Source organism: Cryobacterium sp. Hz7 (assembly GCF_004402815.1).
GTDB classification, from domain to species: domain Bacteria; phylum Actinomycetota; class Actinomycetes; order Actinomycetales; family Microbacteriaceae; genus Cryobacterium; species Cryobacterium sandaracinum.
The window spans coordinates 1-57671 of the sequence record NZ_SOFB01000025.1 but is presented as its reverse complement, the minus strand read 5'-3'; the positions used below and the strand labels follow the sequence as shown (position 1 = coordinate 57671).

Annotated in this window: 49 protein-coding genes (1 of these 49 running past the window's edge); 28 read left to right on the top strand and 21 right to left on the bottom strand. The window is 68.3% G+C overall.

Translation table 11 applies throughout. From position 1 onward, the window contains the following. The 4 genes from E3N86_RS05835 to E3N86_RS05820 form a co-directional block, all read left to right on the top strand. Positions 1 to 1309: the 3' portion of an AMP-binding protein gene (locus E3N86_RS05835; RefSeq protein WP_134343264.1), read on the top strand. Its footprint begins 626 nt before the window's first position; 1309 of the gene's 1935 nt are visible here — the last part of the coding sequence; the start codon falls outside the window, past its left edge; the stop codon is at positions 1307 to 1309. Between the two features lie 78 nt (positions 1310 to 1387). Next, complete coding sequence (locus tag E3N86_RS05830; RefSeq protein ID WP_134511541.1) at positions 1388 to 1747, top strand: DUF485 domain-containing protein; 360 nt, start codon at positions 1388 to 1390, stop codon at positions 1745 to 1747. Next, the gene (locus E3N86_RS05825) at positions 1744 to 3387 is read left to right on the top strand and encodes a cation acetate symporter (RefSeq protein WP_134511540.1); all 1644 of its coding nucleotides are present in this window, start codon (positions 1744 to 1746) and stop codon (positions 3385 to 3387) included. The genes E3N86_RS05830 and E3N86_RS05825 overlap by 4 nt, the downstream gene beginning before the upstream one ends. Positions 3388 to 3525: 138 nt before the next feature. Further along, positions 3526 to 3819: an alcohol dehydrogenase catalytic domain-containing protein gene (locus E3N86_RS05820; RefSeq protein WP_198412886.1), complete on the top strand. Its 294-nt coding sequence runs from the start codon at positions 3526 to 3528 to the stop codon at positions 3817 to 3819. Between the two features lie 18 nt (positions 3820 to 3837). Here the strand turns inward: E3N86_RS05820 and E3N86_RS05815 are convergent, their stop codons facing one another. Further along, the gene (locus E3N86_RS05815) at positions 3838 to 4617 is read right to left on the bottom strand and encodes an SDR family oxidoreductase (protein WP_134419776.1); all 780 of its coding nucleotides are present in this window, start codon (positions 4615 to 4617) and stop codon (positions 3838 to 3840) included. 26 nt (positions 4618 to 4643) lie between these two features. Here E3N86_RS05815 and E3N86_RS05810 point away from each other — a divergent pair, with 26 nt between their 5' ends. From E3N86_RS05810 to E3N86_RS05780, 7 genes are all read left to right on the top strand, one after another. Then, positions 4644 to 5840 carry an acyltransferase family protein gene (locus tag E3N86_RS05810; RefSeq protein WP_134373602.1) on the top strand — a complete coding sequence of 399 codons (1197 nt, stop codon included), beginning with the start codon at positions 4644 to 4646 and terminating at the stop codon, positions 5838 to 5840. 117 nt (positions 5841 to 5957) lie between these two features. Then, positions 5958 to 7289: a bifunctional o-acetylhomoserine/o-acetylserine sulfhydrylase gene (locus tag E3N86_RS05805; protein WP_134511539.1), complete on the top strand. Its 1332-nt coding sequence runs from the start codon at positions 5958 to 5960 to the stop codon at positions 7287 to 7289. Positions 7290 to 7654: 365 nt separating this feature from the next. After that, positions 7655 to 8881, top strand: a complete 1227-nt coding sequence (locus E3N86_RS05800; protein ID WP_134511538.1) for a homoserine O-acetyltransferase — start codon at positions 7655 to 7657, stop codon at positions 8879 to 8881. Positions 8882 to 9006: 125 nt separating this feature from the next. Further along, positions 9007 to 10494: a DUF4389 domain-containing protein gene (locus E3N86_RS05795; RefSeq protein WP_134373608.1), complete on the top strand. Its 1488-nt coding sequence runs from the start codon at positions 9007 to 9009 to the stop codon at positions 10492 to 10494. 130 nt (positions 10495 to 10624) lie between these two features. After that, positions 10625 to 11794: a sensor histidine kinase gene (locus tag E3N86_RS05790; RefSeq protein ID WP_134343269.1), complete on the top strand. Its 1170-nt coding sequence runs from the start codon at positions 10625 to 10627 to the stop codon at positions 11792 to 11794. Next, positions 11791 to 13089 carry a hypothetical protein gene (locus tag E3N86_RS05785; RefSeq protein ID WP_104099866.1) on the top strand — a complete coding sequence of 433 codons (1299 nt, stop codon included), beginning with the start codon at positions 11791 to 11793 and terminating at the stop codon, positions 13087 to 13089. The genes E3N86_RS05790 and E3N86_RS05785 overlap by 4 nt, the downstream gene beginning before the upstream one ends. 60 nt (positions 13090 to 13149) lie before the next feature. Continuing rightward, entirely contained in the window at positions 13150 to 13836 is a 687-nt protein-coding gene (locus tag E3N86_RS05780) for a response regulator transcription factor (RefSeq protein ID WP_255408575.1), read from the top strand. A gap of 450 nt (positions 13837 to 14286) precedes the next feature. Here the strand turns inward: E3N86_RS05780 and E3N86_RS05775 are convergent, their stop codons facing one another. From E3N86_RS05775 to E3N86_RS05765, 3 genes are all read right to left on the bottom strand, one after another. Beyond that, the gene (locus E3N86_RS05775; RefSeq protein WP_104099865.1) at positions 14287 to 14622 is read right to left on the bottom strand and encodes a thiamine-binding protein; all 336 of its coding nucleotides are present in this window, start codon (positions 14620 to 14622) and stop codon (positions 14287 to 14289) included. A gap of 4 nt (positions 14623 to 14626) precedes the next feature. Continuing rightward, a complete protein-coding gene (locus E3N86_RS05770; RefSeq protein WP_166785029.1) occupies positions 14627 to 15865 on the bottom strand; it encodes a glycosyltransferase 87 family protein in 1239 nt (412 codons plus the stop codon). Positions 15866 to 15936: 71 nt separating this feature from the next. Then, positions 15937 to 16797: an ADP/ATP-dependent (S)-NAD(P)H-hydrate dehydratase gene (locus E3N86_RS05765; protein ID WP_104099863.1), complete on the bottom strand. Its 861-nt coding sequence runs from the start codon at positions 16795 to 16797 to the stop codon at positions 15937 to 15939. Positions 16798 to 16871: 74 nt separating this feature from the next. Here E3N86_RS05765 and E3N86_RS05760 point away from each other — a divergent pair, with 74 nt between their 5' ends. Further along, complete coding sequence (locus E3N86_RS05760) at positions 16872 to 17963, top strand: NADH:flavin oxidoreductase/NADH oxidase (protein ID WP_104099890.1); 1092 nt, start codon at positions 16872 to 16874, stop codon at positions 17961 to 17963. A gap of 6 nt (positions 17964 to 17969) precedes the next feature. Here the strand turns inward: E3N86_RS05760 and E3N86_RS05755 are convergent, their stop codons facing one another. The 3 genes from E3N86_RS05755 to E3N86_RS05745 form a co-directional block, all read right to left on the bottom strand. After that, complete coding sequence (locus E3N86_RS05755) at positions 17970 to 19031, bottom strand: hemolysin family protein (protein ID WP_104170217.1); 1062 nt, start codon at positions 19029 to 19031, stop codon at positions 17970 to 17972. Beyond that, positions 19024 to 20457 (bottom strand): hemolysin family protein, encoded by a 1434-nt coding sequence (locus tag E3N86_RS05750; protein WP_134373614.1) that lies wholly within the window; start codon positions 20455 to 20457, stop codon positions 19024 to 19026. The genes E3N86_RS05755 and E3N86_RS05750 overlap by 8 nt, the downstream gene beginning before the upstream one ends. Before the next feature lie 179 nt (positions 20458 to 20636). Next, positions 20637 to 22076 (bottom strand): GuaB1 family IMP dehydrogenase-related protein, encoded by a 1440-nt coding sequence (locus E3N86_RS05745; protein ID WP_134373616.1) that lies wholly within the window; start codon positions 22074 to 22076, stop codon positions 20637 to 20639. A 132-nt stretch (positions 22077 to 22208) separates the two neighbouring features. On the opposite strand from E3N86_RS05745, the gene E3N86_RS05740 reads away from it, so the two are divergent. Both E3N86_RS05740 and E3N86_RS05735 read left to right on the top strand, forming a co-directional pair. Then, positions 22209 to 26021 (top strand): multifunctional oxoglutarate decarboxylase/oxoglutarate dehydrogenase thiamine pyrophosphate-binding subunit/dihydrolipoyllysine-residue succinyltransferase subunit, encoded by a 3813-nt coding sequence (locus E3N86_RS05740; protein WP_134373618.1) that lies wholly within the window; start codon positions 22209 to 22211, stop codon positions 26019 to 26021. A gap of 445 nt (positions 26022 to 26466) precedes the next feature. Beyond that, positions 26467 to 27303, top strand: a complete 837-nt coding sequence (locus tag E3N86_RS05735) for a VOC family protein (RefSeq protein WP_134511536.1) — start codon at positions 26467 to 26469, stop codon at positions 27301 to 27303. On the opposite strand, the gene E3N86_RS05730 is transcribed toward E3N86_RS05735, so the two are convergent. Then, positions 27300 to 27542 carry a zf-HC2 domain-containing protein gene (locus tag E3N86_RS05730; protein WP_104099857.1) on the bottom strand — a complete coding sequence of 81 codons (243 nt, stop codon included), beginning with the start codon at positions 27540 to 27542 and terminating at the stop codon, positions 27300 to 27302. The genes E3N86_RS05735 and E3N86_RS05730 overlap by 4 nt on opposite strands. Continuing rightward, entirely contained in the window at positions 27539 to 28144 is a 606-nt protein-coding gene (locus E3N86_RS05725; RefSeq protein ID WP_233191227.1) for a sigma-70 family RNA polymerase sigma factor, read from the bottom strand. The genes E3N86_RS05730 and E3N86_RS05725 overlap by 4 nt, the downstream gene beginning before the upstream one ends. A gap of 110 nt (positions 28145 to 28254) precedes the next feature. On the opposite strand from E3N86_RS05725, the gene aroA reads away from it, so the two are divergent. From aroA to bcp, 3 genes are all read left to right on the top strand, one after another. After that, positions 28255 to 29613, top strand: coding sequence for a 3-phosphoshikimate 1-carboxyvinyltransferase (gene aroA, locus E3N86_RS05720; protein ID WP_134511535.1), 1359 nt, complete (start codon positions 28255 to 28257; stop codon positions 29611 to 29613). Further along, positions 29610 to 30659 carry a ribosome small subunit-dependent GTPase A gene (gene rsgA, locus E3N86_RS05715; protein WP_134511534.1) on the top strand — a complete coding sequence of 350 codons (1050 nt, stop codon included), beginning with the start codon at positions 29610 to 29612 and terminating at the stop codon, positions 30657 to 30659. Before aroA ends, rsgA begins: the two co-directional genes overlap by 4 nt. A gap of 173 nt (positions 30660 to 30832) precedes the next feature. Beyond that, positions 30833 to 31312, top strand: a complete 480-nt coding sequence (gene bcp, locus E3N86_RS05710; RefSeq protein WP_104099853.1) for a thioredoxin-dependent thiol peroxidase — start codon at positions 30833 to 30835, stop codon at positions 31310 to 31312. Between the two features lie 176 nt (positions 31313 to 31488). Here the strand turns inward: bcp and E3N86_RS05705 are convergent, their stop codons facing one another. Further along, complete coding sequence (locus E3N86_RS05705; RefSeq protein ID WP_233191224.1) at positions 31489 to 31944, bottom strand: hypothetical protein; 456 nt, start codon at positions 31942 to 31944, stop codon at positions 31489 to 31491. 183 nt (positions 31945 to 32127) lie between these two features. Between E3N86_RS05705 and E3N86_RS05700 the strand changes: the two genes are divergently transcribed. Next, the gene (locus E3N86_RS05700; RefSeq protein ID WP_035837005.1) at positions 32128 to 32376 is read left to right on the top strand and encodes a WhiB family transcriptional regulator; all 249 of its coding nucleotides are present in this window, start codon (positions 32128 to 32130) and stop codon (positions 32374 to 32376) included. 128 nt (positions 32377 to 32504) lie between these two features. Here E3N86_RS05700 and E3N86_RS05695 read toward each other — a convergent pair whose 3' ends face one another. Continuing rightward, entirely contained in the window at positions 32505 to 33998 is a 1494-nt protein-coding gene (locus E3N86_RS05695) for a sensor histidine kinase (protein ID WP_134373626.1), read from the bottom strand. Between the two features lie 76 nt (positions 33999 to 34074). On the opposite strand from E3N86_RS05695, the gene E3N86_RS05690 reads away from it, so the two are divergent. Together E3N86_RS05690 and E3N86_RS05685 are read left to right on the top strand one after the other, a co-directional pair. Beyond that, positions 34075 to 34539: a hypothetical protein gene (locus tag E3N86_RS05690; RefSeq protein ID WP_134343276.1), complete on the top strand. Its 465-nt coding sequence runs from the start codon at positions 34075 to 34077 to the stop codon at positions 34537 to 34539. After that, positions 34539 to 36245 carry a DUF5671 domain-containing protein gene (locus E3N86_RS05685; RefSeq protein ID WP_241985961.1) on the top strand — a complete coding sequence of 569 codons (1707 nt, stop codon included), beginning with the start codon at positions 34539 to 34541 and terminating at the stop codon, positions 36243 to 36245. The genes E3N86_RS05690 and E3N86_RS05685 overlap by 1 nt, the downstream gene beginning before the upstream one ends. Positions 36246 to 36338: 93 nt before the next feature. On the opposite strand, the gene E3N86_RS05680 is transcribed toward E3N86_RS05685, so the two are convergent. After that, positions 36339 to 37595 (bottom strand): regulator, encoded by a 1257-nt coding sequence (locus E3N86_RS05680; protein WP_174842999.1) that lies wholly within the window; start codon positions 37593 to 37595, stop codon positions 36339 to 36341. 2 nt (positions 37596 to 37597) lie between these two features. Then, on the bottom strand, positions 37598 to 38230 hold the full coding sequence (locus E3N86_RS05675; RefSeq protein ID WP_134511533.1) for a hypothetical protein: 633 nt from the start codon (positions 38228 to 38230) through the stop codon (positions 37598 to 37600). A 211-nt stretch (positions 38231 to 38441) separates the two neighbouring features. Here E3N86_RS05675 and E3N86_RS05670 point away from each other — a divergent pair, with 211 nt between their 5' ends. Further along, positions 38442 to 38774 carry a helix-turn-helix domain-containing protein gene (locus E3N86_RS05670; RefSeq protein ID WP_104099849.1) on the top strand — a complete coding sequence of 111 codons (333 nt, stop codon included), beginning with the start codon at positions 38442 to 38444 and terminating at the stop codon, positions 38772 to 38774. 1071 nt (positions 38775 to 39845) lie between these two features. Here E3N86_RS05670 and E3N86_RS05665 read toward each other — a convergent pair. Further along, complete coding sequence (locus E3N86_RS05665; protein ID WP_241980740.1) at positions 39846 to 40511, bottom strand: hypothetical protein; 666 nt, start codon at positions 40509 to 40511, stop codon at positions 39846 to 39848. A gap of 173 nt (positions 40512 to 40684) precedes the next feature. Between E3N86_RS05665 and E3N86_RS05660 the strand changes: the two genes are divergently transcribed. Beyond that, positions 40685 to 41191 carry an Rv3235 family protein gene (locus E3N86_RS05660; RefSeq protein WP_241985960.1) on the top strand — a complete coding sequence of 169 codons (507 nt, stop codon included), beginning with the start codon at positions 40685 to 40687 and terminating at the stop codon, positions 41189 to 41191. 444 nt (positions 41192 to 41635) lie between these two features. Here E3N86_RS05660 and secA read toward each other — a convergent pair whose 3' ends face one another. From secA to mtrA, 6 genes are all read right to left on the bottom strand, one after another. Beyond that, a complete protein-coding gene (secA, locus tag E3N86_RS05655; RefSeq protein WP_104099848.1) occupies positions 41636 to 44446 on the bottom strand; it encodes a preprotein translocase subunit SecA in 2811 nt (936 codons plus the stop codon). A 100-nt stretch (positions 44447 to 44546) separates the two neighbouring features. After that, on the bottom strand, positions 44547 to 45251 hold the full coding sequence (hpf, locus tag E3N86_RS05650; protein WP_104099847.1) for a ribosome hibernation-promoting factor, HPF/YfiA family: 705 nt from the start codon (positions 45249 to 45251) through the stop codon (positions 44547 to 44549). A 100-nt stretch (positions 45252 to 45351) separates the two neighbouring features. After that, on the bottom strand, positions 45352 to 46032 hold the full coding sequence (locus tag E3N86_RS05645) for a ComF family protein (protein WP_134511532.1): 681 nt from the start codon (positions 46030 to 46032) through the stop codon (positions 45352 to 45354). Positions 46033 to 46118: 86 nt separating this feature from the next. Beyond that, positions 46119 to 47801 carry an LpqB family beta-propeller domain-containing protein gene (locus tag E3N86_RS05640; protein ID WP_158250220.1) on the bottom strand — a complete coding sequence of 561 codons (1683 nt, stop codon included), beginning with the start codon at positions 47799 to 47801 and terminating at the stop codon, positions 46119 to 46121. Further along, positions 47794 to 49434 (bottom strand): MtrAB system histidine kinase MtrB, encoded by a 1641-nt coding sequence (gene mtrB, locus E3N86_RS05635; protein WP_241985959.1) that lies wholly within the window; start codon positions 49432 to 49434, stop codon positions 47794 to 47796. Before mtrB ends, E3N86_RS05640 begins: the two co-directional genes overlap by 8 nt. A 7-nt stretch (positions 49435 to 49441) precedes the next feature. Continuing rightward, a complete protein-coding gene (mtrA, locus tag E3N86_RS05630) occupies positions 49442 to 50122 on the bottom strand; it encodes an MtrAB system response regulator MtrA (RefSeq protein ID WP_104099844.1) in 681 nt (226 codons plus the stop codon). A gap of 131 nt (positions 50123 to 50253) precedes the next feature. On the opposite strand from mtrA, the gene E3N86_RS05625 reads away from it, so the two are divergent. From E3N86_RS05625 to E3N86_RS05605, 5 genes are read left to right on the top strand one after another with little or no spacing between them, the layout of a single operon-like run. Continuing rightward, on the top strand, positions 50254 to 51441 hold the full coding sequence (locus tag E3N86_RS05625) for a hypothetical protein (RefSeq protein WP_134373632.1): 1188 nt from the start codon (positions 50254 to 50256) through the stop codon (positions 51439 to 51441). Positions 51442 to 51443: 2 nt separating this feature from the next. Beyond that, positions 51444 to 52124: a DUF4129 domain-containing protein gene (locus tag E3N86_RS05620; protein WP_134373634.1), complete on the top strand. Its 681-nt coding sequence runs from the start codon at positions 51444 to 51446 to the stop codon at positions 52122 to 52124. Next, on the top strand, positions 52121 to 53356 hold the full coding sequence (locus E3N86_RS05615) for a DUF4350 domain-containing protein (protein ID WP_134373636.1): 1236 nt from the start codon (positions 52121 to 52123) through the stop codon (positions 53354 to 53356). The genes E3N86_RS05620 and E3N86_RS05615 overlap by 4 nt, the downstream gene beginning before the upstream one ends. Continuing rightward, complete coding sequence (locus tag E3N86_RS05610) at positions 53353 to 54321, top strand: MoxR family ATPase (RefSeq protein WP_134373638.1); 969 nt, start codon at positions 53353 to 53355, stop codon at positions 54319 to 54321. Before E3N86_RS05615 ends, E3N86_RS05610 begins: the two co-directional genes overlap by 4 nt. Continuing rightward, positions 54322 to 55629 carry a DUF58 domain-containing protein gene (locus tag E3N86_RS05605; RefSeq protein WP_104099839.1) on the top strand — a complete coding sequence of 436 codons (1308 nt, stop codon included), beginning with the start codon at positions 54322 to 54324 and terminating at the stop codon, positions 55627 to 55629. A 3-nt stretch (positions 55630 to 55632) separates the two neighbouring features. Here E3N86_RS05605 and E3N86_RS05600 read toward each other — a convergent pair whose 3' ends face one another. Beyond that, on the bottom strand, positions 55633 to 56628 hold the full coding sequence (locus E3N86_RS05600) for a stage II sporulation protein M (RefSeq protein WP_104099838.1): 996 nt from the start codon (positions 56626 to 56628) through the stop codon (positions 55633 to 55635). 17 nt (positions 56629 to 56645) lie between these two features. Here E3N86_RS05600 and E3N86_RS05595 point away from each other — a divergent pair, with 17 nt between their 5' ends. Further along, on the top strand, positions 56646 to 57500 hold the full coding sequence (locus E3N86_RS05595) for an RDD family protein (protein ID WP_134511531.1): 855 nt from the start codon (positions 56646 to 56648) through the stop codon (positions 57498 to 57500). The last annotated feature ends 171 nt before the right edge of the window (positions 57501 to 57671 follow it).

The window sequence follows — 57671 nt, the reverse complement described above, 5'->3', positions numbered from 1 at the left end:
CCCCGGCTGCGCCGCCGACTACGCCGGCACCAGCGACGTGGCCTGGCTGGACTGGGCCCACGAGGAGAACGAGGCCTCCCCGGCCGCGCCGATCAGCCTTCGCTCCGACGACCCGCTCTACATCCTGTACACCTCCGGAACGACCGGCAATCCGAAGGGGATCGTCCGCGACAACGGCGGCCACGCCGTGGCGCTGGCCTGGTCGATGGCCAACATCTACAACGTCAAGCCCGGCGACGTCTTCTGGGCGGCCTCTGACGTCGGCTGGGTGGTCGGCCACTCCTACATCGTCTATGCCCCGCTGCTGGTCGGCGCCACCACGGTCATCTATGAGGGCAAACCGGTCGGCACCCCGGATGCCGGGGCGTTCTGGCGCGTGGTGGAGGACTACCAGGTGTCAGTCCTGTTCACGGCGCCCACGGCCATCCGTGCCATCCGCCGCGTCGACCCTGACCTGGTCGAACTGGCGGGGCACGACATCCAGAGCCTGCACGGGCTGTTCCTGGCCGGCGAACGCCTCGACCCGGAGACATACCACTGGGCCAATGACGGGCTGCACTGCCCGGTGGTCGATCACTGGTGGCAGACCGAGACCGGCTGGGCGATCTGCGCGAACCCGCGGGGCATCGCCGACATCCCGACGAAACCGGGCTCGGCCACGTTCCCGGTGCCCGGCTACGACATCGCCATCCTCGATTCCCAGGGCAAGCCGGTCACGAAGGCCGGCAAGGACGGCAACATCGCCATCCGCCTCCCGCTGCCGCCCGGCGCCCTGCTCGGGATCTGGGGCAGCGAAGACCGCTTCGAAAGCTCCTACCTGTCGGCTTTCCCCGGCTTCTACGCCACCGGAGATTCCGGCCACTTCGACGAGGACGGCTACCTCTATGTGATGGGCCGCACCGACGACGTGATCAACGTTGCCGGGCACCGACTGTCCACCGGCTCGCTCGAGGAGGTGCTCACCCTGCACCCCGCGGTCGCCGAGTGCGCGGTGCTCGGCGTGCGCGACCCTCTCAAGGGGCAGCGCGCGGCCGGCTTCGTCACGCTCAAGTCCGGGGCCACGATCGACCACGACACTCTCGGCGCAGAGCTCATCGCGCTGGTGCGGGAGCATGTCGGGCCGGTGGCCGCGTTCCGAGACGTGACCATCCTGGACAGGCTGCCGAAGACCCGGTCGGGGAAGATCCTCCGCAAGACCATCCGGCAGATCGTCGATGGCGAGGCCTACACCGTACCGCCGACGATCGAGGATCCCACGGTTCTCGACGCCCTCAAGCAGGCCGTGCATGGAGTCGGCCCGAACGCCTGAAGCACCAGTCGACCCCCACAGATCACCCCAGCACCATCCCACACAGTCACATCCCTTCACCGGAGCAAAGGAGCCCGCATGGCGGAATCACTGAAAGACAAATTCCCGGACGGAGTAAAACCGTCCACCATCGACTACATCGCGTATGAGAAGACGCCGAAGTTCATCCAGCTGAAGAAGCAGCGCCGCGGGTTCGTGCTGCCGCTGGCCGCCTTCTTCTTCATCTGGTACTTCGCCTTCGTGCTCGTCGCGGCCTACCTGCCCGACGTGATGGCAATCCCGGTCTTCGGCAAGTTCAACCTCGGACTGGTGCTCGGCCTCGGCCAGTTCGTCACCACCTTCGCCATCACCATGTGGTACGTGTCGTACTCGAACCGCCGTCTCGACCCCCTCGGGGCCGAGCTGCGTGCCGAGCTTGAGGAGATGGACAAGAAATGATCGCAACCAGCATTCTGCAGTCCCTGCCGGGCCGCCTGGCCCAAGCCGTCGAACCCGCGGAAAACAACCCCGTGCTGAACATCTCGATCTTCCTCGCTTTCGTGGCGGTCACCCTGATCGTCGTCATTCGCGCCGGGCGCAACAACAAGACCGCGGCCGACTACTACACCGGCGGCCGGTCCTTCACCGGCCCGCAGAACGGGTTCGCCATCGCCGGCGACTACCTCTCCGCGGCGTCGTTCCTCGGCATCGTCGGGGCGATCGCGGTCAGCGGTTACGACGGCTTCCTGTACTCGATCGGCTTCCTCGTGGCCTGGCTCGTCGCCCTGCTGCTGGTGGCCGAGCTCATGCGCAACACCGGCAAGTACACCATGGCGGATGTACTCTCCTTCCGCCTGCGTCAGGGTCCCGTGCGCGTGGCCGCGGCGACGACCACCCTTGCCGTCTGCTTCTTCTACCTCCTCGCCCAGATGGCCGGAGCCGGCGGCCTCGTGTCGCTGCTCCTCGGCATCAACGACAAGGTCGGGCAGTCCGTCGTGGTCACCGTGGTCGGCGGCCTGATGATCATGTACGTGCTCATCGGTGGTATGAAGGGCACCACTTGGGTGCAGATCATCAAGGCGTTCCTGCTCATCATCGGCGCATTCGCGATGACCGTCTGGGTGCTGGCCATCAACGGCTTCAACTTCTCGGCGCTTCTCGACTCGGCCATCGCCGCCTCGACGAGTGTGCCGGCCGACGCCATCCTGGTGCCCGGCCTGAAATACGGCGAGAACCCGCTCGACTTCGTCTCGCTCGCCATCGCCCTGGTGCTCGGCACCGCGGGCCTGCCGCACGTGTTGATGCGCTTCTACACGGTGCCCAGCGCCAAGGAAGCCCGTCGCTCGGTCGTCTGGGCGATCTGGCTGATCGGTGCGTTCTATCTGTTCACGCTGGTGCTCGGCTTCGGTGCCGCCGCGCTCGTCGGAGCAGATGTCATCCTCGCCGCTCCCGGCGGAGTGAACTCGGCCGCGCCGCTGCTCTCCCTCGCGCTCGGCGGACCGCTGCTGCTCGGCTTCATCTCGGCCATTGCGTTCGCCACGATCCTGGCCGTGGTGGCCGGGATCACGATCACCGCCGCGACCTCCTTCGCTCACGACATCTACATGAGCGTGATCAAGAAGGGCAAGGGTGACCCCGACGCCGAGGTCAAGGTCGCACGTCGTACCGTCGTCATCATCGGCATCCTCTCGATCGCCGGCGGCATCGGCGTGCAGGGGCAGAACATCGCCTTCCTGGTGGCCCTGGCCTTCGCCGTCGCGGCGAGCGCCAACCTGCCGACCATCCTGTACTCGCTCTTCTGGCGCGGCTTCACCACCCGCGGCGCCGTGTGGAGCATGTACGGCGGCCTTGCGGTCACCGTCGGTCTGATCATCTTCTCGCCGGTCTTCTCCGGCACGGAGACGTCGATGTTCGGTGCAGACGTCGACTTCGCCTGGTTCCCTCTGAGCAACCCCGGCATCATCTCCATCCCGGTCGGGTTCTTCCTGGGCTGGCTCGGCTCGGTCACCAGCACCCGCAAGGAAGACCCGCTGCTGGCCGCGGAAATGTCGGTGCGGTCCATGACCGGTTTCGGCGCCGAGAAGGCCTCCGAGCACTGATCGAAACCGTACAACCCTTATGACCACTACTCCCCTCGGCTGCACCCCAGCCGGGGGGAGTAGTGTCGTTTCGCGGGCCGGAGGGCCAGACCATCTGCCTACGCCGAGCCTTTGACGCATGACTGGAGAAGATTCTCAATGAAAGCTGCACGTTTCCGCGGCCAGAAAAACGTCCGCATTGAAAACATCGAAGATCCGGAGACCCGCAGCGGCACAGTGAAGATCGCAGTCGCCTGGTGCGGCATCTGCGGCACCGACCTTCATGAGTATCTCGACGGCCCGATCTTCATCTCGGCGCCCGGCCACCCGCATCCGCTTTCGCATGAATCCCTCCCGGTCACCATGGGCCACGAGTTCGACCTCACCAGCGAGGGCTTCGACACCCTGATCAACCACAACGACACCGCTGTGAAGATCCTGGTCCACCCCTAGGCAGAACGCTTGAGTGCGTCAGTCTTTGGGTGCCAGCGGCCCCCGCGCGACTCGCGTGGGGGCCGCCTGCGCAACCGGCTTGATCACGATCAGGTCCAGATTGACGTGGGCCGGGCGTTCGACGCTCGACACGATCGTCTCGGCAATATCTTCGGCGGTGAGCGGATTCGGCACCCCGGCGTAGGCCGCGGCAGCCTTCTCCGCATCACCGTTGAAGCGCACCAGCCCGAATTCCTCGGTCTGCACCATCCCGGGGGCAACCTCGATCACCCGGATCGGCTCGCCATTCAATTCCAGGCGCAAGACTTCCATCAGGGCGTGCGCGGCGAACTTCGCCGCGTTATACCCTCCACCTCCGAGGTAGGCGACATGACCCGCAATGGACGTGACCGTGACGATGTCGGCGGCGCCGCCCTCCGCCCGGATCCCGGCCCGCAGCAAGGGCAGCACGGCGCTCGTGACCCGCTTGACCGCGAGCACGTTGATCTCGAACATCCAGGCCCAGTCCTCGATCTTCGATTCCTCGACGGTGTCCAGCCCCACTGCGCCGCCCGCGTTGTTGACCAGCGCGTGCACCGGCCCGGACGCCGCGAGATAGTCGCGCAGCGCGTCCACGTCCGCCTGCCGGGTGAGGTCGGCCGTGAAGACCTGCGCCCCGGTCTCCGCCTGCAGCGTCGCGAGGCGGTCGGTGCGGCGAGCCACCCCCACCACATCCCAGCCCCGCTGGCGGAACAGGCGCACGGTGGCGGCACCGATCCCCGAACTCGCACCGGTCACAACGACTCTTTTTGTACCCATGGTCCCATTCTGGTCGGAGAAGCAGCATGATGAGCCCACGCGCCGCCGGAATACCGCACGTGCAGAAACGACGCGTGCCGCTCTGGGACAATGCGCGCTGGATCGCGATCGCCCTGGTTGTGCTCGGGCACGCCATCCTGAAACTCATCGCCGAGTCGGATGTCGCCTACGAGTTCTATCTGTTCGTCTACGCCTTCCACGTTCCGCTGTTCGTCGCCGTCAGCGGGTACTTCGCCCGGTCGGGCCCGCTCGGTACTCGCCAGCTGCATCGTCTGGTCACCGACATCGTGCTCCCCTACGTGATCTTCGAGACGATCTGGACAGTCGTGCACTGGCTACTCGGCGGCGAATTCCGCCTGGACTACTCGTCCCCCTCCTGGACCCTGTGGTTCCTGATCGCCCTCCTGGCCTGGCGCCTCGCCCTACCCTTCCTCGTGCTGCTGCGCCATCCGCTGCTGATCAGTGTGATCATCTCCGTCGGCGCCGGGTACTTCGCGTCGATCGACAGCACCTTCGCGCTGTCGCGCACGCTCGGGCTGCTGCCGTTCTTCGTCTTCGGCTGGCAGCTACGCCAGTGGAAGCTCACCGACCGCTGGCTGGGGCTGCACGCCACCGCGGTATGGCGCTGGCGGATCGGCGCGTTCACCCTGTTCACGGCACTGCTGGGCGTGATCGTGGCGAACATCGACGCCCTTCGTGAGGCGCAGGTGCGCCAGTTCCTGCTCTACGACGAGGCCTACCCGGCGTTCGGCTACGACCAGCTCTGGGCCGGCGTCATCCGTCTGGGTCTGCTGCTGCTCGCGTTCGCCCTCATCGTGGCATTCCTGGTGCTCATGCCCCGGCGACGGCTCTGGTTCACGCCCTACGGCGCGGCCACGATGTACATCTACCTGCTGCACAGTTTCGTGCTGTTTCTCCTGCGCGAGAGCGGGGTGCTCGGCGGACCCCAGCCGGGCTGGGTGCTGCCCGCGATGATCGGGTTCAGCGTGCTGATCTCCATCGCCCTCTCGCAGCGGATCGTGCGCAGGGTGTTCCACCCGCTGATCGAGCCGCGCGCCCGCTGGCTGTTCCGCAAGAAGGCGCGCACCGACACCGGCACTATCGTGCTTCCGCACCTCGACGCGCCTGCCGGCACGCTCGCCGCCGAGCCTCCCGCAGAGCCTCCCGCAGACGCACCGCCCGCAGACCCTGCCGTCGGCACACCGCGCGACACGCCGCGCTGACCGCTTCGTGACGCTGTGTTGCGGTGTCCGTTGCCAGCTCGACAACCCCCTGCCTAGAATCGCTGGCAGAGCGCTGGAAGGTCCACGCTCGTCGAGGATCACCCGGGAGATCACCTCATGAGCGACAACGCTGCAGACTGGAAGTTTGAAACCAAGCAGGTGCACTCCGGTGCCCAGCCCGACCCGACCACCAATGCCAGGGCCACCCCGATCTACCAGACCACGTCCTACGTGTTCGACAGCGCCCAGCACGCGCAGAACCTGTTCGCACTGGCCGAATTCGGCAACATCTACACCCGTATCATGAACCCGACCCAGGCCGTCGTCGAAGAGCGCGTCGCCGCCCTCGAAGGGGGCACCGCAGCCCTGCTCCTGGCCTCGGGCCAGGCCGCCTCCACGTTCGCGGTGCTGAACATCGCCCAGGCCGGCGACCACATCGTCTCGTCGAGTTCAATCTACGGCGGAACCTACAACCTGTTCAAGTACACGCTGGCCAAGCTGGGCATCGAGACGACCTTCGTCGAGAACCAGGACGACCCCGAGGAGTGGCGCCGGGCGCTGCGCCCCAACACCAAGCTCTTCTTCGCCGAGACCATCGGCAACCCCAAGATCAATGTGCTCGACATCCGTCTCGTGGCCGATGTGGCGCACGCCGGCGGGGTGCCGCTCATCGTCGACAGCACCATCGCCACCCCCTACCTGATCCGCCCGTTCGAGCACGGCGCGGACATCGTCGTCCACTCGGCGACCAAGTTCCTCGGCGGCCACGGTGCCGTCATCGGCGGCGTCATCGTCGACGGCGGCACGTTCGAATGGTCCAAGAACGTGGAGAAGTTCCCCGGCCTCACCGAGCCGGACCCGTCCTACCACGGCGTCAGTTACACGGGCGCGGTCGGCGACGGCATCGCCTACATCATCAAGGCGCGCGTGCAGCTGCTGCGCGACCTCGGATCCGCGATCGCCCCGGCAAGCGCCTGGCAGCTCATCCAGGGCATCGAGACTCTCAGCCTGCGCATCGAACGCCACGTGCAGAACGCCCAGGACATCGCGGAGCGGCTCGAGAACCACCCCGACATCGCCTCGGTCAACTACGCCGGCCTGCCGTCGAGCCCCTGGTACGCCGCCGCCAACACCTACGCGCCCCGCGGTGTCGGCGCCGTGCTGTCCTTCGAGTTGAAGGGCGGAGTGGATGCCGGTCGCGCCCTCGTCGACAACCTTTCCCTGTTCAGCCACCTGGCCAACATCGGCGACGTGCGGTCGCTCGTCATCCACCCGGCCTCGACCACGCACGCGCAGCTCACCCCGGAGCAGCAGCTCACGGCCGGTGTGACGCCGGGCCTGGTACGCCTCTCCGTCGGCATCGAGAACATCGCCGATCTGAAGGCCGACCTTGAGACCGGCCTGGCGGCCGCCCGCGCGGTTGTGCAGGCATCCCGCGCCAACGCCTGACACGCCCCCAGCCGCTGCCAATCCGGATGGGTATCCCCCCCCCCAGGCGGGTGGGTAACCAATTCGACGGAGATTTTGCCCTCAATACCCGGTTTCGGCCCGTTTCAGGCCAAAATCGGCAAAATCTCCGTCGAATTCGTTCGGGTGGCGAGCTGATTCGGCTCCGCCGAGTGCGAACGGAGTGCGAACGGAGTGCGAACAGAGTGGAAACCGAGTGGAAACCCAGTGCAACCCGAGTGAAAACCGGGTGCGGCCCGAGTGCCGGCCGGGTACTCCGCGGCGGCGGCCGGGCGCGCGGTGCGCTCACCAGACGGTGCGGTGACAATAAGCCGGAAGGGCTGTTCACCCGGCAGAATAGGGAGCCTATGGACTGGCAATATTCGGCAGACACCGTCCCGTCGAGCTTCGTGACCGAAGCCCAGGCGCGGTCGCTGCTCGGCAAACCCCCGGCGACGGGTGCGTGGCGCGACGGCGACCCCGTGGGGAACCGTCGTTTCCTCGACGTCGGTGCGCTGCACTTTGAGGGGGGCAGCAGCCTCGGCGCCGTGCGGATCGCCTACGAGACGTGGGGCGAACTGTCCCCGAGCGGCGACAACGCCGTGCTCGTGCTGCACGCCCTCACCGGCGACAGCCACCTGGTCGGCCCGGCCGGCCACGGCCACCCGACCGCGGGCTGGTGGAGCAGGATCGTCGGCCCCGGCCTGGCCATCGACACCGACCGCTGGTTCGTGGTTGCCCCGAACATGATCGGTGGCTGCCAGGGCAGCACCGGTCCGGCCTCCCTCGCCCTGGACGGCTCCGAATGGGGCACCCGCTTTCCCTACCTCACCATTCGCGATCAGGTCGCCGCGCAGGTCGCCTTCTCAGACCATCTCGGCATCGACCGTTGGGCCGCCGTCGTCGGCGGCTCGATGGGCGGGATGCACGCGCTCGAGTGGGCCATCGAGCATCCGTCCCGGGTCGCCCGCCTGGCAATCCTCGCGGCACCGCCGGTGACGACCGCCGATCAGATCGCGCTGAATTCGGTGCAGATCGAAGCCATCCGCAGCGACCCGCTCTTCCGCTCCGGCGACTACTACGACGCCGCGGATGGCGACGGCCCGACCCGCGGCCTCGCCCTGGCCCGGCGGATGGCGCTGCTGAACTACCGCAGCTCCGAGGAGCTCAACCTGCGCTTCGAGCGCGGCTGGCAAAGCGAGATCAGTCCGCTCGGCGCGGGCGGCCGCTTCGCCGTCGAGTCCTACCTCGATTTCCACGGCAACAAGTTCACCCGGCGGTTCGACGCGAACAGCTACATCGTGCTGGTCGAGGCCATGAACTCGCACGACATCGGCCGCGGCCGCGGCGGTGTCGCATCCGCCCTCTCCCGCATCGATGCGCTCAGCGTCGTCGTCGGCATCGACAGTGACCGCCTCTTCCCCCTCGAGGGCCAACAGGTCATCGCCGCCCACCTGCAGGGCAACATCGACGACACGGATGCCGTCACGCTCCACTCCGGCTTCGGCCACGACGGTTTTTTGATCGAGAACGAGGCCATCGGCGCGCAACTTCTGCGCGTTCTGAGCCGTCCCGCTCCCTCGCATCGAGCTTGACACGGTCCCGGATCAAGACGACGTCGACCGGCAGGCCACGGAACGCGACACCCTCGTGAACCGAGTCGTGCCCGTGAATGAGACGTACCCTGACTCGAGACGTACCCGATGAGAGGACACGCGCCATGAAACCCGGTTCCGTTATCATGTTGATCTTTGGCGCGATCCTCTCCCTGCTCGGCTTCTCGCTGGCCCTGGCCGGGGCGACGACCGCCGTGGTCAACGCGCAGGGCGAGGACGGCTACATCACCAGCCCCGCCCGCTCGTTCTCGGTACAGTCGTTCGCGCTCACCTCGCCCCGGATCGGCTCGATCGAGCTCCAGGACGTCCCGGCGGACATCGGCACTCTCCGACTCCGCGCGCTCTCCACCTCCACAGCGGACGTCTTCATCGGCGTCGCGTCTCAGGCCGACGTCGACCGCTACCTGGCCGGAGTGAATAGCACCGAGCTGCGTGACCTGAACATCAATCCCTTCCGTGCGGTGTACCGCGACATTCCGGGCAGCCGCGCTCCCGAAGCCCCCGGCGCCCAGGACTTCTGGGTGTCCTCCGCCGAGGGTCCCGGCACTCAGGAGATCGACTGGGATCTGACGAGCGGCAGCTGGGCGGTCGTCGTCATGAACGAGGATGCCAGTTCCGGCGTCTCAGTCGCCCTGCAGGCCGGCATTCGCCTCGGGTTCCTCGCCCCGCTGGCGGTGGGGCTGCTTCTGGTCGGCCTGTTCATCCTTCTCATCGGCCTGGTGCTGACCGTGTTCGGGGCAATCGGCCTGGGCCGCGGCACACTGCCCGCAACCAGGCCCGGCGCCACGCCCGACACACCGCTCGGAGCAGCAACTTTCGTCGGCGCAGGCCCACCCGGGGCGACCGCGGTCCCTGCCCATCCCGGTGGGCGGACGTTTCCCGCCCGGTTGACCGGAACCCTCGACGAGGGGCTGTCCCGCTGGTTGTGGTTGGTGAAGTGGATCCTGATCTTCCCGCACGTGGTGGTGCTGCTGTTCCTCTGGTTCGGGTTTGTCGTCACCACCATCGTCGCCGGGTTCGCCATCCTGTTCACCGGTCGATACCCGACGGCCCTCTTCCAGTTCAACGTCGGGGTGCTGCGCTGGAGCTGGCGGGTGTCCTTCTACGCCTACTCGGCGCTCGGCACCGACCGGTACCCCCCCTTCAGCCTGGCGTCGTCGGCCGACTATCCCGCCGATCTGCAGGTCGATTACCCGGAGCGCCTCTCGCACGGGCTCGTTCTGGTCAAATGGTGGCTATTGGCGATTCCGCACCTGCTGATCGTGGCGGCCTTGACCGGAAGTGCGACGATCTGGCGGAACGACGAGGGCGACTCGGTCTCGAACACCGTCCCGTCCCTGATCGGGGTCCTGGTGCTGATCGCCGCGGTCATCCTCCTCTTCACCGGCCGGTACCGGCGCAGCCTGTTCGATCTGATCCTCGGCATCGACCGCTGGATCTTCCGGGTGGCCGTCTACACCGCACTGTTCCGCGACGAGTACCCGCCGTTCCGCCTCGACCAGGGCGGCGCCGACACCCCGGAGGCCGCGGTCACACGAGCACCGATCACACCCGCCGCACCTGCCGGCGGAGCGGCGTCGAGCACGCCCTGAGTCGCCGGTCACGCCCGTCGGTAACGCCGTCGGTCGCGCGGACGCCGACGGATGCCACGGAGCGCGCGGGGGAACGGACACCGGGCCGGTAGGGTTCTGTATAGAGGGCAAATGGGGTGAGAGCGCCGCTATGCAACGAATCTACAAGGAACGTGACCGTCTGCTCCGCAGAGCGGCTCGCCTGTGCGGATTGGCCGGCTCGGCCGCCGCGCTCCTCGCGATGCTTGTCCCGGGCGGCTTGACCGTGAGCACCCTGGCCCGGAGCCTGCCACTGCTGCTGCTGCTGGTGGCCGGCCAGTACCTGCTCGGCCGGTCCGGCCGGATGCGCTGGGTCGCCTTGATCTTGGTCTCCGGCATCGCCGTGATCCTGCTCGTGGGCTGGTCGGGCCAGCGTGCCACCGGCCTGAACCTCGTCGAGCAGGCCATCATCGGCGGCATCGCCGCCGGAGCCCTGAGCTGCGTCGCCCTCGTGCTCGTTGTCAGCGCCGCCCGCCTGCTGGTGCTGTCCCTGGCATTCGGTGCGACCGTTGCCAGCGTGCTCGCCGCCACCCGCGCCTCGTCCGACGCCACCGTGCCTCTCCTGCTCACCTTCAGCGTCTGGCTTGCCATCGCCCTGGTGGCCTGGTGGCTGGCCCAGAGCGTGCCGCGCGTCATGGCGCGCATCGCCTTCATCGGCCGCGCCCACCTCGCCGAGCGCCATGCCAGCGAGCTCGAAGCCCAACGCCGGCAGGATGCCCGGCTGCTGCACGACACCGTGCTGGCCACCCTCACCCTCCTCGCGCACTCCGGCGTCGGCGTCAGCCCGGCCGCACTGCGCCAACAGGCCGGCGACGACGCCCGGTTGCTGCGGCAGCTACGGCTCGGCGGCCTCCCCACCCCGCGCCGCTCCGGGGTCTACACGCTCGAGCCGGCCACCGAGTCAATGCTCGGAAGCACCCTCGAATCGGTCAAGCAGCGGTTCGGGCGGATGGGACTCGATGTGGACTGGCACGGCAGCGGACAGGTTCTTCTGCCCAGCGACGTGCTCGACTCCTTCCTCCTCGCCCTCGGCGAGTGCCTCGAGAACGTGCGACGTCACGCCGGCGTCGCCCGCGCCGACGTGACGATCACTGATGACGACACAACCGTGCGCGCCATGGTCACCGACGCAGGGGTCGGCTTCGACCTCAGCGGCGTTAGCGCCGAACGCCTCGGTTTCGCCGAATCGGTCGTGGCCCGCCTGCGTGACGTGGGCGGCAACGCCCGCCTCTTCTCCTCCCCCGGCTCCGGCACCACGGTCGTGCTCGAGGTGCCCAAGTGACCGTCCCCGGCATCGTCGACGCCCGCCGCCGTGACGCGCGCCGCGCTGCGGCGGCGGGCGGGTCCGACCAGCCGAGCAATCAGGACCGCCAGGAACGCCGGGCTTACCGGCGCAGTTTCCGACGCCCCGAACGCACCGAGCAGACCACGCGCGCCAACCAGAGCGGCCTGGGTGGCCGCCACCTCGGCATCGGCCTGACGTTCAGCGGCGGCTTCATCACCCTGTTCCTGTTCGGGCAGTTCGCCGTGCAGTGGTCCGAATATCCCGACCCGACGCCCAGCCTCATCGCGTGGGGTCTCCTGATGGCGACCACGGTCCTGGCATTGATCACGGTGCAGCGCCTTTCGGCTCGGATGCCGGACTGGCTGTTCGCCGCGGCCATCGCCGCCGGCGCCGCCGTGGTGGCGCTCGACCTGATCGGGTCGTGGGGCGAAACCGACTCCGGCGTCTACCCGACCGCCGCCGCCGCCGTCGGCACCCTGCTCATCTCCCTGGCCACCGTGCGCCGCGGGCACGACCTCGTCTCGGCCGCGATGGCGCTCGGCCTGCTTCTCTTCCTCGGGGCGCTCACCGAGGAGCGCGCCGATCCGCTCACCTTCGCCCCCGACCTCCTTGCGATCAGCCTCGCCATCCTGCCTCCGCTGCTCGGCGTCGCCACGGTGCGGGGATTCCGCCGGATGGCCCAGCGTGAGCTCGACCTGGTGCTGGTGCAGAGCACCATCTCCCAGCCGCAGTTCGCGGTGGGGATGTTCGCCTCCGAGGAACTCGCCCGTATCGACCTCGACGCGGAGACTCTGCTCGACGACGTCGCGAAGGGTCGCACGGCGCTGCCGCTGAGTTCCGAGAAGTCGACGACGGCGGCAGACCTCGCCACGCAACTGCGGCTGCACCTGATCCGGGGCCGCCGGGAGACCTGGCTGCACCACGCGATCACCGAGTCCGAGTTCCTGGGACCGTCCGTCGGCCTGCACGACCCGGCGGGGCTGGCCGGCATGCTCAACCCTGACCAGCGCGATGCCCTTCTGCGCACGATCTGGCTGCTGATCAGCGACACAACCCGCGACGAGGCATCCGTTTCGCTCTCTCTCGGTCCGATCCGACCCACGCACGGCGTCTCCGCTCGCCAGAAGTTACGATTTCCGATCGAATTGACCACGACGGGTGTGCCACGACGTCGAGTGGACCCCGAGACGTGGCAAGCTATCCGAATAGTCGGCCCTCACGTCGATTCCAGCCGGGACGGAAGTCTGCATCTGGAAATCGAATGCAGTATCGACAATCCCGCGGATGCTTAGGGTCCGTGGAACTACGCTGTTGAGCTTCTCATTCGGGGCCAGAAGCACAAGGAGACAGAAGTGACGAACACGACCACGTTGAGCACTGAGGCGCCGAGCAAGGACAACCCCATCCGGTTGGCCCTCGTCGACGACCACCGCATGCTGTTGGGGGCCCTCACCGAGTGGATCCGGGGGGCCGCGGACGACATCAACATGGTCGCCGCCGTCACCACCTGGCCCGAGCTGCTCACCCACCCCGAATTTCCCGTCGACGTCGTGCTCCTCGACCTCGACCTCAAAGACAACATCCCGGTCTCACTGAAGATCTCGACGCTCAAGACGGCCGGCGTGAAGACGGTGTTGATGAGCACCTATTCCGAGGCCGGGCTCGTGCGCGAGGCGCTGGCTGCCGGTGCGCTCGGCTACCTGGTGAAGAGCGAAGAGGCAACGATGATCGTCGAGGCGATCCGCTCCGCCTATGACGGCGACTCCTTCATCTCGGCCGAACTGGACGAGGCCCTCAACAACGGCGCGAACGGCGGTTCTCCCCGCCTTAGCGCGCAGGAGCGCCGGGTGATGGCCCTCTACGGCGCGGGCGAGCCGGTCAAGGCCGTCGCGCACCAGCTCGGCATCTCCGAGGAGACCGCCAAGAGTTACCTCAAGCGCATCCGGGAGAAGTACCGCCTCGCGGGCTTCGACGTGGGAACCAAGGTCGCCCTGCGCAAGCGCGCCATCCACGACGGCATCCTGCTCCAGGGCGACTGACTTCGGCGCTGCCGAACGGCCCGGCTGCCGAACGGCCCGGCTGCCTCGCGCCGACCACGCCGGCCACGCGGATCGCCTGGGTGCCGTCCGGGAGCTCCACACCGTTCCCGCGCCGGGTGCGGTCCAGGAGGAACGTCCCCACGGTGAGCAACAGGGCGAAGAAGCTTTGGCCCAGGCCGATCCAGACCGGGGCGACGTAGCCGAAGTTGCCCGCGATGGCGAGGCCGTGAGCAGGTCTGCCTCCAGAGTACGGGGCCGGTGGCCCGAACGAATTCGACGGAGATATCGCTCTAAACAGTGCGTTTGGGCTCAAAAGCGAGGGTTTGACCCAGAATCTCCGTCGAATTGATTAGACGCCCGGTACGGCGTTCCGCCGGGGTCAAACAGCGCCCCGCGGTATGGTCGGCTCTGACTCCCGGAGAGCGATGCAACCAGATGGGATTCACTTGGCTACGCGGCCGGTGTGGCGGCCGTCGATGCTGCGGCCTCGGCCAGCGCCGCCTCGAGGCGCTCGACCTTCCCGGTCAGCTCCCCGGTGCGGCGGCCCCGGATGTCGGCCTTGAGCACCAGGGACACCCGCGGCCCCCAGGCTCCGACGGCTTCAGTGGCGGCCTTGACCACCGCGAAGACCTCGTCCCAGTCGCCCTCGATGGTGGTGAACATCGAATCGGTGTGGTTGGGCAGCCCGGATGCGCGCACGATGCGCACGGCCGCGGCGACCGCGTCGTGCACCGACCCTTCGTCATCGTGGGAGCCGGACGGGGCGACGGAAAATGCAACCAGCATGGGGTTACTCCTTTTGATAGGGGGTGGGTGGGAACAGGATCTGCCACACGGCCCAGCCGAGCAGCACGACCTCCAGCACGTTGCGCACGGTCAGCACCAGCACCAGAGCCGGGTCTGCCACGAGCAAGAGGTCGTAGAAGTGCGGGTAGACGAGTTGGGTCAGGGCCGCGATGACAAGCCCGAGCACAGCCGGGAGCCGCCAGGCACGCCCCCGCACCAGCAGCCCGAAAATGATGGGCGCGGCCAGCCAGGTCGTGAACTGCGGCGAGCCGACCTTGTTGACGACGATCAGGGTCAGCACCAGGGCCAGCGCCAGCGGCGGGAACAGGCCGGCCGGTTCGGCGCCTGCACGCATCCGCTGGCAGGCCAGGAGCACCACGGCCAGCCCGCAGAGGGCGAGCAGGGGGGTCATCGCCACGATGGCGACGTTCGTGCCGGTGCCGATGATCTGGAAGGTGAGGATCTGCCGGTCGTAGTAGAGGTAACTGCCCGGCAGACCCAGCGCGGCCGGCCACATCCAGAGGCCGGCGACCGGGGACTCGATCTGGATGCCGCGGTTCGTCTGCTCGCCGACGAAGCTGAGCACGTTCGGCCCGCTGCCGAGCCCGAGCGCCACCAGCACGATGCCCAGGCTCGTGCCGGCCGCGGCGACGAGCACCCGCCAGCGGTCCTTCGAGACGACGAATAGCGCGATCACCAGGGCCACCGGCCAGATCTTCACCCAGGTGACCAGAGTCAGCAGCACGGTGCCCCAGACCGGCCGGGCGCCGACGAACAGCAGTGCGGCGATCGCCAGCGGCACGGTGACCGCATCGATCCGGGCGAGGGCGACGGGCCCGAGCAGCAGCAGGAAACCCAGCCACCAGGCCGCCGCGGCCAGGGCACGCCGGTTGCGGCCCCGCCCGAGCAGCAGCGCGAAGGTCCCGGCGTTCAGCAGGGTCACGAGCCCGAGCCAGCCGGCGGCGTAGAGGTCGGGGCCGAACGCGAGCGGCGCCAGGATGGGCAGGAGGGCCAGCAGCGGGTAGACGAAGCCGGTGGTGATGCCCACGACGTCGGCACCGGATGCCGCGTCGGTCGCCCAGCCGAGGTAGACGACCTCCACATCGCCCAGCGGCCAGCCGGGGGACGCGAAACAGAGCCACCAGAGCACGCCGTGCACCAGTGCGAAGCCGGCCCAGAGCAGCGTTCGCGATGTCGGCACGCCGGCTCCGGCGGCCAGGTGTTCTGCGACGGATTGGGGCACGCTCCACCTTCGCACACCCCCACGGCTCCGCCGCCGCACCGGGACAGTCAGCGCGGGGCCCAGCGCGGCGGTCAACGCGAGCCGAGCAGGTCCGCGATCGTGGCCGGCACCGCGCCGGCGATGTCGAGCGCGGTGATCGGACCTCCGTTGGACGCCCGGGCCGCTGCCCGGGCGTGCACCAGGGCGGCCGTCGCCGCGAGATGGGCCGGCGCGGCGGCATCCGTCTGGATCGCCCGTGAATGCGTGGCCAGGAGGGCGCCGAGGATGCCGCCAAGCACGTCCCCGGATCCGGCCGTCGCCAGCCAGGAGGGCGCCTTCGACACCGTCAGCCGGGTGCCGTCGGGCGCCGCGATCCAGGTGACGCTTCCCTTGAGCAGCACCGTGACGCCCAGGCCGGACGCGGCGCGCACGGCCCACTCTCCCGGCGCAGCGGCCACCTCGGAGCCGGCCACCGACTCGCCCTGCGGGGAGAGCAGGCGGGTAAGCAGCCGGGCGAGTTCGCGGTAGTGCGGGGTGATCACGACGGGCCCGGTCGCCCGGCCGACCAGGTCGAGGGCCCCAGCATCGCACACCGTGGGCAGCCCCTCGGCCAGGGCGCCGAGCAGCGCGGCCTCGGTCACCCGGTCGCGCGCGGCGGCGTCCTGGCCCGAGCCGAGCAGCCAGGCCTGCACCTGCCCGGGGGCGGTGACGGCCTCCGGGCGTCGCTGCAGCACCAGGTCGGACGCCCGTCTCGGGCCGAGGTAGCGCACCATCCCGACCCCGGTGCGGAGGGCCGCCTCGACTCCGAGCACCGCGGCCCCGGGGTACTCGTCGGAGCCCGTGCGCACGCCCAGCACGCCGCGGCGGTACTTGTCGTCGTCCGCCCGGGGAACCGCGATCCGCTCGCGCGCCCGTGCGTCGTCCCATTCCAGCCATCCCCGTGGTTCGCTCATGCACTCACGATAGGTTGTTTTGAGTGCGTCGGGCCGGCCGCTTCGCCCGCCCACTCGACCCTTGGGGGAAATCCGTGGCTGTTGCCGCCCTGTTCGAACCGTTCACCGTGCGCGACGTCACCCTGCGCAACCGCATCTGGGCGGCGCCGATGTGCCAATACGCGGTGCGGGAGAAAGACGGCGTCCCGCGGGACTGGCACCTCGTTCACCTGGGCGCGCTGGCCGCGGGCGGCGCCGGCCTGATCCTGGTCGAGGCAACCGCGATCAGCCCGGAGGGCCGCATCTCCCACGCCGACACCGGCCTCTGGAACGCGGAACAGACCGCCGCCTGGGCACCGATCGTGGCCTTCCTTCATGCGCAGGGCGCGAAGGCCGGCATCCAGCTTTCCCACGCGGGGCGCAAGGCTTCCGTCTGGCCGGCCTGGGGCGGAGACCGGCACGGCACTATGGCGACGGATGACGGCGGCTGGCCGACCGTGTCGGCCTCGGCCGTGCCGTTCCCCGGCTACGCACCGCCCGTGGCCCTGGATGCCGCGGGCATCCAGGGAATCGTTGACGGGTTCGCTTCCGCCGCGCTCCGGGCGGTGGAGGCCGGGTTCGACGTCGTGGAGCTGCACGCGGCGCACGGCTACCTGCTGCACCAGTTCCTGTCCCCGCTGAGCAACCGGCGCACCGACGGGTTCGGCGGCGGGCTGCCGAACCGGGCCCGCCTGCTGCTTCAGGTCGTGGCCGCCGTGCGCGCGGCCATCGGCGAGGAGCGCGCCCTGTTCGTGCGGTTCTCCGCCACGGATTATACCCCGGGCGGCTGGACCGAAGACGAGACGGCCGAGGTCGCCGGCTGGGCCGCGGCCGCCGGGGCCGACTTCTTCGACATCTCCTCCGGCGGCAACGTGACCGGGGTGCGCATCCCGCTGGGTCCCGGCTACCAGGTGCCGCTCGCCGAGCACGTGAAAACGGCGGCGGACGTGCGGGTCAGCGCCGTGGGGCTGATCACCACCGCGCACCAGGCCGAGCAGATCGTGGCATCCGGCCGGGCCGACGCGGTCCTTCTGGGCCGCGAACTCCTGCGCGACCCGCACTTCCCGCTGCGGGCCGCCCACGAGCTCGGCGCCGGCGTGGACTACTGGCCGCCGCAGTACCTGCGCGCCCGGTGGCCGGCCGCCTGAGAACGGCTACAGGCGGCGGGTCGCGTCCTGCACTTCGCCGACCAGCTCTTCGATGATGTCCTCGAGGAACAGCACCCCCACGGTCTCACCGGTCGCGGTGAACGAGCGCGCCAGGTGCGCGCCGGAACGCCGCATGGTGGCCAGGGCATCTTCGAGGTCGGTGTCCTCGAAGATCGACGCCAGCAAACGGATGCGCTTGCCCGGGATCGGCTCCGCGTAGCTGCCCTGCCCGACCGAGGTGGCCGTGTCGCCGTCGAGGTCGATGACGTCCTTCAGGTGAACGTACCCGGTTGGTTCACCGGACTCGTTCACCAGAACATAACGGGAGAAACCGTGTCTGGTGACGGCCTTCTCCACGTCTGCGGGGGTGGCCGCCTCGGGCAGGCTGATCAGGCCGTCGAGGTTCACCGCGACGTCCCGCACCTTGCGGGTGGTGAACTCGAACGTGGCGCTGAGTGCCCCGGTGCCGTCCCGCAGCACGCCCTCCCGGGTCGACTGGGAGACGATGGTCGCCACCTCGTCCAACGTGTAGGTGCTGGTGGCCTCCTCCTTGGGCTGGACCCCGAACATTCGCACCACCAGGTTGGCGGTGGCGTTGAGCGTCACGATCACGGGCTTGACCAGGCGGCCGAAGAAGACGAGCGGCGGGGCGAGCACGAGCACGGCCCGGTCGGGGATGGAGAACGACAGGTTCTTCGGCACCATCTCACCGAACACGACGTGCAGGTAGGAGACCAGCAGCAGCGTGATCACGAAGGCGATCACGCCGATGGCCTCCTCCGGTAGCGGGGTCAGGCCCAGCGGGATCTCGAGCAGGTGGTGGATCGCCGGCTCCGAGACGTTCAGGATGAGCAGCGAGCAGACCGTGATGCCCAGCTGGGTGGTCGCCAACATGAGGGTGGCGTGTTCCATCGCCCACAGCGCTGTGATTGCGCGCTTCTTGCCGGCCTCGGCGAGAGGTTCGATCTGGGACCGGCGCGCGGAGATAACCGCGAATTCCGCGGCGACGAAAAAGGCGTTGGCCGCGAGCAGCACGACCAGCCAGACCAGCCCCGCCCAGTCACTCATTGTCACTCACCGTGCGCTCCGTGCCGTTCTTCTTGCGGTCACCCTTTTTGTCCAACTTTTTTTCGGATTTCTTGTCGGTCCTGGTACCGCGGTCACCCCGGGCAGGCTCGCCGCCCTCCTCGGGCTCGACGGGCTCGCTGCAGGGTGTGAAGCGGAGCCGGTCGATCCGTCGGCCGTCGAGGCGTTCCACGGACAGCACGCCGCCGGCCAGCTGCACGACGTCGCCGACCACGGGCAGGCGACCTAATTCGCTCATCACGAACCCACCCACGGTTTCGTAGGGGCCGTCCTCCGAGATCACGATGCCCGTGCGGTCGAGCAGCTCGTCCGGGCGGAGCATGCCAGGGAATGTCAGAGAGTCGGTAGACAACACCACACCGGCGCGGGTGCGGTCGTGCTCGTCGGCAACCTCTCCGACGAGTTCCTCGACCAGGTCCTCGAGCGTGGCCACTCCGGCCGTGCCGCCGTATTCGTCGACGACGATGGCCATCTGGTAACCGCGGCCGCGCAGCTCGATCAGCAGTCCGTCGAGTTTCATGGTCTCGGGCACCCGGATGGCCTCGGACTGCAGGGCCGATACCGGGACATCCGCCCGGCGACGTCGGGGAACGGCCACGGCCTGCTTCACGTGCACGATCCCGACGATATCGTCGACGCCCTCGTCGACGACTGGGAAGCGGGAATACCCGGTTTGGCGGGTGAGGTCGATGACGGCCTGGGCGGAGGCGGTGCGCTCGATGCTGGCCACCCGCGGGCGGGGCGTCATCACGTCCGAGGCGGTATGCCCGGAGAAGAGCAGCGTGCGGTGCAGGAGTGTGGCGGTGTCTTTCTCCAGCAGCCCGGCACTGGCCGAGCGCCGCACGAGGGAGGACAGCTCCTCCGCGGTGCGCGCCCCGGACAGCTCTTCCTTCGGCTCGATCCCGATCGACCGCAGCACACCGTTGGCGCTGCCGTTGAGCACGACGACGGCTGGTTTGAACACGGTCGTGAACAGTGTCTGGAACGGGATGACCAGCTTCGCGGTCTGCACGGGCAGGGCGAGGGCGAAATTCTTCGGCACCAGCTCGCCGATGATCATCGAGGCGAGTGTGGCGACGATGACCGCGGTCGTGACCGCGACGACCGGCACCACCGCCGTGGACAGCCCCAGGCCGATCAGCGACGGCGACAGCAGCATGGTCAGAGCCGGCTCCATGGTGTAACCGGTGAGCAGGGTGGTGAGAGTGATGCCCAGTTGGGCGCTGGAGAGGTGCGTCGAGGTGATCCTGAGTGCGGCGATGGTCAGGCCGAGTCGGGTCTCTCCTCGATCGCGGCGGGCCTCGAGCTCCGACCGGTCCAGGTTGACCAGGGCGAACTCGCTGGCGACGAACAGGCCGGTGCCGATGGTGAGGAGGAGCCCCGCGGCGAGCATGATCCACTCATACATGGCGGACCTCGACGACGGCGGCGCCGAAGTTCATGACCGAGACGCCGTTCGGGTGACGGGAAGAATTTCCGGGCGAGAAACCGGGCGCATGCGCAGGAGGGGGGTCGTCCATTATTCCGCTCAGTCTACCGCCCGGCACCGAGGCCACGAGTCGTTCTCGGGTGTCAGGCCCCCCACCTCTACCAGGAGACGGGCAGGGCCTTGCCCTCCTCGTAGCCGGCCGCCGATTGGATCCCGACCAGCGAACGGGTGTGGAACTCCGCGACCGAGGTCGCGCCCGCATAAGTGAACGAGCTGCGCACGCCGGAGGTGATCATGTCCAGCAGGTCCTCGACGGACGGCCGCAGCGGGTCCAGGTAGATCTTCGAGCTGGAGATCCCCTCGGCAAAGAGCGTCTTGCGGGCCAGCCCGTAGGCGTCGAGGCGGTCGAACCGCTGGCGCACAGCCCTGGTGGAGGCCATCCCCCAGCTCTCCTTGTAAATGCCGCCGGCGGCGTCCCGATCGAGCAGGCCGGGTGCCTCGATCGTGCCGGCGAACCAGGATCCGATCATGACGGATGCCGCGCCGGCGGCGAGCGCGAGCGCCACGTCGCGCGGGTAGCGCACCCCGCCGTCGGCCCATACGTGCGCTCCGAGTTCCCGGGCGGCGGCCGCGGTCTCGAGCACGGCCGAGAACTGGGGGCGGCCGACCGCCGTCATCATGCGCGTGGTGCACATGGCGCCGGGGCCGACGCCGACCTTTACGATGGTGGCGCCGGCGCCGACGAGGTCACCCACGGCATCCGCGGTCACGACGTTGCCGGCCACGATGGGGATGCCGAGGCCCAGGTCGGCGACGATCTCGATCGCCCGCGTCATGCCGCCCTGGTGGCCGTGCGCGGTGTCGATCACGAGAACGTCGACCCCCGCGGCGACGAGCGCCCGGGCCTTGGCCGCGATGTCGCCGTTGATGCCGACCGCCGCGGCCACGCGCAGTCGGCCCTGCGCGTCCAGCGCGGGCTGATACAGGGTGGAGCGAAGCGCGCTCTTGCGGCTGAGGGTGCCGATCACCCGGCCGTGGTGCTGCACGGTGGCGAAGTCGAGCTCGGCCGCGGTCATCACGTCGAAAGCGCGGCGCGGGCCTTCGATATCGTCGGCGTCGAGGGAGGTCATCGTGCCGTGCAGGAGGTCTCCGAGGAGCGCGTCGGGCAGCGCCGTCGCCAGCCGGGACGCGTCGATGGCACCCAGGTAATCGCCGTTCTGGTCGTTGATGACCAATCCCTGGCCGGCCACAGCCGGCACCTGCCGCAGGGCGAGCGCCACGGTGTCCCCCGGGGCGAAGTTGAAGGGGGTGTCGAAGCGGGTGGATTGGGCCTTGACCCAGCGGATCGCGGCGTCGAGATCCTGCAGGTGCATGTCCTGCGGCAGCACGCCGAGCCCGCCGCGGCGAGCGAGCGCGGCCGCCAGGCGCGGCCCGGTGACCGAGTTCATGTTCGCCGAGACGATGGGGATGGTGGCGCCGCTGCCGTCGCCCGGGGCGAGGGAGACATCGAGGCGGCTGCTCACATCCGATTGACTCGGCACAAGGAAGACGTCGGAATACGTGAGGTCGTGGCTGGGTACCGCTCCATAGAACTGCATGGAAATAACGCTAGCGCCCCGCGGGGATGCCCGCAGCCAGGCCCGAGGGGATTAGGCTGGACGAGCAGACCGCGCCGGGCGTGCACGACCGCTCTGGACATTCAAAATCAACGTAGAGAGTGGGAACCGGCTGTGTCAAGCCAGTTGACCGGTAGTGGATCCGACGAGACGACGTCGGGTGAATTCGGAGCGAACGAGTGGCTCGTCGACGAACTGTACGAACGGTACCTCGTCGACAAGAAGCTGGTGGACGAGTCCTGGTGGCCCGTCCTCGAGAGCTACCACCGGACCGCGAACGGCCGCAGCGACGGTTCAGAGGCTCCCGCGAGCAGCGCACCCGCAGGCGACGCGCCCGCCGTGATCGCTCCCGACGTGACCACGCCCGCGGCAAGCGCCCCCGCAACCCCGGCCGCCTCAGCGGCGGAGCCGGCCCCGATCACGGCACCCATCCCCGTCGTCGGCGGGCAGCGCACCGCGCGCACGACGTCCAGCGCGCCCAAGCGGGTCCCCGTGCCGGCCGACATTCCGATCACGAACTCGCAGCCGACCGCCGCCGAGGCCACCGAGGTCGACGTCGTCACCCCGCTCCGCGGCATGTCCAAGAGCCTCGCGGCGAACATGGCGGCCAGCCTGACCGTGCCCACGGCCACCAGCGTGCGCACCATCCCGGCGAAGCTCCTCATCGACAACCGCATCGTGATGAACAACCACATGAAGCGCTCGCGCGGCGGCAAGGTGTCGTTCACGCACCTGATCGGTTGGGCGCTGATCCAGGCGCTGAAGATGTTCCCCAGCCAGAACGTCTACTACAACGAGATCGAGGGCAAGCCCTCGGTCATCGCCCCCGCGCACGTCGGCCTCGGCATCGCGATCGACCTGCCCAAGCCCGACGGCACCCGCTCCCTGATGGTCCCGGCCATCAAGCGCGCGGACACGATGACCTTCGGCGAGTACCTCTCCTCCTACGAAGACCTCGTCACCCGGGCCCGCAAAGGCAAGCTGACGGCGGATGACTTTTCCGGCGCCACGGTCTCCCTCACCAACCCCGGTGGCATCGGCACGGTGCACTCCGTGCCGCGCCTGATGAAGGGCCAGGGCTGCATCATCGGCGCCGGCGCCCTCGACTACCCGGCCGAGTTCCAGGGTTCCAGCGGCAAGACCCTGACCGGCCTCGCCATCTCCAAGACCATCACGCTGACCAGCACCTACGACCACCGGGTCATCCAGGGTGCCGGCTCGGGCGAATTCCTCAAGATCGTGCACGAGCTCCTGATCGGGCAGCACAACTTCTACGAGGACATCTTCTCGGCCCTGCGCATCCCGTACGACCCGATCCACTGGGCGCCCGACATCAGCGTCGACCTGGCCAGCGCCGTCGACAAAACCGCCCGCGTGCAGGAGCTCATCAACGCGTTCCGCGTGCGCGGCCACCTGATGGCCGACATCGACCCGCTTGAATACACGCAGCGCTCCCACCCCGACCTGGAAATCTCGAACCACGGGCTGACCTTCTGGGACCTGGACCGCGAGTTCGTCACCGGCGGGTTCGGCAGCAAACGCCTGATGCTCCTGCGCGACATCCTCGGCGTGCTGCGCGACTCCTACTGCCGCACGACCGGCATCGAGTACATGCACATCCAGGACCCTGCCCAGCGCAAGTGGATGCAGGAAAAGATGGAGAAGAGCTACGTCAAGCCCACGCATGACGAGCAGATGCGCATCCTCGGCAAGCTCAACGAGGCGGAGGCCTTCGAGACCTTCCTGCAGACCAAGTACGTCGGCCAGAAGCGGTTCAGCCTCGAGGGCGGCGAGTCCACCATCGCGCTGCTCGACTCGATCCTGCAGGGTGCCGCGGATGCCGGCCTCGACGAGGTCTGCATCGGCATGGCCCACCGCGGGCGCCTGAACGTGCTCACCAACATCGCAGGCAAGACCTACGGTCAGATCTTCCGCGAGTTCGAGGGCACGCAGGATCCCCGCACCGTGCAGGGCTCCGGCGACGTCAAGTACCACCTGGGCACCGAGGGCACCTTCCGTGCCACCAACGGCACGGAGATGCCGGTCTACCTGGCCGCGAACCCGTCCCACCTCGAGGCCGTCGACGGCGTCCTCGAGGGCATCGTGCGCGCCAAGCAGGACCGCAAGCCGATCGGCACCTTCTCCACCCTCCCCGTCCTCGTGCACGGCGACGCGGCCATGGCCGGCCAGGGCATCGTCCTGGAGACGCTCCAGATGTCCCAACTGCGCGGGTTCCGCACCGGCGGCACCATCCATCTGGTCGTCAACAACCAGGTCGGCTTCACCACACTGCCCGGTGACGGACGCACCTCGGTGTACTCGACGGATGTCGCCAAGACCATCCAGGCGCCCATCTTCCACGTCAACGGGGACGACCCCGAGGCCGTGGTGCGGGTCGCGGAGCTCGCCTTCGCCTACCGTCAGGAATTCAAGCGGGACGTCGTCATCGACCTCGTCTGCTACCGCCGCCGCGGGCACAACGAGGGCGACGACCCCTCGATGACCCAGCCGTTGATGTACAACCTGATCGAGGCCAAGCGCTCCGTCCGGAAGCTTTTCACCGAGGCTCTCGTCGGTCGCGGCGACATCACGCAGGAGGAATACGAGGCCTCGCACGCGGATTTCCAGGACCGCCTCGAGCGCGCGTTCATGGAGACGCACGCGGCGCAGTCCTCGTCGATCCCGATCGTCAGCGCGGCCGGTGCCGCGCCGCAGGGCATCGGTGCCGAGAAGCACGGTACCGACAAGCACGACGACGCGGTCGGGGAACCGGCCACGACCGGGGTGCCCGAAGCGGTCGTGCACCTGATCGGCGATGCCTTCCTGAACAAGCCCGCCGGCTTCACCGTGCACAATAAGCTGCAGCAGCTGATGCAGAAGCGCAACGACATGAGTCGCAACGGCAAAATCGACTGGAGCTTCGGTGAACTCCTCGCCCTCGGCTCCCTGCTGCTCGAGCGCACCCCGGTGCGCTTCGCCGGCCAGGATGCCCGCCGCGGCACGTTCGTGCAACGTCACGCGGTGCTGCACGACCGCATCAACGGCCAGGAATGGCTGCCCTTGGCGAACCTCAGCGAAGACCAGGCCCGGTTCTGGATCTACGACTCGCTGCTCAGCGAATACGCGGCCATGGGCTTCGAGTACGGCTACTCGGTGGAACGCGCCGACGCCCTGGTGCTCTGGGAGGCGCAGTTCGGCGACTTCGCCAACGGCGCCCAGACGGTCATCGACGAGTTCGTCTCCTCCGCCGAGCAGAAGTGGGGCCAGCGGTCATCCGTTGTGCTGCTGCTGCCGCACGGCTACGAGGGCCAGGGGCCGGACCACTCGTCCGCCCGGATCGAGCGCTACCTGCAGCTGTGCGCGGAAGACAACATGACCGTCGCTCGCCCGTCGACGCCCGCGTCGTACTTCCACCTGCTGCGCCGTCAGGCCTACATGCGCCCGCGGCGCCCGCTGATCGTCTTCACTCCGAAGTCGATGCTGCGCCTGCGCGGCGCGACCAGCGAGGTGGCCGACTTCACCACCGGCCGGTTCGAACCGGTCATCGACGACGCCCGGATCACCGACAAGCCGCGCGTCAAGCGGGTGCTGTTCCTGGCCGGCAAGCTCTACTACGACCTGCTCGCCGAACTCGACAAGAACCCGAACCCGGAGATCGCGCTGGTTCGCCTGGAGCAGTTCTACCCGCTGCCCGCCTTCGAACTCAAGCAGGTCGCAGACCAGTACCCCGACGCTGAACTCGCCTGGGTGCAGGACGAGCCGGAGAACCAGGGTGCCTGGCCGTTCTTCTACCTCGAGACGAACAAGCTGGGCCCGCGCCCGGTGACCCTGTTCTCCCGGGCGGCGTCGGCGTCGCCGGCGGCGGGCTCGGCGAAGCGTCACGCGGTCGAGCAGGCCGAACTACTACGCCAGGCGCTTACCCTGTGACCTGCGCCGACCGGCAGAACCGTTCGACAAAATGGGCCGCACCGGACGCTACGGCCCAGTCCTCGACGGGTGAGGCCTGATCGACGGGCTGTGTCACCCCCGCAAGATCAGAGGCGACGACCGCGCAGCGCTGGTCATGACCCGGCGTCGAACCAATTCGACGGAGATTTTCTTCCAAAACAGCATTTCCGAATGTTTTGGGTTGATTTGGGGCGGAATCTCCGTCGAATTCGTTCGGGACAGCGCTACTGCACGGCTTCGGACTCGAAAGACACGGCGGGCCACACTTCATCCAGCGTCACGGTCCCCTGATCGCCCGGCGTCAGCACCGGGAACAACCGTTTCGGAACCGCGAACCCCTATCGCCCCTCGGCTATCAGGACTCACTCATCTAGGCTGGCCGCACCGCCCGCCGACGCATCGGCCACCGACAAGGAGATCCGCCATGCCCGCACCGCACGCGAACCGAACCGGCCAGCCCTGCTGGGCCGACCTGATGACCTCCGACCTGCCGCGCGCCCGGGAGTTCTACACGCGGCTGTTCGGCTGGACGGCCAGCGATTCCGGTTCGGAGTACGGCAACTACGTCACCTTCCGGAAGGGCGACGCGGACGTCGCCGGCATGAGCTCACAGGAGCCGGGTTCCCGACTGCCCGACGCGTGGACCACCTACCTGTCGGTGACGGATGCCGACGCCGCCGTCGCCGCCGCCCGCGCGGCCGGCGCAGACGTGCTGGCCGAGCCGATGACGGTGGGAACCATGGGCCGCATGGCCATCCTGATGGACCCGACGGGTGCGCCCTTCGGGGTGTGGCAGGCCGACGAGTTCACCGGCTTCGACGTCTTCGGCGAGGCGGGCTCACCGGTCTGGCACGAGCTGAACACCCGCTCCTATTTCGCCGCTCTCGATTTCTACACCGAGGTGTTCGGCTGGAAACCGGTCGTCCTGAGCGACACGGAGGACTTCCGCTACAGCACGATCGGGGCGGAGGGTGAGATGGTGACGGGCGTCTTCGACGCCGCGGAACACCTGCCCGACAGCGTGCCCTCGCACTGGCAGCTCTATCTCGGGGTGCCTGACGTGCACGCGGCCGTCACGACCGTGACAGAGCTCGGCGGCACGGTCGTCCGTGAGCCGTGGACGGCGGAGTTCGGCACCTTCGCGCTGGTCACCGACCCGACCGGGGCCCTGTTCGTGCTCGGCTCGGTCGACGAGCCGCTCCCCGAGGAGAAGAACATCGACGACGCCGGTGAGGAGGACGCCGACCTGCCGATCGGCTAGTGGGCGGACTGGATGGTGCGCAGCTTCAGCAACACCTGGTCGCGCAGGTCTTCGGGGGCCATTTCACGGCATGCGCGCTGCACGGCCTCGGTCAGTGTGCGCCCGACCAGGTGCTCGTCGCTGCAGTCGCTGCAGTGGGCGAGGTGCTCCTGAATGTCAGACGCGTCTTCGCCGCACAGTTCGTTGTGCAGGTATTCCTCGAGTTCGGCCTTGGCCTTCTCGCAGCCATAATCGGTCATGCTGGTGTGCTCCCGGTTCGAGTCTGGCCCGCCGCTGTTCCCAGGCCGCGCTCAAGGGCGTAACCGGCCAACAGGTCGCGCAGGAGGCGCCGGCCACGATGCAGGCGACTCATCACGGTGCCAATGGGTGTTTTCATGATTTCGGCGATCTCCTGGTAAGAGAACCCCTCCACGTCGGCGAAGTAGACAGCCAGCCGGAAGTCCTCCGGGATGGACTGCAACGCGTCCTTGACGGCGCTGTCCGGCAGGTGGTCGATGGCCTCGGCCTCCGCCGAACGATTCGCCATCGCCGTGCGGGACTCCGCACCGCCGAGCTGCCAGTCCGCGAGATCGTCGATGGTGCCCTGGAACGGCTCACGCTGCTTCTTGCGGTACGTGTTGATGAAGGTGTTGGTCAGGATGCGGTACAGCCAGGCCTTGAGATTGGTGCCCTGCTCGAACTGTTTGAACGCAGCGAACGCTTTCACGAACGTTTCCTGAACCAGATCCTGGGCGTCGGAGGGGTTGCGCGTCATGCGCATGGCCGCGGCGTACAGCTGGTCGATAAAGGGCAGCGCCTGCTCTTCGAACAGGTCTCGCATTTCGATCGCATCGGTTGTCATCACGGACAATCCTAAGCCGTCGCGTGAAACGACCGCAGGTCGCTCCAGCACCATGGACAGCGTCACCCTGGCCTCCCTCTCTCTTTCATCACCGACTATTCTGATAACCGATGTTGATCTCGAGATATTCCAAGCCTGAGTTCGATCCCTACGGCGACACGTCGCCCGAGGTGACGGATGCCCGCTGGCCCGCTCCGACGGCCGCCGGCCCGCTTTCAGCGTCCGTATCCCTGCCGGGGTCGAAGTCGCTGACCAACCGGGAACTGGTGCTCAGCGCCCTCGCCGCGCATCCGTCGCTGTTGCGTGCCCCGCTGCACTCGCGGGACAGCGACTTGATGGTCGCGGCGCTGCGTCAACTGGGCACCGTCATCGAGGAGGTCCCCGGCGCCGGGGAGTTCGGTTCCGACCTGAGGATCACCCCCGGGGAGCTGCTCGGGTCGACGACCGTCGACTGCGGTCTCGCCGGCACCGTGATGCGTTTCCTGCCGCCGGTCGCGACGCTCGGCCTCGGGCCGACCACCTTCGACGGGGACGCCGGCGCACGCCGCCGCCCGATGGGCACCACCATCTCGTCCCTGCGGGCCCTCGGCGCCGACATCAACGACGACGGTCGCGGCGCCCTGCCCTTCACCGTGCACGGCACCGGCACGCTAGTCGGCGGGGAGATCACCATCGACGCGTCCACGTCGAGCCAGTTCGTCTCCGGCCTGCTGCTCGCCGCGCCGCGCTTCGGGCAGGGCCTGCACCTGCGCCATTCCGGCGAGCGCCTGCCCAGCCTGCCGCACATCGAGATGACCATCGCCACGCTGGCCCGGCGCGGCGTCACGGTGCACAGCCCGGCCGTCGGCGAGTGGATCGTGGCTCCCGGCCCGATCCAGGGCGCCGAGGTCGACATCGAACCCGATCTCTCGAACGCGGCGCCGTTCCTCGCCGCGGCCCTCGTGGCCGGGGGCAGCGTCACCATCTCCGGCTGGCCCGAGACCACCACCCAGGTCGGCGCCGACCTGGCCGACCTGCTGCCGCGCTTCGGCGCCGAGGTGTCTCGGGAGGGCGACCGGCTCACGGTCTCCGGGACCGGCCGCATCCGGGGCGTGGAGCTCGACCTGTCGACCGGCGGAGAGCTCGCGCCCACGCTCGCGGCCCTGGCCGCCCTGGCCGAGTCCCCGAGCACGATCACCGGGATCGGGCACATCCGGCACCACGAAACCGACCGGTTGGCGGCCCTCGCCGCGGAGATCAACGGGCTCGGCGGTTCCGTCACCGAGCTGCCCGACGGGTTGCGGATCGACCCGCGCCCGCTGCACGGTGGGCCGTGGAACACCTACGACGACCACCGGATGGCGACCGCGGGCGCGCTGATCGGTCTCCTCGTTCCCGGCGTGCTGATCGAGAACATCGACACGACCGCCAAGACCCTTCCCCAGTTCACCGACCTCTGGTCGACGCTCGTTTCCGGAACCCCGTCGTGACGTGGTGGGCGAGTGCCGACGACGATGAGCCCGAGTTCGACGAGTCGAGCGTGCGTGTGCGCCCCAACCGCAAGGGCAGCAAACCGCGCACCAAGACCCGCCCCGACCACGAGAACGCGCTGACCGGGCGCATCCTCTCGGTCGACCGGGGCCGGTACACCGTCATGCTCGACGAGAACCTGCCTGCCGAGCGCCGAGTGACCGCCGCCCGGGCGAGCGAACTGCGCAAGCAGGCCGTCGTCACCGGCGACCGCGTCGACATCGTCGGCGACACGACCGGAGCACCGGGCAGCCTGTCCCGGATCGTGCGGATCGTGCCGCGCACGACGCTGCTGCGCCGCAGCGCAGACGACACCGACGCCGTGGAGCGAGTGATCGTCGCCAACGCCGACCAGATGCTGATCGTGGTGGCCGCCACCAACCCGGAGCCGCGCATCCGTCTCGTCGATCGCTACCTCGTCGCCGCCTACGACGCGGGCGTGAATCCCATTCTCTGCATCACCAAGACCGATCTGGCCGACCCCACCGCCTTCCTCCGCAACTTCGCCGGCCTCGACCTGCCCGTCTTCGAGAGCCGCGACGACGCCATGCCGCTGGCGGAGATCTCCGCCGCCCTGGTCGGCCACGACACGGTCTTCGTCGGTCACTCCGGCGTCGGCAAGTCCACTCTCGTCAACGCCCTCGTGCCGGGCGCCCACCGCGCCGTCGGAGTCGTCAACACGGTGACCGGCCGCGGCCGGCACACGTCTTCGTCGACCATCTCGTTGCGACTGCAAACGGATGCCGGCCGGGGCTGGGTCATCGACACCCCCGGCGTGCGCTCCTTCGGTCTCGGCCACATCAACACCGACAACATCCTCAAGGCCTTCACCGACCTGGCCCTGATCTCCCAAAAGTGTCCGCGCGGCTGCACCCACCTGCCGAACTCGCCCGACTGCGCGATCAACGAGGCTGTTAGCGCCGGCAAGCTCGGCGAGACCGGCAAGGTGCGCCTGGACTCGCTGCAGCGTTTGCTCGCCACCTTCGCCGCCGCCCCCACCCACTAGCCGCTGTCACCCACCACCCCGAGCCAGCAGCCCCTGCATTGAACGAATTCGACGGAGATTTTGCTCAAGAAAGCCGTGCAGGGCCAAAAAACGGGTGCCTGACCCCAAATCACCGTCGAATTCGTCAGGGATGGGCGGAAAATGGGTACAGGCGGGACCAGTAGCGTGGGGGGATGACCGATTCCACGCGGCTCGCGACCGGCGACCAAGCCCCTCCGTTCACCCTGTCCGACCAGGACGGGAACGCCGTGTCGCTGGCCGATTTCGCCGGCTCGAAGGTCGTCGTGTACTTCTACCCGGCGGCGATGACGCCCGGCTGCACGAAGCAGGCCTGCGACTTCCGCGACAACCTCAGCTCACTGGCATCGGCCGGCTACCAGGTGCTCGGCGTGTCGAAGGATGCCCCGGTCAAGCTAAAGAAGTTCCAGGAGACCGAGCAGCTCACGTTCGCGCTCCTCAGCGACACCGACCTCGCGGTGCACACGGGCTACGGCGCCTGGGGCGAGAAGAACCTCTACGGCAAGACCGTCACGGGCGTGCTGCGTTCCACCGTCGTGATCGACGAGACCGGCATGGTCGAGCTAGCCCTCTACAACGTGAAGGCCACCGGCCATGTCGCGAGCCTGCGCAAGAAGCTCGGCCTGCCGGCCTGACCAAACGGATGCCGCCACGCGGCCGGCACAGTCCCGGCACGGTCCCTGCGCTGCCCCCACCGGCCGCAGGTGGCCCCTACCGGCCCCCGGAGCGCTCGAACGCACGTCTTACCCACCCCGCCGCTGCCGAAGCCGGAGCGGCCCAGCTGCGGCCCTGCTGCGCCGCTACTGCGCCGCTACTGCGGCAAGCCGTCCTCGGAGCGCGCTGACGTCGTTTCTGCGATTACGCGCCGCTGGAACAGCAGCACGAGGACCACGACCGACGGCAGAAGAAGCGCCCAGCCGAGGTCGGGCCGGGCGTAGAACCCCTGGAAGGAGCCGATGGCGACGGCGATCTGCACCATCTGCCAGGTGACGGCAGCGCCCCGGATCCAGGACCGGCGCCGCAGGGAGTTGACCGCGATGGCGGTTACCCAGGACGCGGCGATCAGCACCAGCACCAGGATGGCGAGGGCCGTGGCCAGGGAGGTCGGCGTCGCGATCAGCAACTCGAGAATGAGCCACGCGACCGCGACCCAGAGGAGGGCGGCCTCCGCGCAGAGGATCGCAGCGAGGAGCAGCACGGCCCCCGGCCGACGCACCCGGCCGGCCTGGTTCTCGTCGTCGCCGCTGTGGTCTGACCGTGCATTCACAGAGATATCCCATTCAAAACTATTGATTTGACTCCACCATTATGCGATCATTTTTGAGGCCCGGTTGACGCTCACAGGGACGTGAGTCGATCTGAACGAGTAGATCCACTACCCTTCCTGCAATCGGCAGCCTTTCATCTTCGGCCAATCGGCCAGGCATCCCTGCAATAAAGGAGCACCCCTATGGACTGGCGCGACAAAGCTGCCTGCCTCACCGCCGACCCGGAACTCTTCTTTCCGGTCGGTAATACTGGCCCCGCTGTGGACCAGATCGAGAAGGCCAAGTCGGTCTGCGCCCGTTGCAACGTCACCGAGGTGTGTCTGCAGTACGCCCTCGAAACCGGACAAGACTCCGGCGTCTGGGGTGGACTGAGCGAAGACGAGCGTCGCGCGCTCAAGCGACGCGCGGCCCGGGCCCGGCGCGCGTCCTAGCACGCCCCCCCCCCCCGCACCACGGGATCACAGAGAAAGGCCTAGCTGAACAGCCGGGCCTTTCTTCGTTGCGCGCGACGCGCTCGGAACCCGAGGCGACACCCCACGGCGTCACCCCGCGCCCGGCGCTACGCTTCGCGCATGTACCGCAGCGGGATCTCGATGGTCACTTCGGTGCCGCTGCCCATCATGGTGTGCCAGTCGATACTGCCGCTAAGCTCTCCCTGGATCAGGGTGCGCACGATCTGGGTTCCGAGTCCCGACCCGACCTTGCCCTCCGGCAGGCCCGTGCCGTTGTCCCGCACCCGCACGGTGAGGGTCTCCTCATTACGCTCGGCCTCGATCGACACCTCCCCCTCGCGTCCGGCCAGCCCATGCTCGACGGCGTTCGTCACGAGCTCTGTCAGCGCGAGGGCGAGCGGCGTCGCGTAGGCGCTGGGAAGAATGCCGAAACTGCCGGACGACTTCGGATGCGCCGTCGTGTTGTGCGCGGACGCCACCTCCATGATCAGCAGCAACACCCGGTCGAACACCACGTCGAAGTCGACCTTCTGGCTGAGGCCCTCGGACAGTGTGTCGTGCACGACGGCGATGGCGGCCACGCGGCGCATCGCCTGGTTGAGCGCTTCCCTGGCCGTGTCGGAATGCGTGCGGCGCGCCTGGATCCGCAGGAGCGAGGCCACCGTCTGCAGGTTGTTCTTGACCCGGTGGTGAATCTCCCGAATGGTGGCATCCTTCGTGATCAGCTCACGTTCCTGGTGCCGCAGCTCGGTGACGTCCCGGCAGAGAACGATGGCTCCGATCCGTTCGCCCCGGTTGCGGATCGGGATGGCACGCAGCGAGACCGTCACGCCGCGGGCCTCCACGTCGGTGCGCCATGGCGCCCGGCCGGTGACCACGAGCGGCAGGGTCTCGTCGACAACCGCCGTTCCAGTGAGCAGGCTCGTGGTCACCTCGGCGAGGGACTCGCCCTCCAGCTCGTCGGCGAACCCCATTCGGTTGAAGGCGGAGAGGGCATTCGGGCTCGCGAACGTGGTCACGCCGTCGACGTCGAGACGGATGAGTCCGTCCGAGGCGCGCGGGGCGCCGCGCCTCGGGCCGGTGGGGGCGCCCAGATCGGGAAAATCGCCGGACGCGATCATGGCGAAGAGGTCATTGGCGCAGTCGTTGAAGGTCAGCTCCTGCCGGCTCGGCGTGCGCGCCTCACTCAGGTTGGTGTGCCGGGTGAGCACCGCCACCGGCGTGTCCGAGATCTGGGAACCCGTGGAACTGAGCCGCCGCCGCACCGGGATCGCGCGAACCCGGGTAGGGGTCTCCTCGTACCAGTCGGGGGCCGTGGTGTCGACGATCCTCGCCGTTTCGAAAGCCTCGGTGACCTGCTGTCGCCACTCGACCTTGATGCTCTGCCCGACGAAGTCACGATAGAAGAGGGTGGCGGCGCTCGACGGCCTGGCGTGGGCGACGGCCACGAAGCTCCCGGTGCTGCTGGGCACCCACACGACGATGTCCGCGAAGGCGAGATCGGCCAGGAGCTGGCCATCCGCGACAAGCATATGGAGCCAGTCCACATCCTCCGCACTGCTGCGGCCCTGGGCAAGTACGAGATTACTGAGCGTCGACACAGCAATAGCCTAGGTCCCCCGGACACGTGCCACCGCCGTCGTGGTGCCGTCTCGTAGTTTGGGCCATGCTGAACAGATGAGCACAGCAAATGGAAAGCCCGATCGGACCCTGGTTGTCCTACTGTCCGTGATCGGAGCGCTGGTGGTCATCGCCCTCGTCGTCGTCTTCACCGGCGGCGAACCCGAACAGCTTGACGCCGACACCCCGGAAGGCCTCGTCCAGGACTATTCCGCGGCCGTCATCGACGGCGACGAGCAGGCCGCTGGCGCGTACCTCACCGAGGACGCTTTCAATGGCTGCGAGGACTTCGACCGGGGCCCCACCGACAACATGCGGGTCACTCTCGTGTCGACCACCGAGCGGGCCGAGTCGGCCGACGTGAAGGTGTCCATCGTCACCTCCTACGGCAGCGGCCCCTTCGGAGCCGACGAGTACGAGACCCAGGGTGTCTTCGACCTGGTGGCCGTCGACGGCACGTGGTTGATCGATGACGCCCCCTACGAACTCAACATCTGCCCGAATCCGAAGGCCGGTTCCTGATGGTCAGCGTGGTGCTGCTGGTTGCCGTCCTGGTGATCGGCGGCGGTATCGCCGGCATCGTGATCGCGGTGCGCAAATCGACGCCATCCGGGGAGAGCGCGGCCCAGCCCACGGTACGCCGGGTGATCGTATACATTCTGCTCTTCGCCCTGGTCGTGATTGCCGCCATCGGAGTGAGCGGACTGCTCGGGCGCCTCCTCGACACCGGCAACGCACTTGCCTCCAGCGACATCACCGGGCTCGCCCGCTCGCTCGCGTTCACCCTCATCGCCGGCCCGTTCGCGGCCGTACTCTGGTGGGTGCTGTGGCGCCGAATGGACGGCGCGGAACGATCATCCGTCGCCTGGGGGCTCTACCTGGCCGGCCTGTATACGGTCTCCCTTGTCACGTTCAGCACCGCCCTGCTGACCACGGCGGCCGTGCTCGTGCGCGGGGACTGGCAACCGCGTCTCTTCGCCACCGGAGTGGTCTGGGCCGGCGTGTGGGTCTGGCACCTGTGGATGTCCCGGCACGAGGAGAAGAGCCCCACCCAGCTGGTCACCGTGGCCCCGATCCTCGGTTCCGTCTTCGGTCTCGTGATCGCGGTGGGCGGTGCCGTCACGGCCCTCAGCTCTCTTCTCGACGCCGCCGTCGACGCCGCCGTCGACGCCGCACCGAGCCTCACCCCGGGCGAACCCTGGTGGGAGTTGACCCTCCAGGCGCTCATCTGGTTTGCCGGCGGGCTGGTCATCTGGTGGTGGCACTGGATCCGCAGCCAGGCCCGCGACCTGCGCGGCGGCCTCGCCGATCTAATGGTCGTGGCCGTCGGCGTGGCCGGGGCGGCCATCCTGACGCTGAGCGGGGTCGGAACCGTGCTGTTCCTGCTGCTCAGACTGGCTTTCGACCGCACCGACCCGGTCACCGACATCCTCGACCTACTGGGTTTCGGCGTCTCGGTCGCCTTCATCGGCGCACTCGTCTGGAGCTACCACCGGGGCCTGACCCTGGCCCGGTCGGACACGACGAGGGTGGCGACGAAGCTTGTGACCTCCGGCGTGGGTCTCGTGGCCGCGGCCTCCGGGCTGGGCGTGGTCGTGAACGCGATCCTCGCCGCCACGACCACCCCGCTCGCCGGTTCAGGAACCCGAACCCTCCTGCTGGGCGGCATCAGCGCCCTCGTCGTCGGCGGCCCGGTGTGGTGGCTGGCCTGGCAGCCTACGACGCCGCTCTCCCCCGCGGAGGTCCGCTCCACGGGACGAAGGGTGTACCTGATCCTGGTGTTCGGCGTGAGCGCGGTCGTTGCCATCGTGACGCTTCTGGTGATCGGCTACCGGCTCTTCGAGTTCGCCCTCGGCGACTTCACCGGGGACAGCGTGATCGACCGGGTGCGGGCCTCGCTGGGGCTGCTGGTAGCCACCGGCCTCGCCGCTGGGTATCATTTCGCTGTCTGGCGACGAGACCGCTCGGTGAGTGCAGAGGCCCCGCAGCCGGCGCGCACCATCGGCCGCGTGCTCCTGGTAACGGACGCCGACCCGGAACCCCTCAGCCTCGCAATCGGCGCAGCGACCGGAGGCGCGGCCGTCTTCGTGCTAAAGCGCGCCGACGGCGCCGGTAGCTCGGCAACGGTGGAGCATCTCGCCCAGGCCCTCACCGGCGTAACCGGAAAGCGGGTGCTGGTCGTCACGGGCCCCGGCGACCGGGTTGAGGTGATCCCGCTTCAGGAATGAGCGCCGGTGCGGCCTTCCGCACCGGGGTCGGCACAAGGGTCGACGCGCAAGTCGATGCGGGGTTCGACGCGGGATTCGACGCCGACGGTGGGCTCAGGTGGCCACCGCTGGCCGGCGCCATCTCGATTCCCGGCGCCGTCGCCCCGTGGCGGGCGCGGGCACCGGCAGCAGCTCCGTGCGCACGAAGCGACGGATGCTGGTGCGCGCCGGGGACTTCGGCGCGGCATCCCGCAGCGTGCGCCCGGCGACGATGGCCGCATCCGTGGACACCTGGTCCTGCGGCACCAGGATCGGCGACTCGATGCCGCCGAACCGGCGGAGCGCCGATACGACCTGCCCGTTCGCATCCAGCCCGACCGCGCCCCGGCGCACCCGGTTCATGACCACGCTGACCTGATCGGTCGTGACCACCTCGGCCAGGTCCACCCAGGCGCGCAGGAACCGGGCCATCCCGACCGGGTCGGCAAGGCCGCAGGCGACGACGTGGTCAGCCAGTCCGAGACCCGTCAGGGTGGCCGCGTTGCGGCGCGGGGCGAACAGGTCACTGGAGATCTCCTCGTCGCTCTCAAGGCTGAACCCGGTGTCGAGCACGACGTAGTCGACCCAGACACGGAGCGCGTTGATGGTGCGCGTCACCCGCTCGGTGGAGAGCTCGGGCCAGCGCGACGGCCGCCCGATGCCGGTGAGCACCCAGAAGGCTCCCTGCGGTGAGTTGTAGCGCTGCGCGATGCGCTCAAATTCGGACCGGGTGAAGCTGTCCGAGCCGGCCAGGCGGCACGCAGCGGCGAAGCCCGGCGCCTCGTCGAGCATCCCCAGGCTCGGCGCCACCGAACCGCTGTAGGTGTCGATGTCCGCCAGGGCGACGGTATGCCCGGCAGCGGCGATCTCCGCCGCGATGTTGATCGCCAGAGTGGTGCGCCCCGGGGCGCCGGCCGGCCCCCAGACGGCGATGACCGTGCCCTGCCGTTTTGTGCCGGGCAAGCCCGCCGGATCGCCGACCCGCAGCGGAATGGCGACCCCGGCGCCGATCAGCGCCTCAGTCTCGGCCCAGTCGGCGGCGGCGTCGACCACGTCGAAGAGGCCGAGCCCGGCCGCATTGCGTCGGTCCTGGTCGTTGGCGGCGAGCGCGATCACCCGGGCGCCGTGGGCGTCGCAGGCGGTGATCAGCTCGGCCGTGAGCGTGCTGCGGCCGGCTCCGACGATCACCACCTCGGGCGCGCGCTGCCGCAGGGCGAGGATCACTTCGCCCGCAGTCGTCGAACGCGCCACGATCACATGGCCCTGCTCGATGATGTCGATCAGCAGACGGTCTTCGGTGTTCCGGTCGAGTGCGAGTGCGATGGTGGCCACGCTTACTTCTCCAGCGGTGCGTTGACGGGCACAACCGCGATGGCGTCGCGGTTCGCGATGGACTCCAGCACCGCCGCGACGGCTCCCTTCGGCACCAGGATCTCAAGTGTTCGGATGCCGCCTCCCGCCACGAGCCCCGTGGGCTCGACCAGACGCACGACCGCGGCCTGGTCGACGAGCACCGTCGGCGGCCCGAACGTGTTCGGGTCCGTTTTGCGGGCGGACCAGACGTCGACCACGGAGCCGGGACCGATGTTCGAGGCCAGGGCGCTGGTCAGCTCGACGACCACGCTCGTGACCACGGTGCCGGCGGTGCGCCCGACCGCGGACGCAGGCACGAGTTCCCCGGCGGCGATCGTGCGGGTGACGACCAGCCCGTCATCCGGCAGCCCGTCGGGGGTCACGTACAGGTCTCCCGTTACACCAAGCCACACCTGCGTGGCCACGAGGTCGGATGCCTCCACTCGGTCCCCGACGGCGAGCGCCGAGCGCGCGGTGAACACCGCCGTGGACCGGTCGGCGGCGGAGACGATCAGATAGACGCCTCCGACGGCGGCGACCACGAGCGCCAGCCCGATCGCGAAACGCGGATCGAACCAGAATTTCGGTCGTGCGTTCCTGGCGGTCTTGCTCACGGGCGCCTGCCTCCCCAATACTGACTCAATTGGTGCTGACTCGATGGAGCCGGATCGATGGTGCCGACTCAATAGTTTCGACTCGAAACTCCGTTTGACCCGGGAATCCGCCTCGACGTCCATCGTGGTCGTCTTCGCCCCCACGCGGGAAAGTTATCCACAGCCTCACTCCGCCCCGATTAGGGCCCGCCCGCCGACGGATAATCGATCCATGAACGATTCCGGGGCTGCTTCCAGTGTGGGCCGGTTCCTTACCCTGGCCGACACCGCGGAGATCCTCTCGTTGACGGTGGCCGAGGTGCTGGAGCTGGTGCGCACCGGTGAGCTGCCGGCCATCCGGCTCGGCACCCAGAGCACCCCGGCGGGCGGCGCAGGCACGATCGGGGCCGGCAGCGCGGGCGTGTGGCGGGTCGAACGGATCGTGCTCGAGTCTTTCATCGAGGCCAAGTACGAAGAGGCCCGGCGCATGTCGCTGTGGCAGCAGTCGGACTTCGGGAACATCCCCGAGCTGTCCGGCGGCACGATCATCCGTCCCGACGACTGACCCGGCTAGATTGATGCATCCTCGTCGTGTGGTTGTGCCGCTCCCGGAGGGTCAGGGCTGACCGCACGGGGGCACGCTGCTCATCCAGGCCGACCGCTGTCCCCGGCGTTGAACCAATTCGACGGAGATTCTTGGTCAAACAACCGTTCTCGGGACCAAACGGGCTGTTCAGACTCAAATCTCCGTCGAATTCGTTCGGACGAGTTGCTGCGGGCTGTGAACGCGAAAGGCACGGCGGCTCAGCGCGGACGGTTGGCGCAGACGGTTGGCGCAGACGGTTGGCGCAGAGCGTTGGCGCAGAGGGTTAGGCCAGAGGATTAGGCCAGAGGATTAGGCCAGAGGATTAGGCCAGAGGATTAGGCCAGAGGATTAGGCCAGAGGATTAGGCCAGAGGATTAGGCCAGAGGATTAGGCCAGAGGATTAGGCCAGAGGATTAGGCCAGAGGATTAGGCCAGAGGATTAGGCCAGAGGATTAGGCCAGAGGATTAGGCCAGAGGATTAGGCCAGAGGATTAGGCCAGAGGATTAGGCCAGAGGATTAGGCCAGAGGATTAGGCCAGAGGATTAGGCCAGAGGATTAGGCCAGAGGATTAGGCCAGAGGATTAGGCCAGAGGATTAGGCCAGAGGATTAGGCCAGAGGATTAGGCCAGAGGATTAGGCCAGAGGATTAGGCCAGAGGATTAGGCCAGAGGATTAGGCCAGAGGATTAGGCCAGAGGATTAGGCCAGAGGATTAGGCCAGAGGATTAGGCCAGAGGATTAGGCCAGAGGATTAGGCCAGAGGATTAGGCCAGAGGATTAGGCCAGAGGATTAGGCCAGAGGATTAGGCCAGAGGATTAGGCCAGAGGATTAGGCCAGAGGATTAGGCCAGAGGATTAGGCCAGAGGATTAGGCCAGAGGATTAGGCCAGAGGATTAGGCCAGAGGATTAGGCCAGAGGATTAGGCCAGAGGATTAGGCCAGAGGATTAGGCCAGAGGATTAGGCCAGAGGATTAGGCCAGAGGATTAGGCCAGAGGGTTAGGCCAGAGGGTTAGGCCAGAGGGTTAGGCCAGAGGGTTTGGCCAGAGGGTTAGGGCAGCCGTACGAGCTGGATCTCGCCTACCGGCACGATGCGGTACTGGTGCACCTCCGCTTCGCGGCGCAGGGTACCCGGCGCGTGCAGGGCCAGGTCGATGTGGTCCCGGCCCACCCGGTCGATGGTGCCGGGGAGCACACCCGCACGGGTGTGCACCTCCAAGTTGGAGCGCCGTCGGCAGAGGTCTCGCAACACAAACGCCAGGCCGATGCGGTCCACGACCCGGGCTGCGGATTCGGGCTCGGTGCCGAGCGATCCGGGGATCTCCCCCCGGCGCAGGACGACCCCGGCCACGGCGGCCAGCGGGAGCACGCACTGGGAACCGTCGGAGACGGAGTCCAGCAGGTCACCCGCCAGCCAATCCCGCCCGAATGTGGTCGGCCGCACGGCGATCGTCTCCCCCGTCGCGAGCACGATCCGCAGCACACCCGCACCGGGGACCGACCCGGTCCAGGGCTCTGATCCCTTCCGGGGATCTGCGGCGACGGCGGGAGTGCGCGCGAGGTTGGTCAATCGGTTACGCAGAGACAGCCGACCCAGCCGCAACCGTTCTTCTTCGGCGCGCAGGTCGATCTCCTCGGCGTGCAACTCGTGTTCGAGCTGCCCCTCGAGGTCGTCGAAAAGGTTGTCCCAGCGCACAGTCCCGAAGTTAGCCCGCACGACCAACATCCTGCCCGGGTTATCCACAGGTCTTAAAAGCACTCGACACCACCGTCCCCGGCTGATTGAGTGTCGAGCACGGCCCGTACCCCCCGCGTGGGGGTGCCTGACCCTCGCCAACACCTGCTCCACCGAATGTCTGCTCCATCGCACGCCGGATCCACCCGAACCCCTTGAACCACCCGATTGCCACGGCAGGTGTGCCGCCGGCAGCGGACTCACGCACCTCGGAGGAGTCATGTAGCGATCCAGCCAACACCCCGGCACGCCAACCCCGGTCAAGGGACAACAAGTTCGTCCAGGACGACTTCTTCGGCCACCAACCGAGCAGCAGGGACCAGCTGCCAGACCCGGAGCCACTGCTGATCAACCTCACCCGCTGCGTGATCGAGGTGCTTGCCGGCGCCCGAGAGCTCGACCAGCTCGCCCGGTGGGTCAGCGACGACGTTTACCGGCACCTGCTGAAACGGGTGGTGCTCTCGGCACGGGCGCGCGCCGTCAAGGGGCAGAAGGCCCAGCGGCCCGCGTTCACGATCGGGCGGGTCACGATTTCCGAGCCGCGAGACGGCGTGATCGAGGCCGTCGTGATGGTGCACAGTAAGGTTCGCGTTCGCGCCGTGGCCCTGCGCCTGGAAGGAATGGACCAACGCTGGCGGGCCAGCGCTATCAACGTGTTGTGACAACCGGCTCCGCGGGAGAAATGAGCCCTCGCCCCGGGGGCGCGCTACTGGGGGATTGTTCCCACTGCCGAGGTAGGCGCGCAGTGAACCGCGACGCGACTCGAACGTGTGTGACCGCTGCGGACCAGTGCGGGACCAGCGCGGAGGTCCGGCCCGGCGGGTCGATTCTCCCATGCTGGCCACAAGACCCGCCGGATGCGCGGCGGCGCTCGAGCGGTTCAGATCCCCGTCGAACTCCGCCGCGCAGCCCGAACGAATTCGACGGAGATTTCGCCGGAATCGACCCTAAAAACTCCGAAAAGGCAGTTTCATCCGAGAATCTCCGTCGAATTCGCTTACCGGACGCAGAGCCCCGCCGTGATGAACGGCATCCACGCGGTGCGGGCGGCTCTGGGCTCCGGGAGCGCCTCCATCGTTCGATGAAGGCGCACGGACCTGACCGGGCTACTTCTTGCCCTGAGCGCGCCGTTCGGAGCGATTGACCGGAACGGGCTTCGAGTCGTCGCCGCGCTGGCCGAACGCGCCGCGCTGGGGCGGTCCGGCCACCACGTCCGTCTCCGCCTCATCGGCGGGGGCCGCGGCGCTCGCCCGGCGGGCACGGTCGGTAGCGGCCTGCTGGATCTGTCCGCGCTGGTTGCGTACTTCGACTCCGCCCGAATCGCTCGGGGCGGTGTAGCTGAGCTTCTCACCCGCGGCCGCGGCCGGGGCGAGTCCCTTGGCGGCGACGATGGGACCGGCGACGGCGCCGGGGGCCTGGCTGACCTCGACCTCGAGGTTGAACAGGAAACCGACGGTCTCCTCGCGGATCTGGCCCATCATCTGCTGGAACATGACGAAGCCCTCGCGCTGGTACTCCACCAGGGGGTCGCGCTGGGCCATGGCGCGCAGGCCGATGCCGTCCTTCAGATAGTCCATCTCGTAAAGGTGCTCGCGCCAGCGGCGGTCGATGACCGACAAGACGACGCGGCGCTCGAGTTCACGCATCGCCGGTGAACCCAGCGACTCTTCTCGGTGCAGGTAAGCGACCTTGGCATCCGAGAGAATCTCACGGCGCATGAAGTCGCGGTTGATCTTGCCGCGGTTGCCGGCCTCGGCGACGACCTCGTCAATGGTCAGTCCCACCGGGTACAGCGTCTTGAGCTCGGTCCACAGGGCATCGAAGTCCCAGTCGTCGCCGTTGCCTTCGCCTGTGTGCACCTCGAGGACCTCGTCGACGACGTCTTCCAGGAAGCGCTGCGTGCGCTCGTGGAGGTCGTCGCCCTCCAGGATGTGCCGGCGGTCGCCGTAGATCGCCTCGCGCTGACGGTTCAGAACGTCGTCATACTTGAGCACGTTCTTGCGGATCTCGGCGTTGCGGCCCTCGACCTGCGCCTGCGCGCTACGGATGGCTCGGCTGACGACCTTGGATTCGATCGCCATGTCGTCGGGAATCCCCTGGCGGCCCATCAGGCTCTCGGCGGCGCCGGCGTTGAAGAGGCGCATCAGGTCGTCGGTCAGCGACAGGTAGAAGCGGCTCTCGCCCGGGTCACCCTGGCGTCCGCTGCGACCGCGCAGCTGGTTGTCGATGCGGCGCGACTCGTGCCGTTCGGTGCCGAGCACGTACAGGCCGCCGGCGTCGACGACCTTCGCAGCTTCCACGGCGACCTCGGCCTTGACGGCGTCGAACACGTCGTCCCAAGCGGTCTCGTAGTCCTCGGGGGTTTCGACCGGGCTCAGGCCTTTCGCGTTCATCTGGGCGACGGCGAGGAACTCGGCGTTGCCGCCGAGCATGACGTCTGTGCCTCGACCGGCCATGTTGGTGGCGACGGTCACCGAGCCCAGGCGTCCGGCCTGCGCGACGATCGCGGCCTCCCGGGCGTGGTTCTTGGCGTTGAGCACCTCGTGCCGCACGCCCTTCTTGGCGAGCAGGCGCGACAGGTATTCGCTCTTCTCGACGCTCGTCGTTCCGACCAGGACCGGCTGCCCCTTTTCGTGCCGGGCGACGATATCCTCGACGACCTGGCCGAACTTTGCCTCTTCGTTCTTGTAGATCAGGTCGGACTGGTCGATACGCTTCATCGGCTTGTTCGTGGGGATGGACACCACGCCGAGCTTGTACGTGCTCATGAACTCGGCCGCCTCGGTCTCCGCGGTACCAGTCATGCCGGACAGCTTCGAGTAGAGCCGGAAGTAGTTCTGCAGGGTGACCGTCGCCAGGGTCTGGTTCTCCGCCTTGACCGCGACGCCCTCCTTGGCCTCGATCGCCTGGTGGATACCCTCGTTGTAGCGACGGCCCATCAGGATGCGCCCGGTGTGCTCATCGACGATCAGCACCTCGCCGTTCATCACGACGTAGTCCTTGTCTTTCTTGAACAGGGCGTTGGCCTTGATCGCATTGTTCAGGAAGGAGATCAGCGGGGTGTTCGCGGACTCGTAGAGGTTGTCGATGCCGAGGTAGTCCTCGACCTTTTCGATGCCGGGTTCCAGCACGCCCACGGTGCGCTTCTTCTCGTCGACCTCGAAGTCGACGTCGGGGATGAGCTTGGTCGACAGGCTCGCGAACTCGGTGAACCAGCGGTTGGCCTCACCGGAGGCAGGACCGGAGATGATCAGGGGCGTGCGCGCCTCGTCGATCAGGATCGAGTCGACCTCATCGACGATGGCGAAGTAGTGCCCGCGCTGCACCATGTCGGAGGACTGCCAGGCCATGTTGTCGCGCAGGTAGTCGAACCCGAACTCGTTGTTCGTGCCGTAGGTGATGTCGGCCAGGTACTGCTCGTGGCGCTGGGCCGGCGTCTGGCCGGACAGGATGCAGCCGGTGGTCATGCCGAGGGCACGGAACACGCGACCCATCAGCTCGCTCTGGTAGCTGGCGAGGTAATCGTTGACCGTGATGATGTGCACGCCGCGGCTGGTGATGGCGTTCAGGTAGGCCGCCGTCGTGGCCACGAGGGTCTTGCCCTCACCGGTCTTCATTTCGGAGATGTTGCCGAGGTGCAGGGCCGCCCCGCCCATCAGCTGCACATCAAAGTGGCGCAGTCCCAGGGTGCGGGTCGAGGCTTCACGCACGGCGGCGAACGCCTCGGGCAGTAAGTCGTCCAGCGACTCACCGCCCGAGTAGCGCTCACGCAGCACCACGGTCTCGTTCTTCAACTCCTCATCGGTGAGGTGGCTGAAGTCATCTTCCAACGCATTGGTGGCCTTCGCATACTGCTCGAGACGGCGCAGCAGACGCCCTTCACCAACACGAAGTACTTTTTCCAGAATTGAGGCCACGAATGCACTCCACTAGTCGTCACGGCGTGTGCACACGCCTGTCGTCGTTGCCGCACGCTCACAGCGTCCGGCATGCGGCAACTATAACAAGGCTGGATGGTCAGTTGCTGCGCTCCCGAGAGGGCGGCACGACCTCCCCGGCCTCATCGGCGTTCTCGTCCAGTTCGATCACGCCGTAGTCCCAGCCCTTGCGACGGTAGACGACGCTCGGACGCTTGGTTACGGCATCCTGGAACAGGTAGAAGTCGTGGCCGACGAGTTCCATGAAGTAGAGGGCGTCGTCGACGGTCATCGGTGCGGCCGCGAAAACCTTGCGGCGGATGACGACGGGGTTGTAGACGTCGTCCGGTTCTTCGGTTGCCGGCGTCTCCGCGTTCACGACGGGGATTGCTCCGGTGCGCACCCGCTCGAGCACCTCGGCGTCGGCCGGCTTGATGTCGACCACGCTGAAATCGACGGATGCCGCGTCGTGCAACGAGATGGGACGGTGGGCCCCGCCGCGGTGCAGCTTCTGGCGGTCCTTGGCGCGGCGCACCCGCTCGAGCAACCGCCCCAGGGCGACGTCGAACGCCGCGTACTTGTCGGAGCCGTCGGCTTCGGCTCGAACGATCGGCCCCTTGCCGATCAGGGTCAGTTCGACCCGGTCGTTGCCCGTGGCGCCGTTCTTCTCCCGGTGGCGACTCAGCTTGATCTCGAGAGCCAGCGCCTTCTCGGCAAGACCGGCGACCTTCTCGGCCTTCTCGGTGGCATACTCGCGGAAACGATCAGTGATCCCTAGGTTTCGTCCAACGATGTTAATTTCCATGACGACCTCCAGATCTGGCGAACCGCCCGTATCTGGGCGATTATTACGCGCCTTCACGACCCACCGTAGCCGTGCGCGCCGGATAAGTCACAGCCTTTTGTCAATCTGTTTTCGATGTACTTTCGGCAACGGGGAAACGACGCCGTGTTTCCGCCAGAGTGGCCACGCCGACGACCTCGCCGCCCGCAGCGAGCAGGGCACGTCGCACCTCGAGCACGGTTGCCCCAGTGGTCAGGATGTCGTCGACGACCAGGATACGGAGGCCGGACAGCGACCGGTTCGCGACCAGCGAACCCGTTCGATTCCGGCCTCGCTCTGCGCTGCCCAGTCCGACCTGGTCCTGCGTCTCGCCCACGGTACGGAGCAACCGAGTCGGCCGGAGCCCCGAGTGACGGAGCAGCAGCTCCACCGGGTGATAGCCACGGATGCGCCACGCCTGCTGTGACGAGGGGACGGTCACGAGGTGCACCCCGGCACCCTCCGGTATGGTGGCCAGCGCCGCAGCCACGGCGACCCGGAGCGGACCGGCCAGCGCGCCGGCGGCATCCGTTCGGCCACCGTCCTTGAACGCTCCCAGGACCCGCCTGGCCACGCCGGAGTAGTCCAAAGCGGACCACACCAGGACACCCGATCGTTCGGAGCTGTGCGCCCACGGTGCCAGGGCTGCCCGGCAGACCCCGCACAGGGCCCGGTCGGGCATGCCGCAGCCGCTGCACTCGGTGGGCATCAGAACTGCCCACGCGTCGAGGGCAGCCCGGGAGAGGCCGGCTGGAGGGCGCATCCCGCCATCGTGGGGCCAGGCCCGGCCGGCCCGGGCGCGGGGCTCGAACCGGTGCAGAACCGGCTTCCGCACGATCGGTGGAGGGGCTACCCGCCGATGCCCTGCTGGGTGGCCAGGAGGGTGACACCGCCGAGTCGTTCCTGCCAGCCGGCACCGCGCTGCACCAGGAGACCGCCCGTGGACGAGAGCGCACGCAGGTCGCGCAGGTTGTTGCTGCCGACCATGGTGACGCTGTCCGGCGCGGACTCGAGGCGCGTGGTGAGTCCACCCAGCTGCAAGGCCACGATCCGTCCCTCACCGCTGGGGAGGCGGGTCAGGCAGGCCACGGTGAGTTCGTCGATCCAGGCCGCGTCCACGGCCGTGCCTCCCGGCGCGGCCAGAAGCACCGCGTCGCCCAGCGCGACCGGGGTGCTCTTGTCCCGGGTGATGGCGCTGACGACAAATCGGCTGTCCTTGCCCGACTGGAGCAGGGCGATCAGCCGAGTGCCGTCCCGCGACACGCGCAACGACTGGATCGCCGAGACTTCCGGCCACGGTGTAGGGACGGCGGTCGCTTCGCCGTTCGGGCCGTACACGAACAGTTCACCGGGGCGGGCGGCGGGCACCGACCAGACGAAGCCGTAATTGTCGATGGCAGGCGCGATCAGCCCCTGGCGGGGATCGAGCTGCACCGGGTCGTCACCGACCCTGACGCCGTACACTCCCGTTCCCGTCAGCACGGCGGCCGCGGTCTGACCGGGCGAGAGGGTGACGGAGGTCGGGTCCAGGGCGACGATCGAGCCGGACAATCCGGCGATCGGGCTGATCGAGGAACCGCTTGCCGCCAGGAATCCGAATTCGCCCTCGCGCAGGATCAGCGCCCGGGCGTCGACGCGGGAATTCGCGGTCGGGGCGTTCGCACTCAACTCGGCGATGTCCTGCAGGTTGCGGTTGACGGTGATGGTGGCGGACAGCCCGGGCGGAAGGCTGTTGGACAGTTGGGCCTTCATTCGCTGCAGGGTGACCCGGTCGGCGTTCAGCGCTTCGCTGTTGAGGTCGACCTTGGCGTCCCTGGCGATGACCTGCACGGCATCGGCGGTGAGCTTGGTGCCGTCGGGGAACGCCGTCACGACGGCTCCGGTGAACCAGGGGCTCGGGCCGTCGAGCAGTCCGTTGACGATCTTCGTCAGAGTAGCCCCACTGCGCGGGTACCAGCGCAGATCGGGCACCAGGTAGCTAAAGCCCGGGTCGAAGAAGTAGAGCGCCTGGGCGGTGAAGACATCTTGAAAGATATTCCGATCGACGACCGTGCCGTTCGGGGCCGCGCCGATGCGCCACTGGCCGCCGACCTGCACGAACTGGTAGCGCAACGCCACCGCGGTGGGCGACTCGACCTCGCGGTACTCGCCGCGCTCATCCACCTCGGCGACCGGATTCACCGAGAACTGCATCTGACCCTCGCCGACGGAGACGATGCTGCGCCCGGTGGCGTCGTCGATGGTCACCCCGGAGTCGGGCTCCCAGGAGCTGCTGTAGTTCGGAGCCAGGAACTCCCGCGCTATCGCGTAGTCGTTGTCGGGGCTCGTCGCCGCGTCGATGAAGCCGCGCAGGATCGCCTCGGGGGTGGCGTCCTTCTGCGGTCGCGAGGGCAGGAACACGGGTGCCGGGGTGGCGCCGGGCTGCACGGTCTGCCCCGCGCGCACGCCTCCGTCGCGCGGGATTCCCGCGCATCCGGTCAGGGCCACCGCGAGCGCGACCAGGCCAGCGAACATCCGGGTTCGACTACGCATAGTGCCCTCCCGTTTCTCCGGCGGCCGTGCCGCCGCCTGCATCGGCCGGGGGCAGCGGGCTCGGCGAGCTCGACAGCGTTCCGTTCGCGCTGCGCGGCAGGGTCAGCCGGAAGCACGACCCCTCCCCCGGGTGCGACCAGACCTGCAGCCAGCCGCCGTGCACGACGGCGTCTTCGAGGGAGATCGACAGGCCGAGGCCGGTGCCGCCGATGGTGCGCTTGCGCGACGGGTCGGCCCGCCAGAACCGGTCGAAAACGTGGGCCATCTCGGCCTGGCTCATACCCATGCCGTAGTCGCGCACCGACAGGGCCACCGCGCTCTCGTTGCTGTCGACGGACACGATGATCGGCTTGCCCTCTCCGTGCTCGATGGCATTGCCGATCAGGTTGTGCATGATGCGGCGGATGCGGCGGGGATCGACGTCCGCGTCGAGGTGCCCGCCCGGTGCCACCAGGGTCAGCACCGTGCCCTTGGAGTCGCCGAGCGAGCGCAACCCTTCGATGGCGTCCTCGGCCAGGTGCACCAGGTTCGTGGGCTCAGTCTCCAGCTGCACCGACCCGGCGTCGTATTTGCTGATCTCGAGCAGGTCGCTCAGCAGCAGCTCGAAGCGCTCGACCTGCGTGTGCAGGAGCTCGGCCGTGCGTTCGACCGCCGGCGGGAACGTGGCACGGTGGTCATACAGAACGTCGCCGGCCAACCGGATCGTCGTCAGCGGGGTGCGCAGCTCGTGCGAGACGTCCGACACGAAGCGCTGCTGCACCTCGGACAGGTCGGCGAGTTCCTTGATCTGGCTCTGCAGGCTGTCCGCCATGCCGTTGAAGGACCGGGCCAGCGTCGCGATGACGTCTTCACCTTTTTCCGGGATGCGCACGCCGAGGTCACCGGAGGCCAGCCGCGCGCTGGTGGCCGCGGCCACGCGGATCGGGGTGACCACGAAGCGCACTACAATCCAGGTCACGCCACCGATCAGGAGGATCAGCACCAGGCCGGCGATGCCGAGGGTTCGCTGCACGAAAGCCAGGGTTGCCTCGGCGTCGGCCAGGCTGTACCCGATGTACAGCTCGTACCGGCCGGCGACCGGCACGGTGAGCTGGGAACCGACGACGATGCCGGGAACCAGCGCGCCGTCATCCGTCGCAAGCGTCACCGACTGCCAAAACTGCTCCCCGGCTTTCTCCTGCACCTGGAGGCGGAGAGCGGGCGTGATCACGCCGGTCGAATCACCGAATGACGAGGAGTCCTGCGGCGCCACAGTGGAGGCGTCCTGCCCGGGAGACCGGAAGATGGCGATCATCTGGGACGAGGATGCCGCGGTAATCAGGGTGCGGGCGGAGCCCACCAGGGTCTGCACCTCCACCCGGTCCGCGGCGTCGGAGGCGTCGAAGATGCCCTGGGCGGCGGTCGTGGCCCGGTTCGAGTCGACGAGCACCTGGTTCAGTCTTGATTGAAACAGGTCGTTGCCCACACTCGCGGAGATGTAGACCCCGACCACCATGATGGCCATCCCGGACAGCGCCACCGTGATGGTCACCGTGCGGAACTGCAGCGAGGAACGCCACAGTCCGCCGATCCTGGCCGGCCAGTCCCGCCAGTCCCGCCACACGCTGCGGTCGTTACCGGTGCCACCGAACACGAGGAACCTAGCCGGCCGCGCCGGCCCGATAGCCGACCCCGCGCACCGTCATGACGATGCGCGGGTTGTCCGGGTCGTCTTCGACCTTGGCGCGCAAACGCTGCACGTGCACGTTGACGAGGCGGGTGTCCGCCTTGTAGTGGTAGCCCCAGACCTGCTCCAGGAGCATTTCCCGGGTAAAGACCTGCTGGGGCTTGGACGCGAGTGCCAGCAGCAGGTCGAATTCGAGCGGGGTGAGGTTGATCTGCCGCGAACCGCGCCGCACCTCGTGCCCGGCGGCATCGACGACCAGGTCCCCGATCTGCAGGTTGGCGGGGGTCTCCGATGAAATCGGGCGCAGGCGCGTGCGGATCCGGGCGACCAGTTCCTTCGGGTTGAACGGCTTGACCATGTAATCGTCAGCGCCGGACTCGAGGCCCTTCACGACATCCGTCGTGTCGGTTCGCGCGGTCAGCATGATGATGGGCGTGCCGGATTCGGCGCGGATCAGGCTGCAGACCTCGATGCCGTCGAGGCCGGGCAGCATCAGGTCCAGCAGGACCAGATCGGGCTTGACGGCGCGAAAGACCTCCAGGGCCAGGGAGCCGTCGGCGCAGAAGACCGGCTCGAAGCTCTCCGCGTGCAGCACTATGCCGATCATCTCGGCCAGCGCGGTGTCGTCGTCTACGACTAGAATACGTGCGTTCATCAAACCGTTTTCCACTCAGTCACCCAAAATACCCCGGTGAGTCATGCAATCACTGGCTCAAGAGTAGTCGACGGCGCTGCAGGAAAGCTCAACGCGCTCATTCCACACCGAGGTATGCCAGCATAGGTTTCGTGACCGACCCGCAGAACTGGCACTCCCCGACCGATGACGGGCGCAGCATCCCGGTCGGCGACGAGCAAAAACCGCCCCTCGCGCCCGCCGGTTTTGTGCCCCCGGCAAAACCGACCGCTGCTCCCGGCGCGAATACGCCGCCGGTCTGGGGTCCCCCACCGACCTGGACGCCCCCACCCAGACCGGGACTGATCCCTCTGCGCCCGCTGGGTTTCGGAACCCTGCTGTGGGCGCCGTTCCAGGTTCTGCGTCGCAACCCGAAGGCGACCTTCGGCAGCGCGCTGCTCGTTCAGGCGGGCGTCGCCCTGATCGCCGTCGTCATCGTGGGTCTGGTCTCCTACTTCGCGCTCGCACGGGTGGAGAACTCTCCACTGGAGGACCGCGACGCGCTCGAGGCCGGCGCGACCCTCAGCATTGTGCTCTCGGCCATCGTGCCGCTGGCTCTGGCGGTGGTCGCATCCGCTCTGTTGCAGGGCGTCATCGTGATCGAGGTGGCCCGGGCCACGCTCGGAGAGAAGCTGCGGCTGGGCGCCCTGTGGCGCGCCGTGCTGCCGCGCCTCTGGCCGCTGGTGCTCTGGACCCTGATGCTGAGTTCGGCCCTGATTGCGGCCATCGCCCTCGTGGCCGGACTGGTGGTGTTCTTGGTCTCCCTCGGCGGAGCGGGCGTGGGTCTGGCGGTGGTCACCGGCATCCTCGGTACGGTCGCCCTTCTCGCGCTCGGCATCTGGCTGTTCACGAAGACCTCGCTCGTGCCGAGCATGATCGTGTTGGAACGGCTCGGCATCCGGGCGGCGGTGGGGCGGTCCTGGTCGCTGACCCGCGGCTACTTCTGGCGCACGTTCGGCGTGCAGTTCTTGGTCGCGACGGTCGTGAACGTCGTCTCCCAGATTGTGACGACGCCGCTGTCGCTCCTGTTCGGTGCCGCCATCTCCGTGGTCGACCCGAACGCCGCCTTCGATGCGTACCTCCCGTCAGTGATCCTGTACGTTCTGACCATCCTCATCGGCCTGGTGCTCGGCGCCGTAGCAGCCGTGGTGCAGTCGGCCGCGACCGCCCTGATCTACATCGATCTGCGGATGCGCAAGGAAGGCCTCGACCTTGAGCTGGCCCGATTCGTCGAATCGGCCGCCGGCGCCGGTGTAGACCCCTACCGGTCGAAGCCGGCACACGCCTCGGAGACTGCCTGAGCATGATCGCAGGGTCGCACATTCACACGGTGATCCGGGCGGCGATACCGGTCGATCCCGGCGCGCCCGAAGCGCGGAAGTGGCTGCGGGAAGAGCTGGCCAAGGCTCCCTACGAGGCCGCCAAGCCCACCTGGTTCGACCGGTTGTCGACATCGATTCTGGACTGGTTCGCCTCCCTCACCGCGCCCTCGGCCGACGGTTTCGCCGCCTGGGTGCCCCTGCTCCTGACCGTGGCCGTGGTGGTCCTGGTCGTCGCCGCCCTCCTCATTTTCGGCCTGCCCCGGCTCAACCGGCGCAGCCGGCTCGCGTCGGACCTCTTCGGCGTCGACGACCGTCGCGGCGCCGCCGACCTGCGTCGTGCCGCGCTGGCCGCCGCCTCCCACCGGGACTGGAATCTGGCGAGTGCCGAGATGTTCCGGGCGCTGGCGCGCGGACTGTCCGAGCGCACCATCCTGATCGTGACGCCGGGCACCACCGCGCACTCCTTCGCGGCGCGGGCCGCCGAGGCCTTTCCCGGCGAACGGGTGCGACTGAGCGAGGCGGCCGAGCTCTTCGACGGGGTGCGCTACCTGGGGGCCGACGGCACCGAGCAGCGCTTCCTGGCCCTGGCGGCGCTCGAGAGCGACCTGCGGGCCGCCCGGCCGCCGCACCTCGAGGACCCAGCCCCGACGAAGCAGCCATGAGTCTTCTCACACAAACGGCCTCACAGCCGGCCGAAAACGCCGTCTCCTCCACACCAACCCTGCGCGAAGCCGGACGCCGGGCGCGGTACTGGCTGCTCGCCGGCGTCAGCGCACTGATCGTCGCCGTCGTCAGCACCGTCCTCGCTGCGGGCGGCGGCGTGGGCGGTAAGCCCCTCGAGGCCGACAGCGCGGCCCCAGCCGGCGCGCGGGCGCTCGTCGAGGTACTCCGCCGACAGGGTGTCAACGTCACCGCCGCCGACACCCTCGCGGAGGCGCGGAGCCTGGCCGGCGCCGCCGCCAACCCCACCGTGTTCTTCTTCGATGAGAGCGGCTACCTCACCGACGACCAGCTGAGCGCGATGTCCGCCCTGGCCCCGCGCACGGTGGTGGCCTCCCCCGATTTCCTGGCGCTGCAGACGCTGATCCCCTCGGTGGGCTTCGGCGGCGTGTCCCAGACCGCGGTGTCCCGTGCCGCCTGCACGGTCGCGGCCGCGGTCAAGGCCGACAAGCTCTCCCCCGGCGGCTCCACACTCACGATCCCGGCCGACGACGCCGAGCTGAGCGGATGCTTCACCTCGGGAGAGAACGCCTTCGCCCTGGTCGAACAGGCAACCGCCGACCGGACCCTCACCCTGCTCGCCGACGGCACCCTGTTCAGCAACGAGAAGATCGGCCAGGCCGGCAATGCCGCTCTCGCACTCAACCTGCTGGGCGCGGGGGACGACCTCGTCTGGTACCTGCCAACGATCGCCGATGTGCCGGGAACCGGAACGCCGTCGCTCGGCGAACTGACGCCCGGTTGGGTCACCCCGACCCTGATCCTGCTGGTGCTGGTCACCGTGGCCGCGGCCGTCTGGCGTGGGCGGCGCTTCGGGCCTCTCGTCGCCGAGAACCTGCCGGTCACCGTGCGGGCCAGCGAGACGATGGAAGGACGGGCCCGGCTCTACGCGCGCAGCAACGCCCGTCTGCGCGCCCTCGACGCACTGCGGGTGGGCGCCGTGCAGCGCCTTGCCGGCCAGGTCGGGTTGTCGCGGCTGGCGAGCCTCGACGATGTGATCGCCATGGTGGCCACCGTGGTCGACCGGCCGCCGGCCGACGTTCGGACCGTGCTGGTGGACGCCGTTCCGGCATCCGACTCCGATCTCGTCGCCCTCTCCGACCGCATCCAGGAAATTGAACGGGCCACGGCCCGCGCGACCACGCCCCTGCCACCCGGAAGAATGGACTCATGAGCACTCATACCCATGTCGATACCCTGCGAGGCTCCCTCGCCCAAGTCCGCACCGAGGTCGGCAAGGCCGTCGTCGGACAGGACGGCGCGGTAACCGGGCTGATCATCGCGCTGCTCGCCCGCGGCCACGTGCTGCTCGAGGGTGTGCCGGGCGTCGCCAAGACCCTCCTGGTGCGGTCCCTGAGCCACTCGCTCAGCCTGGAGACGAAACGGGTGCAGTTCACGCCGGACCTGATGCCGGGCGACGTGACCGGCTCACTCGTCTACGACGCCCGGGTGGGCGACTTCGAGTTCCGCAAGGGCCCCGTCTTCACCAACATCCTGCTGGCCGACGAGATCAACCGCACCCCGCCGAAAACCCAGTCGGCCCTCCTTGAGGCGATGGAGGAACGCCAGGTCAGCGTCGACGGGCGCTCCCTCCCGCTACCGGACCCGTTCATCGTGGCGGCGACCATGAACCCGATCGAATATGAGGGCACCTACACGCTGCCCGAGGCCCAGCTCGACCGGTTCCTGCTCAAGCTCGTGCTCGACGTGCCGGAGCGCGACGCGGAATTCGAGGTGCTGCGGCGCCACGCCGAGGGCTTCAACCCCCGCGATCTGGCCGGTGCGGGCGTCACCGCGGTTCTCGGCGCGGAGGAGCTGAAGACGGCCCAGGCCGCCGTGGCATCCGTGGGCGCGAGTCCGGACGTTCTCGCCTACATCGTCGACCTGGCCCGCGCAACGAGAAGCAGCCCGTCGGTCAAGCTCGGCGTCAGCCCGCGCGGCACGACCGCGCTCCTCGCCGCGGCCAAGGCGTGGGCCTGGCTGAGCGGCTATGACTCGATCACCCCCGACCATGTGCAGGCGATGGTGCTGCCGGTCTGGCGGCACCGCGTGCAGCTGCGGCCGGAGGCGGAACTCGAGGGCGTGTCCGTGGACGCGATCCTGCGTGCCGTGCTCGCCCAGGTGCAGGTGCCGATCTAAGTGACGCTCACCGGTCGGTTCGTTGCCCTCCTCGCGCTCGGCGTCGTGCCGATCGTGATACTCGGGAGTACCCCGGGGATGGCGACGGCCGTGCTGGGACTATGGGTGCTCGCCCTGGTGGGTCTCGGCATCCTGGACCTGGCCCAGGCCGGATCGCCGCGGAAGATCGTGCTCTCCCGCAGCATGCCCTCCCGGGTGCGCCTGGGCGAAAGCGTGACGAGCGACCTGTACCTGACCAACACCGGGGGTCGACGACTGACCATGGTGGTGCGGGATGCCTGGCAGCCGTCAGCCGGGACGGGCAACAACCGCACGCCGCTGGTGCTACCTCCTGGCGAACGACGGCTGGTGTCGCTGCGAATGACGCCCACCCGGCGCGGTGAACGCCGGGTGGACCAGGTCACGGTGCGCTCGTTCGGGCCGCTCGGGCTGTGGGCCCGTCAGGCCACCCTCCGGGCACCGGGCCAGATTCGGGTGCTCCCGCCCTTCAACTCGCGCAAGCACCTGCCGTCGCGCATGACCCGACTCAAGGAGCTCGACGGGCGCACCAGCCTGCTCGTGCGCGGCCAGGGCACCGAGTTCGACTCCATTCGCGAATACGTGCGCGGAGACGACGTACGCTCGATCGACTGGCGGGCCACGGCCCGGCACAACGACGTCATGGTGCGCACCTGGCGCCCCGAACGGGACCGCCGGGTGGTCATCCTGATCGACAGCGGCCGCACCTCGGCCGCGCGCATCGACGACGAGCCGCGCCTCGACACGGCTTTCGAGGCGTCGCTGCTGCTCGCCGCGCTGGCGGCCGGGGCCGGCGACCACGTGGACTTCATCGCCTACGACCGTCGGGTGCGCGGCCGCGTGCAGGGTGCGCAGGGAGCGGAGCTCCTTTCGCGCATGGTCGACACCATGGCCCTGATCGAGCCGGAGCTGATCGAGACTGACTGGTCGGCCGTTCCCGGGGAGGTGCGCGCGGTGACGAGCCGCCGGGCCTTGGTCGTACTGATCACGTCGATCGACGCGGCCGGAGCCTCGAGCGCCCTGCTGTCGGTGCTCCCCCAGTTGACCCGCAGAAACACCGTGATCGTCGCATCCGTCACCGACCCAACCACCCTGGAGGCCACGCGCCCGCGCGGCAACCGGGAGGAGATCTACCGGGCGGCGGCCGCCGAACGGGCACTGCTCGACGTGGCCAGGGTCTCGGCCGCCATCCGACGCCAGGGCGCCGAGGTCGTCACCGGCTCCCCCGCCGACCTGCCACCCGCACTGGCCGACCGCTATATCGCGCTCAAGGCCGCCGGCCGGCTCTAGGTGCTAGGCCGCGTAGATCCGAGTGCTGCCGGCCTCGAATTCGGCCAGGTCGCCGGTCTCACCCGCCCGCACGGCACGCCGGCCGAGCACGAGCATGTAGGCGAGGAAGGCGAGGAGGGCGGCCGCGCCGATCCCGATCTTCACCGGCCACGGCCACGGGGCCGGGGTGACGAAACCCTCGATCACCCCGGAGACGAAGAGCACGAAGACCAGACCGATGGCCACCGTCGAGAGGGCGCGGGCATCCTCGGCCAAAGCCTGCGCGCGAGTGCGGGCCCCCGGGGCGATCCAGGCCCAGAAGATGCGCAGTCCACCTGCCGCGGCCACGAAAATAGCGGTCAGTTCGAGCATGCCGTGCGGTGCAATGTACAGGAAGAACACGTCGCCCTTGCCGTAGGCGAACATAACCGCGGCCGTGATGCCGACGTTCTGCGCGTTCTGCAGCACGATGTAGGGCACGTAGACGCCGAGGATCCCAAAGGCGATGGCCTGGGCGGCGATCCACGCGTTATTGGTCCAGACCAAGCCGGTGAAGGATGCCGCGGGATTCTCCGAATAGTAGTTGACGAAATCCTCGTTGACGAGTTTCTGCAGCTCGGCGTCGGAGCCGACGGCGGCCAGGGCCTCAGGGTTGCCGGAGATCCAGAAACCGTAGAGGCCCGCGACCACAATCGTCACCACCGCCACGGCAAGGGTCAGCCACCGTAGGCGGTAGAGGGCGGCTGGCAACTGCAGCACGAAAAAGCTCGGGATCTGGGAAACAACGTTCGCGCTCGCCCCCGTGAACCGCAGCCTCGCCCGGGACAGCGCCACCGAGAGCCGGTCACCTTCCAGCGTCGAACCGGCGGTCGACTTGATCGCGGACAGCTGGGTCGCGCCGGACTGATACCGCTCGATCAGCTCGTCGGCCTGCGCGCCGGAGAGCCGCCGCTGCGAACCGAGCTCAGCCAGGCGGTCCCACTCGGCGCGGTGCGCCGCTGAATATGCGTCAAGGTCCATCTGCTCTAATAGTAGACATGGAGCAGCCCGGCAAGGTGGCCGATCACGGCCAGTATTCGTGGAGCGAGCAGGAATTGGTCACCGGCGAGGCCGTTGCCCTCGATGTAAGGGCGGCCAGCACCATCCTGCGCGCCGCCGGAACGATCATCGATTATGTTGCCTACATCCTCCTCTTCCTGGGGGTGGCCTTTCTTGTGGCGGGTCTCACGGGCGTGGCAATCGACGACGCACTCGGACGGGCGCTCGGGATCGCAGGCCTGGTGGTCTGCCTGCTCATCGTGCCGATGGCCGTCGAAACGGCCAGCGGCGGACGGTCCCTGGGCAAGCTCGCCATCGGCGCCCGCATCGTTCGCGACGACGGCGGCGCGATCCAGCTGCGCCACGCGTTCATCCGCGCCCTGCTGGGCATCATCGAGATCTACTTGACGTTCGGCGGCATCGCCGCCACCACTGCGCTTCTGAACAGCAAGTCCAAACGCCTGGGCGACCTGCTGGCCGGCACGTACAGCCAGCACGAGCGGGTGCCCCGCCTCACTGATCGAACCGTCCCGCTGCCGCCCGTGCTCGAGGCCTGGGCCCAGACGGTCGACATTGTGCGTCTCCCCGATCGCCTGTCCCGCCGCATCGCGCAGTTTCTCCGCCAGGCCGACAAGCTGACTCCGGCTACGCGGCTGCGCCTCGCAGACAGCCTGTCCACCGAGGCCGCCCCGTTCGTGTCGCCGAAGCCAGAGGCCCCGGCGGAGGTCTTCCTGGCCGGGGTCGCCGCGGTGCGCCGAAGCCGGGAGTCCACGGCGCTGAAGCTCGAGCGGGAGCGTCTCGACCGTCTGCTGCCCATTCTGCATAGCCTCCCGCACGGTTTCCCCCAGCGGTAGGGCAACGGACCTCTCCCCCGCCGTTCCCGCGACGTATCCGACGAAGAATGTGGCGCTGCCGCCCGCGGGGCGCCCTCGCATCAGGGCCCGTGTGTGTGTGGCTAACTCAGGACATCTGTTGCCCGCAGTAGACGGCCGCCGCGGGTTAGTGCGGCATTGGTGCGGATGCCC

Excerpts from the sequence above, each read along its gene's own strand:
- E3N86_RS05595 (WP_134511531.1), top strand. The coding sequence starts at position 56,646 with ATGGAGCAGCCCGGCAAGGTGGCCGATCACGGCCAGTATTCGTGGAGC.
- E3N86_RS05645 (WP_134511532.1), bottom strand. The coding sequence starts at position 46,032 with ATGCGCCCTCCAGCCGGCCTCTCCCGGGCTGCCCTCGACGCGTGGGCA.
- E3N86_RS05790 (WP_134343269.1), top strand. The coding sequence starts at position 10,625 with ATGCAACGAATCTACAAGGAACGTGACCGTCTGCTCCGCAGAGCGGCT.
- E3N86_RS05700 (WP_035837005.1), top strand. The coding sequence starts at position 32,128 with ATGGACTGGCGCGACAAAGCTGCCTGCCTCACCGCCGACCCGGAACTC.
- hpf (WP_104099847.1), bottom strand. The coding sequence starts at position 45,251 with ATGGAAATTAACATCGTTGGACGAAACCTAGGGATCACTGATCGTTTC.
- E3N86_RS05670 (WP_104099849.1), top strand. The coding sequence starts at position 38,442 with ATGAACGATTCCGGGGCTGCTTCCAGTGTGGGCCGGTTCCTTACCCTG.
- E3N86_RS05820 (WP_198412886.1), top strand. The coding sequence starts at position 3,526 with ATGAAAGCTGCACGTTTCCGCGGCCAGAAAAACGTCCGCATTGAAAAC.
- E3N86_RS05690 (WP_134343276.1), top strand. The coding sequence starts at position 34,075 with ATGAGCACAGCAAATGGAAAGCCCGATCGGACCCTGGTTGTCCTACTG.
- E3N86_RS05685 (WP_241985961.1), top strand. The coding sequence starts at position 34,539 with ATGGTCAGCGTGGTGCTGCTGGTTGCCGTCCTGGTGATCGGCGGCGGT.
- E3N86_RS05800 (WP_134511538.1), top strand. The coding sequence starts at position 7,655 with ATGGACTGGCAATATTCGGCAGACACCGTCCCGTCGAGCTTCGTGACC.
- E3N86_RS05600 (WP_104099838.1), bottom strand. The coding sequence starts at position 56,628 with ATGGACCTTGACGCATATTCAGCGGCGCACCGCGCCGAGTGGGACCGC.
- E3N86_RS05805 (WP_134511539.1), top strand. The coding sequence starts at position 5,958 with ATGAGCGACAACGCTGCAGACTGGAAGTTTGAAACCAAGCAGGTGCAC.
- E3N86_RS05640 (WP_158250220.1), bottom strand. The coding sequence starts at position 47,801 with ATGCGTAGTCGAACCCGGATGTTCGCTGGCCTGGTCGCGCTCGCGGTG.
- E3N86_RS05755 (WP_104170217.1), bottom strand. The coding sequence starts at position 19,031 with ATGAGTGACTGGGCGGGGCTGGTCTGGCTGGTCGTGCTGCTCGCGGCC.
- E3N86_RS05620 (WP_134373634.1), top strand. The coding sequence starts at position 51,444 with ATGATCGCAGGGTCGCACATTCACACGGTGATCCGGGCGGCGATACCG.
- E3N86_RS05730 (WP_104099857.1), bottom strand. The coding sequence starts at position 27,542 with ATGACCGATTATGGCTGCGAGAAGGCCAAGGCCGAACTCGAGGAATAC.
- E3N86_RS05725 (WP_233191227.1), bottom strand. The coding sequence starts at position 28,144 with ATGACAACCGATGCGATCGAAATGCGAGACCTGTTCGAAGAGCAGGCG.
- E3N86_RS05810 (WP_134373602.1), top strand. The coding sequence starts at position 4,644 with ATGATGAGCCCACGCGCCGCCGGAATACCGCACGTGCAGAAACGACGC.
- E3N86_RS05750 (WP_134373614.1), bottom strand. The coding sequence starts at position 20,457 with ATGTATGAGTGGATCATGCTCGCCGCGGGGCTCCTCCTCACCATCGGC.
- aroA (WP_134511535.1), top strand. The coding sequence starts at position 28,255 with ATGTTGATCTCGAGATATTCCAAGCCTGAGTTCGATCCCTACGGCGAC.
- E3N86_RS05775 (WP_104099865.1), bottom strand. The coding sequence starts at position 14,622 with ATGCTGGTTGCATTTTCCGTCGCCCCGTCCGGCTCCCACGATGACGAA.
- E3N86_RS05825 (WP_134511540.1), top strand. The coding sequence starts at position 1,744 with ATGATCGCAACCAGCATTCTGCAGTCCCTGCCGGGCCGCCTGGCCCAA.
- E3N86_RS05735 (WP_134511536.1), top strand. The coding sequence starts at position 26,467 with ATGCCCGCACCGCACGCGAACCGAACCGGCCAGCCCTGCTGGGCCGAC.
- E3N86_RS05795 (WP_134373608.1), top strand. The coding sequence starts at position 9,007 with ATGAAACCCGGTTCCGTTATCATGTTGATCTTTGGCGCGATCCTCTCC.
- E3N86_RS05610 (WP_134373638.1), top strand. The coding sequence starts at position 53,353 with ATGAGCACTCATACCCATGTCGATACCCTGCGAGGCTCCCTCGCCCAA.
- E3N86_RS05765 (WP_104099863.1), bottom strand. The coding sequence starts at position 16,797 with ATGAGCGAACCACGGGGATGGCTGGAATGGGACGACGCACGGGCGCGC.
- mtrA (WP_104099844.1), bottom strand. The coding sequence starts at position 50,122 with ATGAACGCACGTATTCTAGTCGTAGACGACGACACCGCGCTGGCCGAG.
- E3N86_RS05830 (WP_134511541.1), top strand. The coding sequence starts at position 1,388 with ATGGCGGAATCACTGAAAGACAAATTCCCGGACGGAGTAAAACCGTCC.
- bcp (WP_104099853.1), top strand. The coding sequence starts at position 30,833 with ATGACCGATTCCACGCGGCTCGCGACCGGCGACCAAGCCCCTCCGTTC.
- E3N86_RS05815 (WP_134419776.1), bottom strand. The coding sequence starts at position 4,617 with ATGGGTACAAAAAGAGTCGTTGTGACCGGTGCGAGTTCGGGGATCGGT.
- E3N86_RS05745 (WP_134373616.1), bottom strand. The coding sequence starts at position 22,076 with ATGCAGTTCTATGGAGCGGTACCCAGCCACGACCTCACGTATTCCGAC.
- E3N86_RS05615 (WP_134373636.1), top strand. The coding sequence starts at position 52,121 with ATGAGTCTTCTCACACAAACGGCCTCACAGCCGGCCGAAAACGCCGTC.